The 57,671-nt window shown below is 70.7% G+C and carries 44 protein-coding genes and 3 pseudogenes (1 of these 47 running past the window's edge); 26 read left to right on the top strand and 21 right to left on the bottom strand.

All coding sequences use genetic code 11. The features are described 5' to 3' along the window. The 10 genes from ABZ924_RS11245 to ABZ924_RS11200 all read right to left on the bottom strand — a co-directional run. Window positions 1-3,703, bottom strand: partial view of an amino acid adenylation domain-containing protein gene (locus ABZ924_RS11245; RefSeq protein WP_361906940.1) — the 5' portion only. It extends 380 nt beyond the left edge of the window; the window shows 3,703 of its 4,083 coding nt (coding positions 1-3,703); its start codon is at window positions 3,701-3,703; its stop codon lies beyond the left edge, outside the window. Between the two features lie 28 nt (window positions 3,704-3,731). Then, a complete protein-coding gene (locus ABZ924_RS11240) occupies window positions 3,732-4,415 on the bottom strand; it encodes an NAD(P)H-dependent oxidoreductase (RefSeq protein WP_361906938.1) in 684 nt (227 codons plus the stop codon). Between the two features lie 128 nt (window positions 4,416-4,543). Continuing rightward, window positions 4,544-5,215: a uracil phosphoribosyltransferase gene (gene upp / locus ABZ924_RS11235; protein ID WP_361906936.1), complete on the bottom strand. Its 672-nt coding sequence runs from the start codon at window positions 5,213-5,215 to the stop codon at window positions 4,544-4,546. After that, window positions 5,215-5,916, bottom strand: a complete 702-nt coding sequence (locus ABZ924_RS11230; RefSeq protein ID WP_361906934.1) for a phosphoribosylanthranilate isomerase — start codon at window positions 5,914-5,916, stop codon at window positions 5,215-5,217. Before ABZ924_RS11230 ends, upp begins: the two co-directional genes overlap by 1 nt. A gap of 111 nt (window positions 5,917-6,027) precedes the next feature. Then, on the bottom strand, window positions 6,028-6,717 hold the full coding sequence (locus ABZ924_RS11225) for a type 1 glutamine amidotransferase domain-containing protein (RefSeq protein WP_361906932.1): 690 nt from the start codon (window positions 6,715-6,717) through the stop codon (window positions 6,028-6,030). A gap of 144 nt (window positions 6,718-6,861) precedes the next feature. Beyond that, entirely contained in the window at window positions 6,862-7,641 is a 780-nt protein-coding gene (locus tag ABZ924_RS11220; protein ID WP_361906930.1) for an alpha/beta hydrolase, read from the bottom strand. Window positions 7,642-7,962: 321 nt separating this feature from the next. Further along, the gene (locus tag ABZ924_RS11215; RefSeq protein WP_361906928.1) at window positions 7,963-9,579 is read right to left on the bottom strand and encodes an FAD-dependent oxidoreductase; all 1,617 of its coding nucleotides are present in this window, start codon (window positions 9,577-9,579) and stop codon (window positions 7,963-7,965) included. Window positions 9,580-9,658: 79 nt separating this feature from the next. Then, a complete protein-coding gene (locus ABZ924_RS11210; protein WP_361906926.1) occupies window positions 9,659-10,198 on the bottom strand; it encodes an EF-hand domain-containing protein in 540 nt (179 codons plus the stop codon). Window positions 10,199-10,345: 147 nt separating this feature from the next. Further along, window positions 10,346-10,612, bottom strand: a complete 267-nt coding sequence (locus ABZ924_RS11205) for a DUF4235 domain-containing protein (RefSeq protein ID WP_361906924.1) — start codon at window positions 10,610-10,612, stop codon at window positions 10,346-10,348. 115 nt (window positions 10,613-10,727) lie between these two features. Next, window positions 10,728-11,804 (bottom strand): YhjD/YihY/BrkB family envelope integrity protein, encoded by a 1,077-nt coding sequence (locus ABZ924_RS11200; RefSeq protein ID WP_361906923.1) that lies wholly within the window; start codon window positions 11,802-11,804, stop codon window positions 10,728-10,730. 124 nt (window positions 11,805-11,928) lie between these two features. Between ABZ924_RS11200 and ABZ924_RS11195 the strand changes: the two genes are divergently transcribed. Then, entirely contained in the window at window positions 11,929-12,495 is a 567-nt protein-coding gene (locus tag ABZ924_RS11195; RefSeq protein ID WP_361906921.1) for an isochorismatase family cysteine hydrolase, read from the top strand. Between the two features lie 27 nt (window positions 12,496-12,522). On the opposite strand, the gene ABZ924_RS11190 is transcribed toward ABZ924_RS11195, so the two are convergent. Together ABZ924_RS11190 and ABZ924_RS11185 are read right to left on the bottom strand one after the other, a co-directional pair. Continuing rightward, window positions 12,523-13,881 carry an MFS transporter gene (locus ABZ924_RS11190; RefSeq protein WP_361907060.1) on the bottom strand — a complete coding sequence of 453 codons (1,359 nt, stop codon included), beginning with the start codon at window positions 13,879-13,881 and terminating at the stop codon, window positions 12,523-12,525. A gap of 92 nt (window positions 13,882-13,973) precedes the next feature. Further along, complete coding sequence (locus tag ABZ924_RS11185; protein ID WP_361906919.1) at window positions 13,974-15,821, bottom strand: glycoside hydrolase family 15 protein; 1,848 nt, start codon at window positions 15,819-15,821, stop codon at window positions 13,974-13,976. 243 nt (window positions 15,822-16,064) lie between these two features. On the opposite strand from ABZ924_RS11185, the gene ABZ924_RS11180 reads away from it, so the two are divergent. Further along, complete coding sequence (locus tag ABZ924_RS11180) at window positions 16,065-18,302, top strand: sulfatase-like hydrolase/transferase (protein WP_361906917.1); 2,238 nt, start codon at window positions 16,065-16,067, stop codon at window positions 18,300-18,302. A gap of 72 nt (window positions 18,303-18,374) precedes the next feature. On the opposite strand, the gene ABZ924_RS11175 is transcribed toward ABZ924_RS11180, so the two are convergent. Both ABZ924_RS11175 and ABZ924_RS11170 read right to left on the bottom strand, forming a co-directional pair. Beyond that, the gene (locus ABZ924_RS11175; protein ID WP_361906915.1) at window positions 18,375-19,280 is read right to left on the bottom strand and encodes a formylglycine-generating enzyme family protein; all 906 of its coding nucleotides are present in this window, start codon (window positions 19,278-19,280) and stop codon (window positions 18,375-18,377) included. Between the two features lie 81 nt (window positions 19,281-19,361). Beyond that, on the bottom strand, window positions 19,362-20,765 hold the full coding sequence (locus tag ABZ924_RS11170; protein ID WP_361906913.1) for a sulfatase: 1,404 nt from the start codon (window positions 20,763-20,765) through the stop codon (window positions 19,362-19,364). 513 nt (window positions 20,766-21,278) lie between these two features. Here ABZ924_RS11170 and ABZ924_RS11165 point away from each other — a divergent pair. Both ABZ924_RS11165 and ABZ924_RS11160 read left to right on the top strand, forming a co-directional pair. Then, the gene (locus tag ABZ924_RS11165) at window positions 21,279-22,472 is read left to right on the top strand and encodes a cytochrome P450 (protein ID WP_361906912.1); all 1,194 of its coding nucleotides are present in this window, start codon (window positions 21,279-21,281) and stop codon (window positions 22,470-22,472) included. Beyond that, window positions 22,469-22,588: pseudogene (locus ABZ924_RS11160) on the top strand (ferredoxin); the annotation flags it as partial. The gene ABZ924_RS11165 and the pseudogene ABZ924_RS11160, both read left to right, overlap by 4 nt. A gap of 137 nt (window positions 22,589-22,725) precedes the next feature. Here the strand turns inward: ABZ924_RS11160 and ABZ924_RS11155 are convergent. Next, window positions 22,726-23,079, bottom strand: a complete 354-nt coding sequence (locus ABZ924_RS11155) for a hypothetical protein (protein WP_361907066.1) — start codon at window positions 23,077-23,079, stop codon at window positions 22,726-22,728. Between the two features lie 117 nt (window positions 23,080-23,196). Continuing rightward, entirely contained in the window at window positions 23,197-23,556 is a 360-nt protein-coding gene (locus ABZ924_RS11150) for a darcynin family protein (RefSeq protein WP_361906910.1), read from the bottom strand. A gap of 87 nt (window positions 23,557-23,643) precedes the next feature. Between ABZ924_RS11150 and ABZ924_RS11145 the strand changes: the two genes are divergently transcribed. Beyond that, on the top strand, window positions 23,644-24,363 hold the full coding sequence (locus ABZ924_RS11145; protein ID WP_361906908.1) for a TetR/AcrR family transcriptional regulator: 720 nt from the start codon (window positions 23,644-23,646) through the stop codon (window positions 24,361-24,363). Between the two features lie 243 nt (window positions 24,364-24,606). Beyond that, window positions 24,607-25,971 (top strand): alkaline phosphatase, encoded by a 1,365-nt coding sequence (locus ABZ924_RS11140; RefSeq protein ID WP_361906906.1) that lies wholly within the window; start codon window positions 24,607-24,609, stop codon window positions 25,969-25,971. A 52-nt stretch (window positions 25,972-26,023) separates the two neighbouring features. On the opposite strand, the gene ABZ924_RS11135 is transcribed toward ABZ924_RS11140, so the two are convergent. Continuing rightward, a complete protein-coding gene (locus ABZ924_RS11135; RefSeq protein ID WP_361906904.1) occupies window positions 26,024-26,686 on the bottom strand; it encodes a deoxynucleoside kinase in 663 nt (220 codons plus the stop codon). 321 nt (window positions 26,687-27,007) lie between these two features. Further along, complete coding sequence (locus ABZ924_RS11130) at window positions 27,008-27,517, bottom strand: universal stress protein (protein WP_361906902.1); 510 nt, start codon at window positions 27,515-27,517, stop codon at window positions 27,008-27,010. Window positions 27,518-27,989: 472 nt separating this feature from the next. On the opposite strand from ABZ924_RS11130, the gene ABZ924_RS11125 reads away from it, so the two are divergent. From ABZ924_RS11125 to ABZ924_RS11040, 18 genes and pseudogenes are all read left to right on the top strand, one after another. After that, on the top strand, window positions 27,990-28,145 hold the full coding sequence (locus ABZ924_RS11125) for a hypothetical protein (protein ID WP_361906900.1): 156 nt from the start codon (window positions 27,990-27,992) through the stop codon (window positions 28,143-28,145). Continuing rightward, the gene (kdpF, locus tag ABZ924_RS11120) at window positions 28,142-28,231 is read left to right on the top strand and encodes a K(+)-transporting ATPase subunit F (protein WP_037884112.1); all 90 of its coding nucleotides are present in this window, start codon (window positions 28,142-28,144) and stop codon (window positions 28,229-28,231) included. Before ABZ924_RS11125 ends, kdpF (ABZ924_RS11120) begins: the two co-directional genes overlap by 4 nt. 6 nt (window positions 28,232-28,237) lie before the next feature. Further along, complete coding sequence (kdpA, locus tag ABZ924_RS11115; protein ID WP_361906898.1) at window positions 28,238-29,902, top strand: potassium-transporting ATPase subunit KdpA; 1,665 nt, start codon at window positions 28,238-28,240, stop codon at window positions 29,900-29,902. Beyond that, window positions 29,899-32,004 (top strand): potassium-transporting ATPase subunit KdpB, encoded by a 2,106-nt coding sequence (gene kdpB / locus ABZ924_RS11110; protein ID WP_361906896.1) that lies wholly within the window; start codon window positions 29,899-29,901, stop codon window positions 32,002-32,004. Before kdpA ends, kdpB begins: the two co-directional genes overlap by 4 nt. Before the next feature lie 6 nt (window positions 32,005-32,010). Further along, window positions 32,011-32,727, top strand: a complete 717-nt coding sequence (locus tag ABZ924_RS11105; protein WP_361906894.1) for a potassium-transporting ATPase subunit C — start codon at window positions 32,011-32,013, stop codon at window positions 32,725-32,727. A gap of 123 nt (window positions 32,728-32,850) precedes the next feature. Further along, window positions 32,851-33,541, top strand: a pseudogene (locus tag ABZ924_RS11100) (response regulator). A gap of 40 nt (window positions 33,542-33,581) precedes the next feature. Next, window positions 33,582-36,125, top strand: coding sequence for a sensor histidine kinase KdpD (locus tag ABZ924_RS11095; protein WP_361906892.1), 2,544 nt, complete (start codon window positions 33,582-33,584; stop codon window positions 36,123-36,125). 608 nt (window positions 36,126-36,733) lie between these two features. Beyond that, on the top strand, window positions 36,734-36,823 hold the full coding sequence (gene kdpF / locus ABZ924_RS11090) for a K(+)-transporting ATPase subunit F (RefSeq protein ID WP_361906890.1): 90 nt from the start codon (window positions 36,734-36,736) through the stop codon (window positions 36,821-36,823). 64 nt (window positions 36,824-36,887) lie between these two features. Then, window positions 36,888-37,154 (top strand): annotated as a pseudogene (locus tag ABZ924_RS11085) (ATP-binding protein); the annotation flags it as partial. Between the two features lie 242 nt (window positions 37,155-37,396). Continuing rightward, window positions 37,397-37,639: a hypothetical protein gene (locus ABZ924_RS11080; RefSeq protein WP_361906888.1), complete on the top strand. Its 243-nt coding sequence runs from the start codon at window positions 37,397-37,399 to the stop codon at window positions 37,637-37,639. Window positions 37,640-37,965: 326 nt separating this feature from the next. Continuing rightward, window positions 37,966-39,228: an ATP-grasp domain-containing protein gene (locus tag ABZ924_RS11075; protein WP_361906886.1), complete on the top strand. Its 1,263-nt coding sequence runs from the start codon at window positions 37,966-37,968 to the stop codon at window positions 39,226-39,228. 16 nt (window positions 39,229-39,244) lie between these two features. Continuing rightward, entirely contained in the window at window positions 39,245-40,474 is a 1,230-nt protein-coding gene (locus tag ABZ924_RS11070) for a SidA/IucD/PvdA family monooxygenase (protein ID WP_361906884.1), read from the top strand. Next, window positions 40,471-40,848 (top strand): cupin domain-containing protein, encoded by a 378-nt coding sequence (locus ABZ924_RS11065; protein ID WP_361906882.1) that lies wholly within the window; start codon window positions 40,471-40,473, stop codon window positions 40,846-40,848. Before ABZ924_RS11070 ends, ABZ924_RS11065 begins: the two co-directional genes overlap by 4 nt. Then, window positions 40,841-41,944 (top strand): FAD-dependent oxidoreductase, encoded by a 1,104-nt coding sequence (locus ABZ924_RS11060; protein ID WP_361906880.1) that lies wholly within the window; start codon window positions 40,841-40,843, stop codon window positions 41,942-41,944. Before ABZ924_RS11065 ends, ABZ924_RS11060 begins: the two co-directional genes overlap by 8 nt. After that, window positions 41,941-43,572: a class I tRNA ligase family protein gene (locus ABZ924_RS11055; RefSeq protein ID WP_361906878.1), complete on the top strand. Its 1,632-nt coding sequence runs from the start codon at window positions 41,941-41,943 to the stop codon at window positions 43,570-43,572. Before ABZ924_RS11060 ends, ABZ924_RS11055 begins: the two co-directional genes overlap by 4 nt. Then, complete coding sequence (locus ABZ924_RS11050) at window positions 43,569-44,816, top strand: hypothetical protein (RefSeq protein ID WP_361906876.1); 1,248 nt, start codon at window positions 43,569-43,571, stop codon at window positions 44,814-44,816. The genes ABZ924_RS11055 and ABZ924_RS11050 overlap by 4 nt, the downstream gene beginning before the upstream one ends. Then, a complete protein-coding gene (locus ABZ924_RS11045) occupies window positions 44,809-46,095 on the top strand; it encodes an MFS transporter (RefSeq protein ID WP_361906874.1) in 1,287 nt (428 codons plus the stop codon). The genes ABZ924_RS11050 and ABZ924_RS11045 overlap by 8 nt, the downstream gene beginning before the upstream one ends. Before the next feature lie 76 nt (window positions 46,096-46,171). Further along, window positions 46,172-47,371 carry a low specificity L-threonine aldolase gene (locus ABZ924_RS11040; protein WP_361906872.1) on the top strand — a complete coding sequence of 400 codons (1,200 nt, stop codon included), beginning with the start codon at window positions 46,172-46,174 and terminating at the stop codon, window positions 47,369-47,371. A 110-nt stretch (window positions 47,372-47,481) separates the two neighbouring features. On the opposite strand, the gene ABZ924_RS11035 is transcribed toward ABZ924_RS11040, so the two are convergent. The 3 genes from ABZ924_RS11035 to ABZ924_RS11025 all read right to left on the bottom strand — a co-directional run bounded on the left by ABZ924_RS11035 (window position 47,482) and on the right by ABZ924_RS11025 (window position 54,683). Then, window positions 47,482-50,106, bottom strand: coding sequence for an RICIN domain-containing protein (locus ABZ924_RS11035; RefSeq protein WP_361906870.1), 2,625 nt, complete (start codon window positions 50,104-50,106; stop codon window positions 47,482-47,484). 41 nt (window positions 50,107-50,147) lie between these two features. Beyond that, on the bottom strand, window positions 50,148-52,526 hold the full coding sequence (locus tag ABZ924_RS11030; RefSeq protein ID WP_361906868.1) for a non-reducing end alpha-L-arabinofuranosidase family hydrolase: 2,379 nt from the start codon (window positions 52,524-52,526) through the stop codon (window positions 50,148-50,150). A 606-nt stretch (window positions 52,527-53,132) separates the two neighbouring features. Continuing rightward, window positions 53,133-54,683: a sigma-70 family RNA polymerase sigma factor gene (locus tag ABZ924_RS11025; RefSeq protein ID WP_361906866.1), complete on the bottom strand. Its 1,551-nt coding sequence runs from the start codon at window positions 54,681-54,683 to the stop codon at window positions 53,133-53,135. Between the two features lie 1,342 nt (window positions 54,684-56,025). Here ABZ924_RS11025 and ABZ924_RS11020 point away from each other — a divergent pair. Further along, window positions 56,026-56,673 (top strand): response regulator transcription factor, encoded by a 648-nt coding sequence (locus ABZ924_RS11020; RefSeq protein ID WP_361906864.1) that lies wholly within the window; start codon window positions 56,026-56,028, stop codon window positions 56,671-56,673. 628 nt (window positions 56,674-57,301) lie between these two features. Then, window positions 57,302-57,671, top strand: a 370-nt coding sequence (locus ABZ924_RS11015) for a condensation domain-containing protein (protein WP_361906862.1), incomplete at its 3' end; no start/stop codon positions are given.

The following is a 57,671-nucleotide window of genomic DNA, read 5'->3' as shown; positions in this document are numbered from 1 at the left end:
CGAGGAACGAGTACTCGTCCCCCCGCGCCTTGAAGACGGTGACGGGCGCCGAGATCCGTCGCTCCCGCAGTTCGCGGAAGGTGTAGCTGAACTCGAAGGTGGTCCCGACGACCCGGACGATCCGGCGCACCAGCTCGGTGTCGAGGTCCGGGAGGTTCTCGCTGATGAAGCGGGCGAAACCCTCGTCGTCCTCGGCCACGGCGAGGCACTTCTCCAGCAGGGGGCTGCTGATCGTGCCCGTGAAGACCGAGAGGAGGATCGTCACGTAGGCCCTGTCGGTGTAGCCGGCGGTGCGCTCCCCGCCGGCCGCGCCGCCCTCGCCCCGGACCTTGGGCGACCCGGGGGCGATCAGGAAGAGGTGGTCGACGGTGTGGCCGGCCTGCTCCAGCTGGTACGCGCTCTCGAAGGCGACCCGGGCGCCGAAGGAGTAGCCCCACAGCGTGTACGGGCCCTCGGGCTGGGCCTTCCTGATGGCCTTGACGTCCTCGGCCGCCATCTCCCTGATCGTGCTGTACGGGGCCTCGCCCGGGTTGATCCCGTGGGCCTGCACCCCGAGGAAGGGCCGGTCCGTGCCCAGCCGTTCGCCCAGGAGGCGCAGGTTCATGGGGTAGCCGCCCAGACCGGGCCAGCAGTGGACGGGCCGCCCGGAACCCTCCCGCTGCAAGGGCACCAGGCGCGAGGTGTCCCCCGCCGGCCCGCCGGTGATCCGGCGGGCCAGCCCCTCCACGGTCGGCGAGGTGAAGATGACCTCCAGCGGCAGGCCCGCCCCGAAGGCGCGGTTGATCCGGTTGATCAGGCCGACGGCGAGGAGCGAGTTGCCGCCGCACGCGAAGAAGTCGTCCTGAACGGAGACGCTCTCCTGCTTCATCGCCTGCTTCCACAGCGCGGCCACGCGGCGCTCGGTCTCGTCCCGGGGGGCCACGAAGGGGCGGTCGGCCACCCCCACGTCCACCGTGTCGGAGGCGGCGAGGGCCTTGACGTCGATCTTGCCGTTGGCGGTGGTCGGCAGCGCGTCGAGAACGACGACCTTGTTCGGGATCATGTAGTCCGGCAGGTAGTTGACGAGGTCGTCGCGGATCAGCTCCGCGGGCCCCCGCATGTGGACCGCGTCCTCCCGCATGCCTTCGTGGCGCCGCTGCTCCTGGCTCACGCGGCCGCCGACGAAGAAGTACGAGGCGCCGCCGGGCCGGCCGAGCTCGCGCAGGATGCCGTCGATCCGCCGGGCGGAGGGCAGGTCGTCGCCCCCTCGGGAGCTGTACCCGGAGGACATGAAGCCGATGTCGAGCTCGTTCATGGACAGGCGCTGGAGCGTGCGGCCGAGGTCGATGTAGCGCCGCCACTCCTGCGGGCCTCGGCTGATCACCGAGATCCCGAAGCCCGCCCGGTCGTACACGGCCTGGTTGATCGCGATGACGTGCTTGCGCAGGACCAGGTCCGGGGAGACGAAGCGCAGCCGGTCGCCCTCGTACAGGTACTGCCCGGCCGGCCGGTCCAGCCCCCTGCCGGGGTGGATCTGCACGTACAGCTCGAGGCCCTCGTCCGTGCGGGGGCCCCGGTAGGGCACCCAGTCGAAGGCGCCGATGTAGTGGTCCTCGTCGGCGACCCGCAGCGCGGCCTTGACCTCCGGGGCGAACGGGGCGGCTTCGACGTCGAGGCCGTACTGCGGCAGGACCTCCTCGAGGAGTCCGACGATGTGGCCGGCCTCGATCTCCAGGACCTCCCTGATGTTCTTCTTGTAGACGGGCTCGATGGCGGAGCGCCGGCCGAGGAAGTGCACCCGGACCCGGGGACCCGCGGCTGCGTCCCGCTGCTCGGGGAGCTCGCGGACCAGCACCAGCCGGTGGTCGACCGGATGGTGGTAGTGGATGCCCGAGCGGACGCCCGGGAAGCCGGTGATCTCCGGGTACACCTGGGCGGCGTAGAGGGAACCGGGCGAGGCGTAGGCGTACTTGGGGAGCAGCCGCTCCGGGCTCAGGTGCGGCCCGAGGTGGCGCAGGATCGCGCCGAGCCCGTCGGTGTCCAGCTCCGTGAGCTCCCGCCCGCGCACGGCGGCGGGGCGGCGGGCCAGGAGCTTCAGCAGGTCGGCCTCGGCCACCGGGGCGGCGCCCTCGTAGAAGCGGTAGGTCTTGCGGGCGAAGGCGAGGCTGCGCTGGTCCGGCGTGGCCGTGCGGCCGGGCAGCTCGAGGACGGGGAGGCCGGCGAGCTCGGCCGCGGACCGTATGCCCGGGTTGGACAGCTGGGCCTTGACCTGGAGCTTGCTCTCCTTGGACCGGTGGTGCGCGCCGTGGCTCCCCTGGTCCATCAGGGCGGCTTCCTTCGGGTCGAGCTCGACGCAGGCGATCAGGTTCTGGAAGCCCGTCCTCGGGTCGTCCTTGACCAGTACGGCCGCGTGCCGGACCCAGTCGTGGGTCTCGATGGCGAGTCTGATCTCGTCGAGCTCCACCCGGAACCCGCGCAGTTTGACCTGGTTGTCGGCGCGGCCGGTGAACTGGACGGTGCCGTCGGCGTTCCAGTAGGCGAGGTCGCCGGTGCGGAAGAGCCGCCCGGGGCCGAAGGGGTTGTCCGTGAACCGCTGCCCGGTCAGGTCGGGCCGGTGCAGGTAGCCGCGCGCGACCTGGACGCCGCCGATGTACAGCTCGCCGATCTCGCCCACGGCCCGTTCGGTCAGGTCGGGGCCGAGGATGTGGTATTCGGTGGCGTCGACCGGGGCGCCGATGGAGATGGAGTGTGGGCCGTCTCCGACCGTGGACCGGGACACGGTGAAGGACGACGAGTTGATCGTGCACTCGGTCGGTCCGTAGAGGTTGATCAGATCGCAGTCCGGGAGTGTCTCCAGGAACGTGCGCGCCAAGGGCCTGGAGAGGGCCTCGCCGCCGGTGAAGACCTGTTCCAGCGAGACGCAGGAGTCGAACTCCTCGGTGTCCAGGAGCGCTTGGAGCAGGGTCGGGACGCACTGGAGCGTGGTCACCGCATGGGCCCTGACCGCCTGCACCAGCCGTTCGGCGTCCCGGTGGATGCCGGCTGCGCCCACCACGACGGCGGCGCCGACGGCCGGGGCGAGGATCTCCCACTGGGCGGCGTCGAAGCTGATCGGCGTCTTCTGCAGGACGGTCCGGGTGCGGTCGATTCCGTGGGCGGCCCGCAGCCAGGACATCTGGTGGGCGATGCTCCGGTGCTCGATCATGACGCCCTTGGGGCGGCCGGTGCTGCCCGAGGTGTAGATGACGTACGCGAGGGAGCCGGGGTCGATGTCGGCGTCCGCGCCGGGGTCCCCCGGGCGGGCCTCCTCGACCCGCACGATCACGGTGTCCGCGGGGGCCAGCGCCGCCAGGCGCTCGACGAGGTGTCCCTGGGTGACGATGACCTTCGCACCGGAGTGCTCGATCATGTAGCGCAGTCGCTCTTCGGGGTACTCCGGGGCGAGCGGCAGATAGGCGCCGCCCGCGAACAGGATGCCCCAGACGCCGGTCACCACGTCGGACGAGGGCTCGGTGAACAGCCCCACGCAGTGGTCGGCGCCCACGCCGAGCTCCCGCAGTCGCCCGGCCAGTCCTCGGCTCCTTGCGACCAGCTCGGCGAAGGTCGTGTGCTCCTCGCCGCCGATCACCGCCGTGTCGTCCGGGCGTTCGGCGGCGGTGCGCAGGAGCAGTTCGGTCAGCAACGGGCGGATGGCCGGGCTCCGGCCGGCCGCGTCGGTCGTCATGTGAGTCCCCCTGGGTATGCGTGGGTGGTCACCGGTCGGCCCCGGCGCTCCGGCCCCTTCGCAGCGCGTCGGCGACCTCGAGCATGCGGCGGGTCTGGTGGGCCATGGCGGCGAGGTTGTCCTCGGTGACGTTCTCCGCCAGCCGGCCCGGGACCGCCTGCCGGCCGGAGACCGAACTGACGCCGTACGGGTTGCCGTTGCTGGGCGCCGTCATGATGTCGTCGGTGATGCCGGGCGGCACGATGATCCCGCCCCAGTGGTAGAAGACGGTGTTGAGCGACAGGATGGTCGCCTCCTGTCCGCCGTGCGGGGCGCCCGTCGAGGTGAACGAGGACATGACCTTGCCCGCCAGGCCGCCGCGCGCGTTGAGGGGCCAGGCGAGGTCGATGAAGTGCTTGAGCGGCGCGGCGATCATTCCGAACCGGCCCGGGCCGCCGAGCAGGATCGCGTCGGCCCAGTCGAGGTCGTCGGCAGTGGCCGTGGGAACGGCCGCGGTGGCCCCGGCGTTCTCCCGCCACGCTTCGGTCCATTCGGTGAACTCGGGGGCCAGGGACGCCTCGACGTACTCGGCGACCCGGCGCAGCCGGACCTCGGCGCCGGCCTTGGCGGCGGCCTCCTCCGCGGCCACGGCGAGCTTGTGGATGTTTCCGGTGCCCGAGTAGTAGACGATCGAGATCCTGGTCGTCGACGAGGATGTGTCGGCGGTGGACATGGGGAGTCCTCCTGGGTGGCAATGCAATGCGATGCAGGCGATGAGATGCGGTGGCGTAGGGCCGCGAGGTCGCAGCGGCGGGGTCGCGGGGGTCCGCAGCCCCGCACGCTCCGACGGGGAAGGGCGCTTTAGGCCGGGACGTCGGTCCCGAAGTAGCGGTCGCCGAAATCACCGATGCCGGGGAGCATGAACGCGTTCTCGTTGAGGCGTTCCTCGATGGAGGAGGTCACGATCCGCACCGCGGGATGGCGGTCGTGGACGGCCTTGATCCCTTCGGGGGCGGAGAGCAGGTTCACGAAGACGACGTGCTCCTCGGGCACTCCGTGGTCGAGCAGTACGCCGATCGCGGCCAGCGCGGTGCCGCCGGTGGCGAGCATGGGGTCGAGGAGCAGCACGTGGCCGCGGTCGATGCCGGCGGGCAGCGCCGCGTAGTGCAGGTGCGGGAGTTTGGTGACCTTGTCCCGCTGGATCAGGATCTTGCCCAGGCGCGTCTCGGGCGCCATGGCGCGCAGCTCGGACTCCATGCTGTCACCGGCCCGGGCGATGGACACGCCGTAGACCGGGGTGGCCGGGGCCAGGCCGTGGTAGATCCGCCCGACCGGGGTGCGCACGTCGCGGGGCTCGTAGGGGATCTGGTCCAGCGCGGCGTCGAGGAGTCCGCGGATGATGCGGTGCGCGGCGGGGACGAACTCCTCCCTGCGGGCCCGGTGGTCGCGGATGATCGAGTGCTGGGCGCGCAGCCGGTTGGTCTGGGGCAGGAGGTGGGTGACGCCGCGCGGCGGCTCGGTGTACGTGGCCATCAGGACCCGCTCCGTCCGTCCTGCGCGGCGACCCGGGCGAAGGCGGCGCGGGCCTCCCGTACGAAGGTGCGCACCTTCTGGCGGTCCTTGCGCCGGGTGGCGGGGTCCTCCAGGCCGGTGTGCGCGTCCACGGCGGCGGGGCGGACGGCCTCGATGGCCGCGGCGACGTTCTCCGGGGTGAGCCCGCCGGCCAGCATCAGGGGTTTGGGCGAGATCCTGGCGAGTTCGGCGCTGACGCTCCAGTCGTGGGTCAGCCCGGTCGCCCCCTTGGCTCCGGTGGCCGGGTTGAAGCTGTCGGTAATGAACATGTCAACCCAATCGGCGGAGGTCGCGACGACCTCGCGCAGCTCTTCCATGTTGTCCGTCTTCACCACGAGGCTCTTGAGGACGTAGAGGTCCGGGGCGAGGCTCCGCAGCCGGCGCAGCTCGGCGGGGGTCACGTCGCCGTGGAGCTGGATCGCACCGACGCCCATCTCGGCGCAGAAGCCGGCTATGTCGTCGGCATCGGTCAGATAGGTGATGATGACGCCCTTGGTGTCGGGCTGGATCGCCTTGACGATGGCCGCGGCCTCGGCCTCCGACAGGTCCTCGTTCTTGGCCGGAAGGCGCAGCGCGAAGCCGAGCCAGTCCGCGCCCTCCTCGATGATGAGGTCGGCCTCGGACTGGTCGATGACGCCCGCGACCTGGATCAAGCCGTACATGTCTGCCTCCTCGGGCCGCGGCGGTCCGGGCCGGGGCCGATCTGCGATGGGGTGCGTCCGCCGGAGGTCGGCGGTGGAACCGGGACGGGGGACCGGATGGCCGTCTCCGGGTCAGCGGCCCGCGGCGGTCGCGAGCTCGGCGACGACGAGCCGCGCCACGGGGGCGGCGGAGGCGGGGTTCTGCCCGGTGATGACCCGGCCGTCGCTCTCGGTGTGGGCCTCGTACAGGGGCGCCTTGGCGTGCAGCGCCCCGGCCTCCTTCAGCCGGTCCTCGAGGAGGAAGGGCATGACCTCGACGAGGCCGAGCGAGTTCTCCTCCTCGTTGCTGAAGGAGGCGACGCGCTTGCCGCGCACGAGGGGGGCGCCGTCGGGCAGGCTCAGGTTGACCAGGGCGGCCGGGCCGTGGCAGACGGCGGAGACGACGCCGCCGCGGCCGTGGATGTCCAGGGCGATGCGGGCCAGGTCCGGGGAGTCGGGGAAGTCCCACATGGCACCGTGGCCGCCGACGTAGAAGATCGCGGAGTACTCGGCGGGGTCCACGTCGGCCGCCCGGCGGGTCGCCACGAGCTTGGCCTTGACGGTGTCGTCGGCCAGGAAGCCGACGATCTCCGAGTCGTCCTCCTCGCCGTCGAAGACGACGGCCGGCGGCTCGCCGCCACGCACGGAGACGAAGTCGACCTCGTGGCCGGCGTCGATGAAGACGTTGTAGGGGTGGGCCGCCTCGGAGACGCTGTAGCCCGTCCGGTTGCCGGTGTCCCCCAAGGTCTCGTGGCTGCTGACGGCAAGCAGGATCTTGGCCATGCTTCCTCCTGGAATCGGCGCGGAGTGCGCCCGGGATGGTGGTGAAGGGCGGGGTGGGCCGCCTCGGGCCCTGCCAGGTCGTGCCGGGCCCTGCCGGGCCCTGCCGGGCCCTGCCGGGTCGTGCCGGGTCGTGCCGGGCGGCGGTCAGGCCTGGTGGATGAAGTCCTGGACCAGCTTCACGAATTCGACCGGCTTCTCGAAGATCACCATGTGGCCGCTGTCGATCTCGGTGTACGACGCGTTCGGGATGGCGGCGGCCAGCTCACGGGAGTGCTCGGCGGGCACCGCGGCGTCCGGGTAGGGAGCCAGGACGAGGGTCTCGGCGCGGACCTTCCCGACCAGGTCGCGGATGTCCACCCGGACGAGCAGCTCGAGCTGGCGGATGCGGCCGTCGGAGGGGCTCAGCTCGGCGCCGAGGTCCTCCACGTCGCTCAGGCTGGCCTGGCTGCGGATGTAGCGCGGACTGAAGGCGGTGGTGCTGAGCACGCGGCCGAAGGCCTTCGGGTCGTGCTTCTGACTCAGGGTCAGACCGATCAGGTTCTCGATGTAGAGGTCCGACTTGACCAGGCCGCCGACGGGGATCAGGCGGCGAACGCGCTCGGGGTGGAGGGCGGCCGTGGCGGCCACGACGGCCCCGCCGAGGGAGAAGCCCACCAGGTCCACGGGGCCGAGGCCGGCATGTTCGATCACGGCGGCGACCTCGTCGGCGAGCTGCTCCACCGTCAGCGGCGTGCCGTCGTCCGTGGCCGTCTCGCTGCCGGACAGCTCGGGAAGGATGACGGTGTTGCGGCGGGCGAACTCCTCGACGAGGTGGCCGAAGGTGACCTGGCCGCCCTTGCCCACGCCGTGCACCAGCACCAGGGCCGGACCCTCGCCGGTCACGGTGTAGTGGATGCGCGAATTACCGACGGATATCGCGGGCATGGCGAATCGCCTCCTGTGACGACGTGAAAGAATACTCGGACGAGCAAATCCGAAAGGAATTGGGACGGAGATGCGCGCGGCGGTACGGAGAAATTCCTGCGGCCCCGTGGATTCTGCTGAAAGCGGGGAGTCGGGGCCCGTCCGACGGGACGAGCCCCCGGTCACCCGAAGCAGAATCAGCTACGCCAGGCGCCCCAGTCAACCTGCACCGCTCAAGAACGGTTCGACGCCCGGCTATCCCGATCGGAAATGCACAACGACCGCAAAGGAAGATCGATAAACACGCGGGAATCAGCCGGATCGATTATCGGAGATCAACGGTCACCGCATGGCGCCGGCGTCCTGAAATAGCCCGGGATGTTGACGGCGGTATTCGACCAGGCATTGAGCCACAGCAGCCCCTTCGCCCACCGCGGCTCCGACCCGCTTGACCGAGCCCGACCGTACGTCGCCCACGGCGAAGACCCCCGGCAGGCTGGTCTCCATCGGCATGGCGTCGGGGCCGGCGCCGCCGCTGCCGGTCAGCACGTACCCGCGGTCGTCCAGCTTGAGGACGCCGCCGAGCCAGTCCGTCGACGGGCGGCCGCCGATCAGGACGTACAGGCACTGCGCCGGGACGGTGCGCTCGCCCCCGGCGCGGTCGCGCAGCCGGAGCCCGGTGAGCGTGGTCTCGCCCAGGCATTCGGCCACCTCGGTACCGAGCAGGACGCGCAGGCCCGGGGTCCGCTCGATGCGCCGGACCAGGTAGTTCGACATGGAGGCGCCGAGATCGGCGCCTCGGACGAGCAGGGTGACGGAGCGGGCGTAGCGGGCGAAGTAGAGGGCCGCCTGCCCGGCGGAGTTGCCCGCGCCCACCATGTAGACGTCCTCGCCGGCGGCCGAGGGCGCGTCGGACAGGCACGCGCCGTAATACACGCCCGAGTTGAGGAGCCGCTCGACTCCCGGGCCGGCCAGCCGGTTCCATTCCACACCCGTGGCCACCACCACGGCGGCCGCCGAGACCGAAGCGGACTCGTCCGTGCCCGCTTTGACGAACGAGACGGTGTGGTCTCCCCGGTCCGTGGGAGCCAGCCGGGTGGCGACACGGGTGGGCTGCCATTCGACGCGGGCCCGGAGGGCCTGCTGCAGCGCGCGCTGCGCGAGGTCGCCGCCGGTGAGGCCGACGGGGAAGCCCAGGTAGTTCTCGATCCTGGAGGTCGATCCCGCCTGGCCGCCGGGGGCGTCGTCCTCGATGACGACCACGCTCATGCCCTCGGCGGCGGCGTACACGGCCGTGGACAGGCCGCCGGGGCCGCCCCCGATCACCGCGACGTCGTAGTGCTCGTGCTCGGCCGGCCGGATGAGGCCGAGTCGGTCGGCCAGCTCACTGATCGACGGATCGACCAGCTCGGTGCCGTCGCCCAGCCGGACGGTCACCGGCGCGTCCCCCCTGCCCTCCTCCGGCACCCAGCGGAAGATGACACCGCTGCGGCCGAGGAAGTCGCGGATCGCGTAGGCGGCCGGCGAGAAGCGGTACCCGCGCACCTCGGCGGTGGGCAGGTCGCCGCGGTGCTCGGCGTTCCAGGTGCACAGGGAGTCGTCGAGGGCGGCCCGGAGGCGCTCGGCCAGGCCCGTACCGCTCCCGTCCGCGTCGCGTTCCCGGTCGACGGCCACGACGGACGGGTCGAGCGGCGCCGAGCCGTCCTCGGCGAGCGACAACCAGCGCGTGTGCGGGTGCTGTGCGGCGTACCGCCCCGGGTCCTCGTCGGCGACGACCGCGGAGACGGGCACGTTCCGCTCGGCCAGCGACTGCAGCACGCGCCCCGCCTCGGCCAACCCGCCGACCTGCAGGACCCGGAAGGACGCCCGGTACCAGCGCTGTACCAGCTCGGCCGTCTCGTGCCGACGGAGCGGATCGGGATCCGCGAGAAGGATCACCGGCAGTGCGGCTTCGACCATGAGAGGTCCTCCTGGGTGTGTTGATCGGTGAGCTGCCTCTCCGGTCAACGAGCCGAGGACCGTTACGTCTCTGGCGAGATCAGAGTCGTCCGAAGAATTGGTTGCCGCGTGCCGCGTGGTCCTGGCTGGTGTAGTACTCCTTCATCGCGACGCTGATCTCGTCACGGCTCAGCTGCCCGTCGCCGTCGCGGTCGAGCGCGCTGAACGCCTCGTCGAACGTCTGGCGGGGCAGCCTGAACATGCCGTGGAGCAGGGACGTGTACTCGTCGCGGCTCAGCATGCCGTCGCCGTCGCGGTCGCCGAGCGCGGTCCAGGCGTTGCTCAGGTTCCTGATCCGGTCCCAGATCCTGTTCTGGTCGCTGACGATCCGCGCCCGGAACGCGGCCCGGTGCTCCTGCCGGTCGACGGCGCCGTCGCCGTTGCGGTCCATCGTGTGGAACACGGTGTCCCAGAGACCGCCGAGGGAATCCCTGAGCCCGGCCACGGAATCGGGTGCCACACCCAGTGATTCCGCGAGCCTGTCCGAAACCGCCAGGACGTCCGATCGCTGCAGCTGCCCCTTGCGGTCCGAATCGAAGACGTCGAACGACCGGTCCAGCTTGATGTCCAGCAGGTTCACGCCAAGCCCCTCTCACTCTGCGGATTCACTTGATCACGTTGCGTGCCTGAGGAAGCATAGATCGCTGCCACCCCTTCCGAGATCCCCCGGGCGGGGGATTCGATCGGGTGGCGGCGAGGCGGGGCCGGCACTCGGGGCGGCGCGGATTCAGCCGGGCCAGGTGCCGGTCAGCCGCCGGGTGGCGGCGGCTCCCGCCCGGTCCACGGCGGCCTTCACCACGGCGAAGATCGCCCCTTGTAGGGCCGCGGCGAACAGGACCTCCTGCCAGGTGCGCTGCTCGTCGGTGGCGTCGGGTGCGTCGTCTTCGTGGCCGATCATCTTCCACGCCTGTTTGAAGGCCGCTCCGGCGATCAGGCCGCTGGCCGCGCCGAGTGCCAGCCCGACGGGTTTGTAGGCGATCGCGGAGGCCTTCATCGGTGACTCCGGGACTTCTCGCCCGGGGAGTGCTGGGTCATCGCTGCACCTTCTCCGTGGTCTCGTCGGCCTTGACGCCGTCGATCATCTGCGGGGGCCCGGGAGGGAGCCGGGCTCAGTCCAGGCGTCTGCGCTCCTCCTCGCTCCACTTCTGCGTGTCGCGCGGCTCGACGTACGGCTCCTCGTCCGCGGGGTGGCCGCCCGCGACGGCCCTCTGGCGGGCCATCTCGGCGTCGAACTCCAGACCCAGGAGGATGGCGAGGTTGGTGATCCACAGCCACACCAGGAAGATGATCACGCCGGCCAGGGTGCCGTACGTCTTGTTGTACGAGCCGAAGTTCGCGACGTAGAACGCGAACCCGGCCGAGGCGGCCATCCAGATCACCAGCGCCAGGAGGCTGCCCGGGGTGATCCATCTGAAGCCGCGGCCCTTGGCGTTCGGCGCGGCCCAGTACAGGAGCGCGATCATGAGCGTGACGAGCAGGACCAGGACCGGCCACTTCGCGATCGACCACACCGTCATCCCGGTGTCCCCCATTCCCAGCGCCGACCCCGCCTGCCGGGCCAGGGCTCCGGTGAACACCACGATCAGGGATCCGGCGACGGCGAGGACCATGAGCGTGACCGTGAGGGCCAGCCGCAGCGGGAGGATCTTCCACGCCGGGCGTCCTTCCGGCATGTCGTAGACGGCGTTCGACGTGCGGATGAACGCGGCGACGTACCCGGAGGCGGACCAGATCGCGACGGCGAGGCCGACGACGGCCAGCAGGGATCCGACTCCGCTGTGGCCCTGCAGTTGTTGGATCGCATTGCTGATCACGTCGCGTGCCGCGCCGGGGGTGAGCCTTCGCAGGTTGTCCAGCACCTGCTTCGTCGCCGACTCTCCCGCGACCCCGAGCAGGGACACGAGCACCAGCAGCGCCGGGAACAGGGCCAGTATCCCGTAGTAGGTCAGCGCCGCCGCCCGGTCCGCCAGCTCGTCGTCCTTGAACTCCTTCAGCGTCCCGCGCAGCACCGCCTTCCACGACCGCTCGGGCAACTGCGACAGCCGATCGGGCGTCCGTTCCTCCACCTGCCGGTCCTCCACCTGCCGGTCCGTACCCACGACGTCATCGTGGCCCGGTCCGCCCTCTCGGGCCGCGTCCGGCGGCCGGCGGTCGTCATCCTGGTCGGGTCTTCCTGTGCGCCTCATAGCCAGCGCTTTTCCACTCCGGCCGCACCCATGCGCGGGAGATGGAACCGAACCCCCGGCGTCGTATCGACCGCCGCGGCGTGGCGTGGGCCGCGCAGAGGACTGCGCAGGTCAGATTCGGGGCATGGACAACGCCCTGCAGCACACGGCCGTCGTGGTCACCGACATGCTCAACCCCTACCGACACCAGGACGCCGATCTCCTCGTTCCCTCCGTCCGCGCGGCACTGCCCGCTGTCGTGGAGGTGGTGTCCGCGGCCCGCGCCGCCGACGTGCCGGTCATCTACGCGAACGACAACTTCGGGCAGTGGCGCTCCCACCACGGGCAGATCGTCGACGCCGCCATGGCGGGTGAGCATCCGGAACTGGTGGAGCCGGTCCTGCCTGACGGGGACTCCCTCTTCGTGCTCAAGGCCCGCCACTCCGTCTTCTACGAGACGCCGCTCGCGTACCTGCTGGGCACCATGGACATCGCCCGCCTGATCCTGGTGGGCCAGGTCACCGAGCAGTGCGTGCTGTACTCCGCCCTCGACGCGCACATCCGCCACCTCGACGTCGTCGTTCCCACGGCCGCGGTCGCCCACATCCATGCGGACCTCGCCGAGGCCGCGCTGCGGATGATGGAGCAGAACATGGGCGCGCACCTCCTCGGCGCCCAGCAGCCACCGTGGCCACCGCCGTCCGGTTCCTGACCGGGCCGGTTCCTGACCGGGCGCGAGTCACGCTCCGGGTTGCGCCGTGTTCGCGGGCGGGGTGGTGCGCGGGAGTCGTGTGGCGGTGGCGAGGCCGATCAGGGCGGCGAGGGCGAGGCTGGCCATGGCGGCGGCATAGGCGTTCTCGGTGAGGTCCGCGACGAGGATGGTGCCGGCGATGGCCGTGCCGAAGGAGGAGCCGAGGTTGGAGATGCTCCGGGACAGCCCGGAGATCTCGCCCTGCCGGTCCTCGGGGAAGGCGGACTGGACCACGTTCACGGACGGCGTGAGCATGACGCCCAGGCCGAGGCCGATCAGCAGCAGACCGGGAGCGAACGCCCAGGCGCTCGGCGCTCCGGCGACCAGGCTGATCAGGGCGGCGATGCCGACGACGGCGAGGGCGAACCCGGCGATGATCAGGGTCCGCTGGGGAAGGCGCCGGGCGAGGCGTTCCGCGGCGAGCGAGGAGACGAGCAGCCCGAGGGTGGCGGCGGTGAAGATGATGCCGGTCTGGATGGCGTCGTAGCCGCGTACGACCTGCAGGTAGGTGGCGACGGTGAACGACGTGCCCATGAGCAGCAGCCACTGGGCGTTCTGGGTGACCAGGCCGAGGTTGGAGGTGCGGTTGCGGAAGAGGCTGGTGGACAGCAGCGGTTCCGTTCCGGCGCGCTCCTCCCGGCGGATCCAGTGCACGAACCAGGCCAGGAAGAGGATGCCGGCGGCGAGCAGGCCGAGCATGAGCCACAGGTTGTTGTCGGCGGCGAGGATGCCCATGACGATCAGGACCAGCCCGGCGGCGGACAGGACGGCGCCGCGGACGTCGAAGTGCCGGTCGGGGTCGGGTGGCAGCGGGTCGGCGATCGACCGGCTCAGGGCGATGATCAGCACGATGATCAGGGCCTGGAAGACGAACGCGGCGCGCCAGCTGATCGCGGAGGTGATCAGCCCGCCGATCAGCGGTCCCGCGGCCGCACCGACACCGCCGGCGGCCATGATGACTCCGAAGGCGCGGGCGCGCGAGGTCAGGTCGGTGAACAGCAGCGTGGTGAGGATGTAGACCGGAGGGATGAGCAGGGCCGTGCCCACGCCTTCGAGGATGGAGTTGCCGAGGATCAGCACGCCGAGTCCGGGCGCGGCGGCGCTGAGGAGCGCGCCGACGCCGTAGACGGCCAGGCCGGTGAGGAAGCAGCGTTTGCGTCCGAACCGGTCGGTCGCCTTGCCTCCGGGGATCATGAGGGCGGCCATGACCAGCAGGAACAGGGTGATCGCGACCTGCACGCCCTGCACCGTGGTGTCGAGGTCGCGGCTGATGTCGTTGATCATCACGTTCATGTTCGAGCCGGCGAAGCTGCAGATGAACTGCGCCAGCGCGAGCGGTGCGAGCATCCGCGTGCCGGCACCCGACCGGGCGGGGTCGGCGTGCGGGTTGACGGCGGGGTCTTCGGTCACGGACCTGGCCTCTCTTCCCGGCGGGCGGATCAGACGCCCGGGCGTTCGGCGCGGTCGAGTTCCTCGTCGAGTGCGAGGGCTGCGGCGACGAGCGCGAGATGGGTGAAGGCCTGCGGGAAGTTCCCGAGCTGCTCTCCGGACGGGCCGATCTCCTCGGCGAACAGGCCGACGTGGTTGGCGTAGGTGAGCATCTTGTCGAACGCGTAGCGGGCCTGGTGCACGCGGCCGGAGCGGGCCAGGGCCTCGACGTACAGGAAGCTGCACAGGCTGAAGGTGCCCTCGGAACCGCGCAGGCCGTCGGGTGAGGCCTGCGGGTCGTAGCGGTAGACGAGGCTGTCGCTGACGAGCTCGTCGGTCATGGCGTCCAGGGTGCTGAGCCAGTCCGGATCGGTGGGCGACAGGAATCCGACCCGGGGCATCAGCAGCAGTGAGGCGTCCAGGACATCGGTGTCGTAGTGCTGGACGAAGGCGCCGCGCTCCTCGCTCCAGCCGCGCTCGACGACCTGCCGGAAGACGGCGTCACGGGTCTCGAGCCAACGGGAGAGGTCGGTGGGGCGGGCGTGAGCGGTGGCCAGGCGGATCGCCCGGTCGAGGGCGACCCAGGTCATCAGCCGGCTGTAGGTGAAGTCCTGACGGCCGCCGCGGGTCTCCCAGATGCCCTCGTCCGGCCGGTCCCAGTGGTCGCACAACCAGTCGATGAGGCCGGCGAACACCCGCCAGCCGCGGATGCCGCCGATGTCGTCGGTCTGGGCGATGGCGTACGCGGCTTCGCCGTAGATGTCGAGCTGGATCTGGTCGGCCGCCGCGTTGCCGGCCCGGACGGGGGCGGAACGCCGGTAGCCCTCCAGATGCTCGAGGACCTCCTCGGTCAGGTGCGGCTCGCCGTCCACCCGGTACATGATCTGCAGCGGTTCCCCGGAGGCGGTGCCGCCGGCCTCCAGGCGCTCGCGCATCCACCGGCGGAAGGCCTCCGCCTCGGCGGTGAAGCCCAGGTCGATCAGCGCGCGCACCGACAGTGACGCGTCGCGCACCCAGGTGTAGCGGTAGTCCCAGTTGCGCTCGCCGCCGATCTGCTCGGGCAGGCCCATCGTGGCCGCCGCGATGGGGGCGCCCGTGGGGGCGTAGGTGAGCAGTTTGAGGGTGATCGCGGAGCGGACGACCATCTCGTGCCAGCGGCCCTTGTAGCGGCAGGACCGCAGCCAGCCGAGCCAGAAGTCACGGCAGGCGTCGAACGCCTCCGTCACCTCCTCGATGGTCGGCGGTGGCCCGCCGGGGCGCTCGCTGCGCACGCCCGGCTCGGCCGCTTCGCTGGTGAGGACCACGGCGGCGCTCTCCCCGGCGCGCAGGGTGAAACGGGCGGAGACGTCCGAGCCGTCGGCGTGGAGCAGGACGGGGGCGGTCGCCTGGACGTGCAGGCCGGTGTCGGGGCCGTGGAAGACGAAGCTGCCGTCGTCGAGGCCGCCGAGGGTGTGCGCGGCCCGGCCGTAGTCGAAGCGGGGCCGGCACAGCAGCTCGAAGGGCAGGGCGCCGCGGACGACCCGGGCGACCCGGACCAGCCGGTGCCGGGCGGCGGCAGCAGGCGCGGAGATGGGCTCCATGAAGTCGATGACCTCTCCGACGCCCTCCTCGGCCATGCACCGGGTGACGAGGATCGGCGTGTCCGGCAGGTACAGCTGGCGCACCGTGGCCCGGTCCCCGACATCGGCGGCGAGGCGGCAGTGGCCCCCGCGGTCGCTGTCGAGCAGCGACGCGAACAGACTCGGCGAGTCGAACCGCGGCGTGCACCACCAGTCCACCGTCCCGTCGGAGGTGACCAGGGCCGCCGTCTGCAGGTCACCCACCAAGCCGTGATCCGCGATCAGGGGGTAGTCGTTCATGGTCCCTCCTGTCAGGAGACCGCGCCGCCGGGGGCGCCGAGCACCGCCGGTCCCGGCGAGCCCCGCGACATGTCGTGGGTGGACAGCCGCCCCTCCATGCTCACCTCCCCCTCCGGGTCACCGCATCCCGGAACGGGAGCCGAGCGCCGTCACACGTTCTTCATGCCCCGTGCATGGTCGTGGCGCGGTGGCCGCCCCATGATCGGCAGGACGCCCGCAGACAACCCCGAGGAGCACTCACCCATGTCCACCCGCCGTACGTTCCTGGCCGGTTCGACCGCCGCGCTCGGTCTGGCCGTCACTGCAAACGCCGCCGTGGCGGAGCAGGCGACGGCCGCGGTGGCGGCCCCGGAGACAACGGCCCAAGCCGGCACCAGGCCGCCGAACTTCGTCGTCGTCCTCGCCGACGACCTCGGGTACGGCGAACTCGGCGCCTACGGCCAGAAGCTGATCACCACGCCCCGCCTGGACCGGCTCGCCGCGGAGGGGCTGCGTTTCACCGACGCGTACTCCACCGCCGCCGTGTGCGCGCCCTCCCGCTGCTCCCTGCTGACCGGCCTCCACACCGGCCACTCCACGGTCCGCGCCAACCCCTCGTCCGGCGGGCAGGGGTCGCTCACCTCGACCGACACCACGTTCGCCCAGGTGCTGCAGGCCCGCGGCTACCGCACGGCCGTGATCGGCAAGTGGGGCTTCGGCCCTGAGGCCGCCGGACAGGACAGCCATCCGGCCGCCCGCGGGTTCGAGGAGTTCTACGGTTACATCGACCACAGCCACGCCCACCAGTACTACCCCGAGTACCTCTGGCACAACGACGCCAAGGAACCCATCCCCGCCAACGCCGGCGGCGTGAAGGCGGTGTACGCTCCCGACCTCCTCGAACAGCACGCCCTGGAGTTCATCGACGCCCACGCCGGCGAACCCTTCCTCCTCCTGCTCACGCCGAACGTCCCGCACGCCCCCAGCGATGTTCCCGACACCAGCGCGTACGCCGACCGGTCCTGGACGGCCGCGAACAAGGGGCACGCGGCTCAGGTCAGCTACTTCGACTCGCTGGTCGGCAAGGTGGTCGACCGGCTCCGCTCCCTCGGCCTGGAGCAGGACACCGTCGTCCTCGTCACCAGCGACAACGGCCCCCACGAGGAGGGCGGGGTCAACCCCGACCTGTTCGACGCCAACGGCCCGCTGCGCGGCTACAAGCGCAACCTCTACGAGGGCGGCGTACGCATCCCCCTCATCGCCTGGGGGCCGGGCCGGGTCCAGCAGGGCACGAGCAACCGCCCCACCCCGCTGACCGACGTCCTTCCCACCCTCGCCGAGCTCGGCGGCGCCCCCGCCCCCACCGACGTGGACGGACTCTCCGCCGCTCCCCTGCTCGCCGGCAGCGCCGACTCGGCCCGCCACGGACACCTGTACTGGTTCCGCGACGAACTCGGCGTCACCAGCCGGGCCAACGCCGAGGACGCCAAGCGCGCCACCTGGCTCGCCGAGGCGCTCCGCCGGGACGACTGGAAGGCCGTACGCTTCGCCCCCGAACGCGACCACGCCCTCCCCGACGACAAGTGGCAGGTAGAGCTGTACGACCTGGCCACCGATCCCGGCGAGACCCGCAACGTCGTCGACAAGAACCCCTCCAAGGCCGCGGAACTGGTGGCGCTGATGCGCGCCTCCTGGAAGGACGCCTACCCGCGCACCCCGTTCGGGACCCGGCTGACGCTGCCCGCCCTGGCCGTCCCGGGCCAGGCGTTCACCGTGACCGCCACCCTGGACAACGGTTCCGCCCGGCCCTGGACCAGCGCCGCGCTCACCCTGCGCGCCCCGGCCGGATGGACCGTGGCCACCGTCTCCCCGACCACCGCGGACCAGCTCTCCGCCGGCGGCAGGCTGGCCGCCTCCTGGCAGGTCACCCCGCCCGCGGCCGCAGCCCCCGCGACCACGTGGGAGGTCACCGCGGAGGGCACCGCCCTCACCCCGGCCGGCCCGGTCCGCTATCCGGCGACGAGCACCGTCCCGACCCCGCCCCCGGCGCCCACCCGCGACTCCTACCTCTCCGACCTCACCTGGATCAGCGCCACCAACGGCTGGGGGCCGGTGGAGCGGGACACCTCCAACGGCAAGAACGCCGCCGGCGACGGCCCGCTGATCTCCTTCGGCGGTACGACGTACCCCAAGGGCCTGGGCGTCCACGCACCCAGCGACATCGCCTACCACCTCGGCGGCGCCGCCGTACGGTTCACCTCCCTGGTCGGCATCGACGACTTCTCCGCCAAACAGAGCACCGTCGGCGCCACCCGGGCCAAGGTCTACGGCGACGACCGCCTGCTGCTGACCACCCCCACCCTCACGGCGGCCGGCGGCCCGGTCCCGGTCGACCTGGACGTCCGCGGCGTACGCGTCCTGCGGCTGGTGGTCGAGGACGCCAACAACCGCACCTCCTTCGACCACACCTCCTGGGCCCTGGCCCGGGTCACCGTGGCCTGACCCCCGCCCGCTCGCGGCAGAGGCCGTTCCGGCGTGTTCCGGAACGGCCTCTGCCACAGCTGCGGGTGGTGGCTAGGCGGGGCCGGCCGCCACCCGGAAGCCGATGTTGCCGGTCGAGCTGTCGGGCGTGTTGGAGCTGCGCGCGGCGACCCGGTAGCGGTTGCAGTAGGAGTCGTGGCACAGGTACGAGCCGCCGCGCATCGCCCGCGAGGTCTCCTCGCCCGGCGTGAACCAGTCCGCGCACCATTCCCAGACGTTGCCGACGGTGTTGTAGAGCCCGAAGCCGTTGGGCCGGAAGGACTTCACCGGGGCGGTCCCGGCGTAGCCGTCGGCGGCGGTGTCGAGCACCGGGAAATCGCCCTGCCAGATGTTGCACATGTGGCGGCCGTCGGGCAGGAGCTCGTCCCCCCACGGGTAGCGCCGCTGCTCCAGGCCGCCACGGGCCGCGTACTCCCATTCGGCCTCGGTGGGCAGGCGGGTTCCGGACCAGGCGCAGTACGCCTGGGCATCGTTCCAGGACACGTGGACGACGGGGTGGTTCTGCCGCTCGGTGACGTGCGAGCCGGGTCCCTCGGGGCGGCGCCAGGACGCCCCCTCCACCGCCCGCCACCACGGGACGGCCGCCACGGGCGGGGAGACGGCCGCGACCTCCTCGGAGAGGAAGGCCCCGAAGGTGAACGAGAAGCCGAAGCGCTCGGCGTCGGTGGTGTGGCCGGTGGCCTTGACGAAGGTGGCGAACTGGGCGTTGGTCACCGTCGTGGCCGCGATCCGGAAGGGCTCCACGCACACCTCGCGGACCGGACCCTCCGCATCCGCGGGGAAGCCCTCCGGGTCGTCGGTCCCCATGAGGAAGCTGCCGCCGGGCAGGCTGAGCAGCTGCCGTGCCACGCGGGAGGGCGGGGGCGGGGGCGCAGGGGGCGGCGGCGCGAGGGTGAGCGTCAGGGCGTGGGTGTGGCCGGGGGTGCAGCATGCGGGCATGGCGGCTCCGTCGGGACGGTGGGCGGCCGAGCGCCCGTACCTCGCGATACGGGCGCCCGGCCGGCGTTTCGGTGGTACGGGTCAGGCCGCGCGGTCGGCGGCGAGCCGGGCGGCCAGGGCGGGGATGCCGAGGGCCTGCTCTTCGGCCGGGGTGGCCTCGTGGAGCTTGTTGGTCAGCTGGTAGGGGTCGTTCACCAGGTCGTAGTACTCGCGGAACTTCACTTGCCCGGTACCGGACACCGTGCCGTTCCCGTCGGTCGTCAGGTCGTAGTACTCCGTGTACTGCTCGTCCTTGGCGACGTACGAGGACCAGGTCGGCACTCCCCCGGTGGCCGTGCCCTGCTTCCACCACTCCACGAGCAGGTGGTCGCGGCTGTAGGTGGAGAGCAGGGACCGGCCGTCCTGGGGCGCGGCCGGGGTGATGCCGGCTGCGTCGAGGATGGTCGGTGCGATGTCGATGTTCGCGACGATGCGGTTGTCCACGGTCCCCGCCCCGCGCCCGCCGGCGGGCCAGGAGAGGTAGAAGGGCACCTCGTGCGCCGGGCGGTAGGGAACGGACTTGGCGGTCCAGCCGTGGTCGCCCCAGCTGAAGCCGTTGTCGCCGATGTAGATGACGAGGGTGTTGTCCAGCTGGCCCAGGGCCTGGAGCTTGTCCTTGAAGGCCTGCACCGCGTCGTCGACGGAGAGCAGGGTGCGCAGCTGCTCGGCGCGGATGGCCTGGCCGTCGGCGAGGGTGCCGGTGGCGTTCTTGATGTAGGCCGGTTTGTCGCTGCGGTCGCTCTCGGGGACCGAGGGCCGGCCGTTCCAGTCCGGGACGGGGGTGTCGGCGTACTTCGCCTCCGGGGTGCGCGGGCCGTGGGAGGCGTACGGGGTGACATAGGCGAACCAGGGCCGGGAGTCGGTGGCGGCCTTGTCGAGGAAGTTCAGCGTGCGGTTCTTGATGATGTTCGTGGTGTAGCCGTTGATCGTCTGAACGGTGCCGTTGACGTTCCACTGGGCGTCGACGTATGCGGGCTGAAGGAGCGCGAACTCCTCGAAGTGCGGCGGGTTGTCCGCGAGGGCCCAGGAGTTGAGGTACTTCCCGAACAGGCCGGTGCGGTAGCCCGCCTGCTTGAGGTACTTCTGCACGGTGGTGCTCTGGTCGAGGGCGTACGAGGCCTTGTTGTTGCGGACGCCGTGGTGGTGGGCGTGGCGGCCGGAGAAGACGCTGGAGCGGGACGGCGCGCACAGCGGGGTGGTGACGTGGCCGTTGGTGAACTTCACGCCCTGGTCGGCGAGCCAGGCGACGGTCTTGGGCAGGGCCCATTCGGTGTGCTTGGGCTGGTCGTCGGTGACGATCAGCAGGATGTTGGGGCGGCCGGCGGCAGCGGCGGGGCCGGCTGCCGCAACCTGCGCGAGGGCAGGAACGGCTGTGGCGGCCGCCGCGGCGGCTGCGCTGCCGAGAAAGCCGCGGCGGCTCACCGGGAATCGTCTGTTCTCGCTCATGGTGTCCGTTCCTCCTGGGTGCGTCGGCGCATGCGGGCACGGCAGACGGGCGGCTCCGAGCCACCGGCTGCGGTGCGGGGAAGGGCGAAGCGACGGGAGTCAGGCGGGGGCCGCCGGGTGGGGATCCCGTAGGGGGAAGGGCGCGCTCAGCGCGCCGGGGCGACCGTACAGAGGGCGCTGGCCACGCGCCCGTGGTCGACGTGGCGGCGCGCAGTGAGGATTCCTGCTGCCATGGCGACGAGAGTAAGCGAAGCGGAACCGCGGCTCCATGTACGGCAGATGAAATGGCCGGCAGTTCGACCGTCAGCGACGGGTGCCACCCGCGTCCCGCCCGTCACCTTTGCCTTCGCCGACATTCATTGCAACGCATGTGTTGCGTTCGACTGCATACCATTGCATCAATTTACCGCCGCTCACCTGGATATATACGCTGAGGCAATTGACGGGGAACTGAACGCAACGCAGCGTTCACGATGTCGTCAAACACGTCATATCGCGAGACGAGGCCTCATCATGAGCGAGTACGTCCACACCGTCACGTCGCTGCCGACGGAGCGTCAGCGCGGCTGTCCCTTCGACCCGCCGGCCGAGCTGACCGAGGCCCAACGGCACGGCCCCATCAGCCGCTACACCCACCCCGGCGGGAAGCCCGGGTGGGTGATCACCGGATACGACCTCGTCAGGTCGGTCCTGGCCGACCCCCGGTTCAGCTCGCGCAAGGAGCTGATGAACGTCGTCGACTTCGAGCTTCCTGCAGCACCGCCCGGCGAGTTCCTTCTCATGGACGAGCCGCAGCACAGCCGCTACCGCAAGCCGCTGGTGGGCAAGTTCACCGTGCGGCGGATGCGGCTCCTCACCGAGCGCATCGAGCAGATCACCACCGAGTGCCTGGACGCCATGGAGACGGCCGGGCCGCCGACCGACCTGGTGACCGCTTTCGCCAAGCCCATCCCGACCATCGTGATCTGCGAGATCCTGGGCGTGCCGTACGAGGACCGCGCCTCCTTCCAGGAGCAGATCGACGCGTTCATGGGCGGCGAGGTGAGCGACGAGGAGCTGATCGCGGCCTACACCGCGACCCAGGAGTACCTCGCGGAGCTGGTGGCCGCCAAGCGCGCGAACCCCACCGACGACGTGCTCAGCGAGCTCACCGAAAGCGACCTGACCGACGAGGAGTTGAAGGGGATCAGCCTCATCCTGCTGGCGGCGGGCTTCGACACCACCGCCAACATGCTGTCCCTCGGCACGTTCGCGCTGCTGCAGAACCCGGCGCAACTGGCCGCACTGCGCGCCGACCCCGCGCTCACCGACGGGGCGGTGGAGGAGCTGCTGCGGTACCTGAGCGTCGCCACGACGTTCCACAGGACGGCGCTCGAGGACGTCGAGGTGGGCGGCCGGACCATCAAGGCCGGCACGACGGTCGTCCTGTCGTACAACACCGCCAACCGCGACCCCGACCGCTTCGCCGACCCCGACGTGCTCGACCTCCGGCGGCCGTACGACGGGCACCTGGCCTTCAGCCACGGCATCCACCAGTGCCTGGGCCAGCAGCTGGCCCGTATCGAGATGCGGGTGGCGTTCCGCGCCCTGGTCGACCGCTTCCCCACCCTGCGCCTGGCCGTACCTGCCGACGAGGTCCGTCTGCGCCCGGAGACCGCGGACATCTTCGGGGTGAAGAGCCTTCCGGTCACCTGGGACGAGAAATGAGCACGCCCCGCCTGAGCGTCGACCGTGAGCGCTGCATCGGCGCCGGGATGTGCGCCATGACCGCCCCCGAGGTGTTCGACCAGGACTCCGATGACGGCCTGGTATTCCTGCTGCAGGCCGAGCCGGCCGCCGCCCACCTCACGGCCGCTCGGATGGCTGCCGGCGTCTGCCCTCGGGGGCGATCACCCTCAACGAGCCGGAATCCCCCTGAGCGAGATCAGCCGAGCCCCGCACGGCATCCCGGCGGTGGGGATCAACTCCTCGAAGGTGGTCGAAAGCCGGTCCGGCACATGTGTGGCGTCCCGGGCGGCCCGTACGACCTCTTTAAGCGCATGACGTCGCGCATCGCGCCGCTGGCGGCGGTGTTGCGCAGGGTGATCCGGCTGCCGACGGGGTGGTCGGCGAAGTCGACGATCACGTCGAAACGTTCGCCGGGGGCCATGTCGATGGTGTTGCCGAAGATCGCCATGCCCAGTGGCAGGTGCGCGGCGAGGACACGCGCCTCACCCAGAGCCTGCTGCAAGCCCACCAGTGCGACGAGCGCGACGCTCGCCGCGAGCGGCCGGCGCGGCCCGGCCGTCCGCCGCCACACCAGCAGCGCGGCCACCGCCTGGAGAAGGGTGAGGGTGGCGAGAACGTCGGCGTTGGCCGAGTGCCAGGCCAGCAGGTCGAGGTCGCCGGTGACGAACAGGCCGGCCAGCGCCGCCTGCGCGAGCGTATCCGCTCATACGGCGGTCCCGGCATCCGGAGCGGTGTGGAGCAGCGTGCGCTCGTAGGCCTGGAAGCCGTCCTGCACTCCGACGAAGACCTCGCCGAGGACGAGGAAGCCGCCGCTGATGAGCGGGGTGTCGCGCAGGGCCTCGATGAGGAAGTAGTAGGCCCCCAGATCCTCGGTCTCGAGGACCGCGAAGTCGGAGAACCGGCCGTTGAAGGCCTCGGCATCGAAGAACCGGGCCGTGATCCGGTCCGCGTACCGGGCGAAGACGGGTTCGATGTGTGCGGCGCGCATGTCATTGCGCTCGGCCCGCGTCAGCGCCAGCCAGCGGGGTGTGAGCGTGTAGGTCAGGACGATGCCGTGCTTCATGAGCCCCCCAGAGCAATTGTTTACAGCGTTAACTCTATGGAGAGCTAAAGTGATACCCGTTAACTTTGTCAAGAGGAGGGCAGGCCCATGACGGACACCCGGGGCACCGCGGCGGGCAGGCGTCGCCACCGCGTCCGTGAGGAGGCGCTGGCCGATTCGATGCGCATCGCGCGGCGCCTGCTGGTCGAGAAGGGGCCGGGCGCGGTGACCGTCCGCGCCGTCGCCCGCGAGATGGGCCTGACCGCGCCCGGCCTCTACCGCTACTACGCCGGCCACCGGGAACTGGTCCAGGCGCTGGTCTCGCACCTCTACGACGAACTGGCCGCCGCCCTCGCCGCGGCGCGCGAGGAGCAGCCGGCCGGCCGGCCGGGCCGGCGGCTGCGCGAGGTGTGCCGCGAGCTGCGCCGCTGGGCGCTGGCCCATCCCCGGGAGTTCGCCCTGCTGTTCGCCAAGCCGGTGGCGGACGCCGACACGGCACCGGGGGCGCCGGCCCACGACCCGAGTTGGCGGTTCGGCGCGGTCATCCTCGACCTGATGGTCCAGCTCTGGCGCCGCGGCACCATCGAGGCCCCCACCGACCTCGACCCGGCCTGGACCGCGCAGTTGGAGGAGGTCCGCGAGCATCTGGCCGGCGAGCCCGTGCCGCTGGAGGTGATCTACGTCTTCGTCAGCTGCTGGGCGCGGCTGTACGGGGCGGTCGCCGTGGAGGCCTTCGGACACCTCGACTTCGCCCTCAGCGACCCCGAGCCGCTCTTCGAGCACACCATCGGCGAAGTCCTCACCTCGCTGGGCGCCCCGGCCGACTGAAGGCCCACGGACGCGCCGGCCTCACCCACCGCCACCCACCGCCACGCGCCGCTCGAAGGCGAGTGGCGGCAGAGCCGGAGGGATGTGGCGATTCCGGACGGAACGGCGGGTGCCGCTGCCACGCGTGCACGCTCAGGAAACTCCAGCACGACCAGCCGTTCACCTTGCATTTGCCGAGGGCTGTTGGTCTGTCGCCTGTTGATTGCTGCATCCCCACGCCAGTTGTTCCAAGGAGCCGTACCCATGCGCAGGCCCACGCGCCGACACCTCACGATCGCCACTGCCCTGGTCGCCACGACCGCAGCCGCCGCGGCCATCACCTCCACCGCCGGCGCGTCCGACACCGCGCAGCAGGCGAACGGAGCGATCCAGGGCGGGAAGGCGAAGAACGTCATCCTGCTGATCGGCGACGGCATGGGCGACTCGGAGATCACCCTTGCCCGCGACTACACGGTGGGCGCCAACGGCCGCCTGAACATGGACAGGTTCCCGCTGACCGGGGCCTACACCACCTACGCGGTCCACGAGGACGGCACGCCCGAGTACGTCACCGACTCCGCGGCCAGCGGCTCCGGCTGGGCCACCGGCGTGAAGACGGTCAACGGCCGCATCTCCAAGACGCCCGGCACGGACAAGGCCGTCCCCACCCTCCTGGAGCTGGCCCAGAAGAAGGGCTACGCCACCGGCAGCGTCACCACCGCGGAGCTGACCGACGCCACGCCCGCCGTGCTCGCCTCCCACACCACCGACCGCTCCTGCCAGGGTCCGGCCGACATGGCCAAGTGCCCCGCCGACACCATCGCGGCCGGCGGCCCCGGCTCCATCGCCGAGCAGTCGGTCAACCACAAGGTCGACGTCCTCCTCGGCGGCGGCAAGAAGCGGTTCGACCAGAAGGTCACCGACGGCACCTACAAGGGCCTCACCGTCACCGAGCAGGCGCAGAAGCTCGGCTACCAGGTGGTCACCGACAACGCCGGCCTGCAGGGCGTGAAGCCCGGCCAGCCGGTGCTCGGCCTGTTCGCCACGGGCAACGTGCCGGTGGAGTGGACCGGCAAGCCGGCCGCCGTCGGCGGCACGGACCCGCAGCGGTGCACCACCTCCAACCCGGGCCGTCCGGCGACGACCCCGAGCCTCGCCGACTCCGCCGCGAAGGCGATCGAGCTGCTGGAGGCCAAGCAGAAGCAGAAGCACTCCAAGCAGGGCTTCTTCCTCCAGATCGAGGGCGCCTCGATCGACAAGCAGGACCACGCCGCCGACCCCTGTGGCCAGATCGGCGAGACGGCCGCCTTCGACCGTGCGGTGAAGGTCGCCCGCGACTACGCCGCCAAGCACCCCGACACCCTCGTCGTCACCACCGCCGACCACGGCCACACCAGCCAGATCGTCCCGCTCGAGGCGGCCCCGCCCGGCCTCTCCTCCACCCTCGTCACCAACGAGGGCCAGCAGCTGAAGGTCAACTACTCGACCAACACCCCGGGCCAGTCCCAGGAGCACACCGGCGTGCAGGTCCGCATCGCCGCCCAGGGCCCCCAGGCCTACCGGGTCCTCGGCGTCACGAACCAGACCGACCTGTTCACCACGATCAGCGAGGCGCTCCGCCTGCGCTGAACCCGTTGAAGCACGGTCAGGGGGAGTCCGGTGACGGGCTCCCCCTGACGCTTCAGACCCGGAGCCCGCCGGCCGCCAGGGCGTCCTTGACCTCCCGCACCACGCGGGCCGCGTCCTCGGCGTTGTTCACCACGTCCGTGCGGTTCATGTCGATGACGAGGACGTCGCTGGCGTTGTAGTGCTTGTGCACCCAGTCGTCGTAGCCGGACCACAGGACGCGGTAGTACTCGACGAGGCTCTCGTCCTGTTCGAACTCGCGTCCCCGCAGGCCGATCCGGTACAGCACCGTCTCGAAGTCCGCCTTGAGGTAGACCATGAGGTCGGGGGCCTTGCGGTACGGCAGGCCGTCGATCTCGCGCATCATCTCGTCGAGCAGTCCCTCGTACACCTGCATCTCGAGGGAGCTGATCCGGCCCAGGTCGTGGTTGACCTTGGCGAAGTACCAGTCCTCGTATATGGACCGGTCGAGGACGTTGTCCCCCTGCTTGTACGCCTGCTTGATCGATGCGAACCGCGTCTGCAGGAAGTAGAGCTGGAGCAGGAAGGGGTAGCGCTTCGCCTGGATCTCCTCGGGGCTCGCCGTGTAGAAGAGCGGAAGGATCGGATTGTCTTCCACGCTCTCGTAGAAGACTTCGCTGCCCAGTTCCTTGGCCAGCAGTTCGGCAACGCTCGTCTTGCCGAGTCCGATCATGCCTCCGACGCAGATCACTGGCATACCTCACTTCTCCCTGGGGATCTTCTGTTCGCAGGCGTCCGGGCCGGGCGCCCCGCGCCACGGAGAGGCAGTCGGCGGTCAGTCGATTCCCCAGGATCTTCAGATCAGCTCATGCGGTCCCCGTCCAGACCGAGACCGACGCGGCCGCCTCCTCGGCAGACCGGAGTGGCCGCAGTTGCCGCATACAGCGGGCCACCGTCCCGCGGCCGTCTTGAAGCATAAATGACGTTGCTCCCCGCGCCAGCCAGAGCACCGCCACCGTCACGGCCTGCGGGGCCGCGGGGCGTGGCCGACATGCCGACGGAGCCGACGGAGCCGGCGTCAGGCGAGTTCCCGGACGTCGAGCGGCAGCCTCCAGGAGTTACGGCGGTGGGCCGCTTCGTACTCGGCCCGGAGCGGGGAGGGCGGTACGGTCAGGACGGGACAGGCCGCGTGTCGCAGGACGTGGCGGGCGACCGAAGGGCGCAGCAGGCGGCGGAGCGGTCCGCGCGGGCCCGAGCCCACCACGAGCAGGTCTTCGGGGTCTCGCGCGACGTCGACGAGCACGGCGCCCGCCGTGCCCCGCACCGTGAGGCCCGTGACGGTGACGGCCGGGGTTCCGGCACCGAACGTGGTGTCGAGTACCTCGCGCAGCCGATCCGCCGCGGCCGACCGGCACAGCGCCAGGACCGGCACCCCGCAGGAGGTGCGGCCGCCCGGTCCGCCCTCCGGGGCCTGCCATGCCAGTACCGCGCACAGCTCCACCTGCCGCAGCCGGGCCTCGACAGCAGCCCGGTGAAGTGCTCCGAGGCCGCCCAGGCCCTCACTGACACCGACGACCACCTTCGGCACGCTTCCTCCCTCGTCGACCCGTCCGGGAGGCCCATCCAACTGCAGGGATGCGTTCCGGGACCGATTCGCTGACGGCCCTCTGACGCGGTCGGCGACGATTCTGACGCGTTGCTGACACCCTGCGTCCCCGGACACGGTGGCGCGGTCGCGTCGGCAGCGGAGAGGGTGATGGTGATGAGGAAGTCGGTGGCTGCGCAGACAACCGTGATCACCGACGCCGCCCGCCTGTCGCGCCTCCAGGGCACCGCCCGGCTGGCCGAGGACGGCCGCTCGCCGGAGGCGGTCGTCGAGTACGCGCGCCAGGAGCAGCCGCCTGGTGGCCGTCGCGCCGGCCGCACAGGCCGGCTCCGCCCCGGACACGGCCGGCCTGGCCGACCTGGGCTGACCGGGCCTTTCCGGCCGTTTCCGTCAGGGCGGCGTTAAGAGTTCCCGTGCGCCCGTATCGACTCCGTCAAGGCGTCTTAGCGCCGGCATGAAGACACGGTTATCTCGTCATCGGCCATCTGGCCGATTCATTGCTTCCCACTTCACTCAGGAGCTCGCGATGGCCGATCTGGCCTTCGTCGTCACCACGGTCGCGGTGTTCGCGCTGGTGGCTCTCATCGCCAAGGGGGTGACCAAGCTGTGAACGCCGAGAACATCGTCGGCCTCGTCGTGGCCGTCGCCCTGCTGGGCTACCTCGTCCTCGCCCTCGTCAAGCCGGAGAGGTTCTAGCCACCGATGAGTCCCGTGCTCGCTGGTGTGCTCCAGCTCCTCGCACTGATCGCCGCGCTCGCGCTGGCCTACCGCCCCCTGGGCGACCACATGGCCCGCGTCTACTCCTCCGAGAAGCACTACCAGCCGGAGAAGTGGATCTACAAGGCCATCGGCGCCAACCCGTCCGCCGAGATGCGCTGGCCCGCCTACCTGCGCGGTGTCCTCGCCTTCTCCGTGGTCAGCGTGCTCTTCCTCTACGCCCTGCAGCGCGCCCAGGGCGTCCTGCCCGGCTCGCTCGGCTTCCAGGCCATCGACCCGGACCAGGCCTTCAACACCGCCGCCTCGTTCGTGGCCAACACCAACTGGCAGTCGTACTACGGCGAGCAGGCCATGGGCCACGTCGTACAGACCGGCGGCCTGGCGGTGCAGAACTTCGTCTCCGCCGCGGTCGGCATGGCCGTCGCCGTCGCCCTCGTACGGGGCTTCGCGCGCTCCCGTACCGGTGAACTCGGCAACTTCTGGGCCGACCTGGTGCGCGGCACCGTCCGGATCCTCCTTCCGATCGCCGTGATCGGCGCGATCGTCCTGGTCGCCTGCGGCGCCTTCCAGAACCTCGCCGGCATCCACGAGGTCGGCCAGTTCACGGGCGGTTCGCAGCAGTGGAACGGCGGGGCCGTCGCCTCGCAGGAGGTCATCAAGGAGCTCGGCACCAACGGCGGCGGCTACTTCAACGCCAACTCCGCCCACCCCTTCGAGAACCCGAACCCCTTCTCCAACCTCTTCGAGGTCTTCCTCGTCCTCGTCATCCCCTTCGCGCTGACCCGCACCTTCGGCCGCATGGCCGGAAGCCTGCGCCAGGGTTACGCCGTCCTCGCCACGATGGCGACGATCTGGCTCGGCTTCACCGCCCTGATGATGTGGACCGAGTTCGCGCACCACGGCCCGGCCTTCGACGTCGCGGGCGGCGCAATGGAGGGCAAGGAGACCCGCTTCGGGATCGCCGGCTCGGCGATCTTCTCGGTCGCCACCACGCTGACCTCGACCGGCGCGGTCAACTCCTTCCACTCCTCCTACACCGGTCTCGGCGGCGGGATCCAGCTGCTGGGCATGCAGCTCGGCGAGATCGCGCCCGGCGGTGTCGGCTCGGGCCTCTACGGCATGCTGATCATGGCGATCATCGCGGTGTTCATCGCCGGCCTGATGGTCGGCCGCACCCCCGAGTACCTGGGCAAGAAGATCGGCACCCGCGAGATCAAGCTCGCCGCCTGCTACATCCTCATCACCCCGGCCCTCGTGCTGTGCTTCACCGCCGCGGCCATGGCGCTGCCGACCCCGCCCCACTCGATGCTGAACTCGGGCGCGCACGGGTTCTCCGAGGTCCTGTACGCCTACACCTCGGGCGCCAACAACAACGGCTCGGCCTTCGCCGGCCTGAACGCCGACACGCAGTGGTTCAACTCGACCATCGGCATCGCGATGCTGCTCGGCCGTTTCCTGCCCATGGTGTTCGTCCTCGCGCTGGCCGGCTCGCTCGCCGAGCAGAAGCCCGTCCCCGAGACGGCAGGCACGCTCCGTACCGACAAGCCGCTCTACACCGGTCTGCTCGTCGGCACGATCCTCATCGTCACCGGTCTGACCTACTTCCCGGCCCTGGCTCTGGGTCCGCTCGCCGAAGGGCTCGCATCATGAGCACCGCCACTGAGACCCGTGCTCCGCACGAGGACCTGCCCACGGGCCACAAGCCGCCTGCCGCCCGCGTCGGCGGGGGCCTGTTCGACCCCAAGCAGCTGATCAAGTCCTTCCCCGACGCGATCCGCAAGCTCGACCCCCGCGTCATGATCAAGTCCCCGGTCATGTTCGTCGTCCTCATCGGCTCGGTGGTCACCACCGTCCTCGCCCTTCTGGACCCGACGGACTGGTTCGGCTGGGCCATCACGGCCTGGCTGTGGCTGACCACGATCTTCGCCAACCTCGCCGAGGCCGTCGCCGAAGGCCGCGGCAAGGCCCAGGCCGACACGCTGCGCAAGGCCAAGACCGACTCGGTCGCCCGCCGCCTGACCAAGGACGGCCTCGGCGAGGAGCAGGTCCCGGGCATCGAGCTGAAGATCGGCGACCTGGTGGTCTGCGAGGCCGGCGACGTCATCCCCGGCGACGGTGACGTCGTCGAGGGCGTGGCCTCGGTCGACGAGTCCGCCATCACCGGAGAGTCCGCTCCCGTCATCCGGGAGTCCGGCGGCGACCGCTCGGCCGTCACCGGCGGTACGAAGGTGCTCTCCGACCGGATCGTCATCAAGATCACGACGAAGCCGGGCGAGACCTTCATCGACCGGATGATCGCCCTCGTGGAGGGTGCGGCCCGGCAGAAGACGCCCAACGAGATCGCGCTGAACATCCTCCTCGCGTCCCTCACGATCGTCTTCCTGCTGGCCGTCGTCACCCTGCAGCCCTTCGCGATCCACGCGGGCGCCGAGCAGTCGATGATCGTGCTCACCGCTCTCCTGGTGTGCCTGATCCCGACCACCATCGGCGCCCTGCTGTCCGCGATCGGCATCGCGGGCATGGACCGCCTGGTCCAGCGCAACGTACTGGCCATGTCGGGCCGGGCCGTCGAAGCCGCCGGTGACGTCTCGACGCTGCTCCTCGACAAGACCGGCACCATCACGCTCGGCAACCGCCAGGCCTCCGAGTTCGTCCCCGTGAAGGGCACCACCGAGGCCGAGCTGGCCGACGCCGCCCAGCTGTCCTCGCTCGCCGACGAGACCCCCGAGGGCCGTTCCATCGTCGTCCTGGCGAAGGAGGAGTACGGCCTCCGCGAACGTCACCAGGGCGAGCTGGCGCACGCCGAGTGGATCGCCTTCACCGCCCAGACCCGTATGTCGGGTGTGGACGTGGACGGCAAGCAGACCCGCAAGGGCGCGGCCGGTTCGGTCACCACCTGGGTCAAGGAGCAGGGCGGCCAGGTCGCCGACGACGCCGACCTCTTCGCGAACGAGATCTCGGAAGCAGGCGGTACGCCGCTCCTCGTCGCCGTCAAGGACGACAAGGGCGCCCGGGTCCTCGGTGTCATCCACCTCAAGGACGTCGTCAAGGAGGGCATGCGCGAGCGGTTCGACGAGCTGCGCCGCATGGGCATCAAGACCGTCATGATCACCGGTGACAACCCGCTCACCGCGAAGGCCATCGCCGAAGAGGCGGGTGTCGACGACTTCCTCGCCGAGGCCACCCCCGAGGACAAGATGGCCCTCATCAAGCGGGAGCAGGCCGGCGGCAAGCTCGTCGCGATGACCGGCGACGGCACCAACGACGCCCCGGCCCTCGCCCAGGCCGACGTCGGCGTGGCCATGAACACCGGCACCTCGGCCGCCAAGGAGGCCGGGAACATGGTGGACCTGGACTCCAACCCCACCAAGCTCATCGAGATCGTCGAGATCGGCAAGCAGCTCCTCATCACCCGAGGAGCCCTGACCACCTTCTCCATCGCCAACGACGTCGCGAAGTACTTCGCGATCATCCCGGCCATGTTCGCCGTGGTCTACCCCGGCCTCGACAAGCTCAACATCATGGGCCTGCACTCGCCCGAGTCGGCGATCCTCTCCGCGGTCATCTTCAACGCGCTGATCATCATCGCCCTCGTCCCGCTCGCCCTCAAGGGCGTGCGGTACAAGCCGACCAGCGCCGACAGGATGCTCCGCCGCAATCTGGGGCTGTACGGCGTGGGCGGTCTCATCGCCCCGTTCATCGGCATCAAGATCATCGACCTCCTCATCACCCTCATCCCCGGAATCGGCTGAGACGACATGAACAACTCTGTAGGCAACACAGCACGGTTGATCGGGGCAGGCCTGCGCGCCCTTCTCGTCCTGACCGTGATCTGCGGGGTCATCTACCCGCTGGCCGTCACCGGGATCGCCCAGGCCCTGTTCAATGACAAGGCCAACGGCTCCGAGATCAAGGACAAGAGCGGGCAGGTCGTCGGCTCCTCCCTCATCGGGCAGAGGTACGACCTGCCCAAGAAGGACCCGAGCGACCCCGAGGAGGCCGCGAAGCCGGATCTGAAGTGGTTCCAGCCGCGCCCCTCCAACGGACTCGGCGCCAACAGCGTCAACACCCGGTACTCGCTGATCCTGTCCGGCGCCACCAACCGCTCCGCCGACAACGGCGCCGTGAACGGCAAGTGCACCAAGGGTGCCGGCGAAGGCACCCTCTGCGCGCAGGTCGTCGCCGCCAAGGAGGCGGTCGTCGCCGACAACTCCACCGCCGGCTACAAGGTCAAGCCCGAGGACGTCCCGGCCGACGCCGTCACCTCCTCCGGCTCGGGCCTGGACCCGGACATCTCCCCGGAGTACGCCAAGCTCCAGGTCCACCGGGTCGCCGAGCAGAACAAGCTCGACGTCAAGCAGGTCGAGAAGCTCGTCGCGGACCACACCACCGGCCGGACCCTCGGCTTCATGGGCGAGCCCCGGGTCAACGTCCTCGAGCTCAACACCGCCCTCAAGGCACTGACCAAGAGCTGATGCTCCCCCTCGCACGGACCGGGAGCCGGCGGGGCGCGGCACTCCCCCAGCCACGCCGGGAGGGTGCCCGAGCGCCCCGCCGGCTCCGCACCGTGCCCGTAACGAAGGAGAGGCCGCACACCGATGACCCGGGTGCTGGTGGTGGAGGACGATCCCCAGCTCGTCCGCGCGCTGAAGATCAACCTCCAGGCGCGCACGTTCGAGGTCGAGGAGGCCGCCGACGGCGGCTCGGCCCTGCGGCTCGCGGCCGCACGCAAGCCGGACGTCATCGTGCTGGACCTCGGGCTGCCCGACATGGACGGCGTCGACGTGATCAAGAACGTCCGCGCCTGGAGCCGCGTGCCCATCCTGGTCCTCTCCGCCCGGCACACGTCGGAGGACAAGATCCGGGCGTTGGACGCCGGCGCGGACGACTACGTGACGAAGCCGTTCAGCATGGACGAGCTCCTGGCCCGCCTGCGGGCAGCCGCCCGGAGGCACGAGGTCCCGGCGGCATCCCGGCCCGACGAGGTCGCCGTCGTCACGACCGACGAGTTCACCGTCGACCTCGTCGCACGGAAGGTACGGCGGGGAGACCGCACCGTACGCCTGACCCCGACGGAGTGGCATCTGCTGGAAATCCTCATCACCCACCCGGGCCGACTGATCACACAGGCACGGCTGTTGCTGGAGGTCTGGGGCCCGACGTACCCGGGAGAACACCAACTACCTGCGCGTATACATGGCCCAGCTACGGCGCAAGCTGGAAGCGGACCCCTCTCACCCCCGGTACCTGATCACGGAACCGGGCATGGGATACCGCTTCGAACCCTGATCACCCGCCCGATCGTCAACAGAGAAGAAGAGTCTGATACATGGGACGCGGCAAGCTCCGCATCTACCTCGGTGCGGCACCCGGCGTCGGCAAGACGTACGCGATGCTCTCCGAGGCGCACCGCCGGGTCGAGCGGGGCACCGACTGCGTCGTCGGCTTCGTCGAGCACCACAGCCGGCCGCGGACCGAGGTGATGCTGCACGGGCTCGAGCTCATCGAGCGGCGCGCGCTGGAGTACCGCGGCTCCACGTTCACCGAGATGGACGTCGACGCGATCCTCGCCCGCCGCCCCGCCGTCGCGCTGGTGGACGAGCTCGCCCACACCAACGTGCCCGGCTCGCGCCACGCCAAGCGCTGGCAGGACGTGGAGGAACTGCTGCAGGCGGGCATCGACGTCATCTCGACGGTGAACATCCAGCACCTCGAATCGCTGGGTGACGTGGTGGAGACGATCACCGGTGTCCGCCAGCGCGAGACCGTCCCCGACGAGGTGGCCCGGCGGGCGGACCAGATCGAGCTGGTCGACATGTCCCCACAGGCACTGCGACGCCGTATGGCCCACGGCAACGTCTACAAGCCGGACAAGGTCGACGCGGCCTTGTCGAACTACTTCCGTCCCGGCAATCTGACCGCGCTGCGCGAGCTGGCGCTGCTGTGGGTGGCCGACCGGGTCGACGAGTACCTCCAGGAGTACCGGGGCGAGCACAACATCCGCTCCACCTGGCAGGCGCGCGAGCGGATCGTCGTCGGTCTCACCGGCGGCCCCGAGGGCCGTACGCTCATCCGGCGCGCCGCCCGCCTCGCCGAGAAGGGCGCGGGCGGCGAGGTACTCGCCGTCTACATCGCCGCGAGCGACGGGCTCACCTCCGCCTCGCCCAAGGAGCTGGCCGTCCAGCGCACCCTGGTCGAGGACCTGGGCGGCACCTTCCACCACGTCATAGGCGACGACGTCTCCGACGCCCTGCTGGAGTTCGCGCGCGGGGTCAACGCCACGCAGATCGTGCTCGGGGTCAGCCGCCGCCGCTCCTGGCAGTACGTCTTCAGCCCCGGGGTCAGCGCCACCGTCGCCCGCGAATCGGGCCCGGACCTCGACGTCCACATCGTCACCCACGACGAGGCCGCCAAGGGCCGCGGCCTGCCCGTCGCCCGCGGCGCGCGCCTCGGCCGCTCGCGCATCATCTGGGGCTGGCTCACCGGCATCGCCGGCCCCGCCCTGCTCGCCGTACTGCTGAGCCGGTTCGTCCCCGACCTCGGGCTCGCGAACGACATGCTGCTCTTCCTCACCTTCACGGTGGCGGCGGCCCTGCTCGGCGGGCTGTTCCCCGCGCTCGCCTCGGCGGCGTTCGGATCCCTGCTGCTGAACTACTACTTCACGCCGCCCCTGCACGAGTTCACCGTCTCCGACCCGAAGAACATCGTCGCCATCGCGATCTTCGTCGGCGTGGCGGTGTCAGTGGCCTCGGTGGTCGACCTGGCTGCCCGGCGCACCCACCAGGCCGCCCGCCTGCGCGCCGAATCGGAGATCCTCTCCTTCCTCGCGGGCAGCGTGCTGCGGGGCGAGGACTCCCTCGGCGCCCTCCTCGAACGGCTCCGCGAGACCTTCTCCATGCAGTCGGTCGTCCTCCTGGAACGCACCAGTGAGGTAGACCCCTGGACCACGGCGGCATCCGTCGGCACCGGCCCCGTCAGCCGGCCCGAGGACGCGGACGTCGACCTGCCCATGGGCGACACCATGGCTCTCGCCCTGACCGGCCGGGTCCTGCCCGCCGAGGACCGCCGCGTCCTCGGCGCCTTCGCGGCTCAGGCGGCCGTCGTACTCGACCGCCAGCGCCTCGTCGACGAGGCCGAGAAGTCCCGCGAACTCGTCGAGGCCAACCGCATCCGTACCGCGCTGCTCGCCGCCGTCAGCCACGACCTGCGCACCCCGCTCGCCGGCATCAAGGCCTCGGTCACCTCACTGCGCTCCGCCGACGTCGAATGGTCCGAGGGCGACAAGGCCGAACTCCTCGAAGGGATCGAGGACGGCGCCGACCGTCTCGCGGCCCTGATCGGCAACCTCCTCGACATGTCCCGCCTCAACACCGGCACGGTCGTCCCGCTGATCCGGGAGACCGACCTCGACGAGGTGGTCCCGATGGCCCTGGGCGGCGTACCGGAGGACGGCGTGTACCTCGACATCCCCGAGACGCTGCCGATGGTCGCCGTCGACCGGGGCCTGCTGGAGCGGGCCGTCGCCAACATCGTCGAGAACGCCGTCAAGTACAGCCGCGCCGGCCACCCCGTCAACGTCTCCGCCAGCGCCCTGGCCAACCGCGTCGAGGTCCGCGTCGTCGACCGCGGGCCCGGAGTCCCCGACGAGGCCAAGGAGCGCATCTTCGAACCCTTCCAGCGCCACGGAGACGCTCCACGGGGCGCCGGAGTCGGCCTCGGCCTCGCGGTCGCCCGCGGCTTCACCGAGGCCATCGGCGGCACCCTGACGGCCGAGGACACCCCGGGCGGCGGCCTCACCATGGTCCTCACCCTCCCCATAGCGGGGGACGGTCCTCCGGTATCACCCGAGCTCCCGACGTCCGCGGTCACGTGACATCGAGGCGGCCTTGACGAAGCGCCACCAGAAGGCCGTCAAGAAGCCCTCGGGCACTTGCCTCCGCGTCCCCGGTGCGCTGGGATTGGGCCGTGAACAGCGGTCCGCGCTACGACGGTCCGCCACCGTCATGGCGAAGCCGTGCCGGTGTCACGCCGGTGCAGCCGACGGCGCCCGCTGTCCGCCCGCCCGCCCTCTGACATCGGCCGCGCGTCCTCCGCGTACCTGCCTCCAGCCCCTGCAGGGCGCTGACCGGGGTTCCGTACGCATCCTCACCTTCACCGCATGGCCTGATCCCACGCCCCCGCCTCGCGCCGCCGCGGTCTCCGTCAACCGCGGGGTGTGCGAGACCGGCCTCCTTCCTCTGTACGGCCACGAGGGCGTCGCCCCGGTCCCCGCCGCCACCGAGGACCGCACCGGCAAGCGCCTGGGCAAGCTCGCCGACCTCCTCGTCGGTCACACCGCCTTCACCCTGTCGATGGAGCGGCCGTCAATGCACCGTCAAAGTCCCGGCCGGCCCCGTCAGGAAGCCGTCAGGGCCGTTTCGTTCAGCGCTTCGTTGATGTTCGCTGGTGTGGTTGAGGACGCACGGAGGAGTCGGTGTACGGGTGAGCACGGAGAATGTCGTAGGCGCCGTCGTCGCGGGCAGCCTGGTCGGGTATCTGGTCCTGGCGTTGTTCTTCCCCGAGAGGTTCTGAGCGTGACGACCGTGCACGAGGTCGGCCCGGCGGCCGGGGCGCGGCCGGGCCGTCGGCCCGGGATGCCCTGGCCGGCCGGGTCGAGGTCAGGATCGCCGACCGCGGCCCCGGGATCGCCGCCGAGGACCGTGAGCGGGCCTTCGAGCCCTTCCAACGCCTCGGCGACCGCGACAACACCGCCGGACTCGGCCTCGGCCTCGGCCTCGCCCTGGCCCGGGGGCTCACCGAGGCCATGGACGGCACGCTCACGGCGGAGGACACCCCGGGCGGCGGTCTGACCACGGTGCTGTCCCTGCCCGTGGCCGTCGATGCGGCCGCAGGACGGCTCTGACCGGCATGTCCTCCTCAACCCACCACCGCGCCGGCATCGGGCCGATCGTCCGTACCCTGGGGGGAACGCATGTCATTCGACGAGGGTGGAGGTCTGGGTACGGAAGGCTCCGACCGACGTCAACGGACGCCGTGAAGACCTCGCCCGCTTCGTCGCCGCCTACCTGCCGGCCGCGCAGAAGGCGGCCGGCTGCACCCTTTGATCAGAAGCACCGTCCCCCCATCGGCTTGAGGAGGCTCTCTGTGCGGTACGACGACGAACCGGTCTTCAGACGGAGCAAGTGGGGGAACCAGTACTACGCCAACCCCCGCAACCCCGTCGGGCTCGTCCTCATCGTCATCACCGTGCTCTACGTCGGGACGATCCTGATCCTCATGGCCAACCGGGCAGGACCCTTCAAGCCCTCGCCCGCCCCCGCACCGTGGAGCCCGCCGCCGTACGACTACTCCCGGCCGTCGCCTTCGATCAGCCCACCTGGCCCTTGACATGGAACGACGTGGGTGGCCCAGCGGATGCTCCTCCGCGACACGAGGGTCAGCGCATCGACCCCGAGGGGGCCCAAATGGTCTTCAGCGTCTCCGACTTGGAGTGACCCTCACGCCCTCTCACCTGAGTAGTTGGTCCACCCGCAGGCCATGGTCACCCTGACGGGGCTCTCACTCCGGAAGATATGCGGCTCGGGTTCGCTCCCGCAGATATTTCTGTGGTGATCCATTGACCGGGGCCGACGCGCCTGGATAGAAAGATCACGATCAGGACCGCGATCACGAGTCGCTCCGGTCCATACAGCTCTGCCCCGGGGGATTTCGCTTTGCCGCACACAGATGCACTTCGTCCTGCCCGCGTCCTCGTGGTCGAACCCGCCTCCTCCGGGGGCGCCACCCTGATCGGCGTCGCGGCCGAGATGGGACTGCGGGTCGTCGTCGCCACCGCCGACTCCGGCGACCGCCGGCTCTCCGACGCCGTGCGCGCGGCGGCCGACTCGGTGCTGACGGTGGAGACCAACGACCAAGCCGCCCTTGAAGCGGCCGTGCTCGAACTGCACCGGGCCGAGCCGTTCGAGGCGGTGCTGCCGGGCTCCGACATCTATGTGACGGCGACCGCGCGCGTCGCCGCGGCACTGGACCTGCCCGGCCTGCCCGTGGCGACCGTCGACCGGGTCCGGGACAAGAGCGTCATGCGGGCCGCCGTGGCGGAGGCCGGGCTGCGCACTCCGCGCTTCGCCCAGGCGACCACCGACGCCGAACTGCGCGCCGCGGCCGAACGGGTGGGCTTCCCCTGCGTGCTGAAGCCGGTCGCCTGCTCCGGCAGCATCCACGTCAGCCGCGCCGATGACCTCGACCAGCTCACCGCCGCGTTCCAGCGGCTCGTGACCGACCCGGAGCCCGACATGGGCAAGCTGCACGAGCACCGGGTGCTCGTCGAAGAGTACGTCCAAGGCCCGGAGTTCAGCGCCGACGGCTATGTCCTGGAGAGCGGCGAGGTCACCGTCGTCGCCCTCAGCCGCACGCTGCTCGGCCCCGAGCCCGACTTCGTGGAGATGGGCCACCTCACCCCGGCCCTCGTCGACGACGCCACCCTGAAGAGCGTCGAGGCGTACGTCGGCGACGTCGTCCGCGCCGTCGGCATCACCAGCGGCCCCTTCCACTGCGAGCTGCGCCTGGCCGCCGACGGTCCGGTGCTCATCGAGATCGGCGCCCGGCTGCCGGGCGACCGGATCGTGGAGCTGCTGCGGCTCGTGACCGGCGTCAGCCTGCCCAAGGTGGCCGTCGCCCTCGCGCTCGGCATCGACCTGGAGGCGGTCGGCGCCTTCTCGCGGCCGCAGGCCGAGAGCGCCGGCATCCGCTTCTTCTCCGCCGCGGGCCGCTCCTCGTACCGGGAGCTCTCCGGATGGACGGAGCTGGAGGCGCTCCCGGAAGTCACGGAGACCGCCGTGTACTTCGCGCCGGGCGAGACCATCCCGGGTGTCGAGGACTGCCGCTCGCGCCTCGGCCACGCCCTGTTCACCGCCGACTCGCCGCAGGGCGCCCTCGACCGCTGGCAGGCACTCGGCGACCTCGTCGTCCCGTCCTGACCCGGCGGACCCCACCATGAACGCACACATACTCGACTACGCGGCCGTCGGCATCGGCCCCGCGAACATGAGCCTCGCGGCGCTCGCACATCCGGTCGAAGGGCTGCGCGGCGCCCATCTGGAACGCCGTGAGAGCTTCTCCTGGCACCCCGGACTGCTGCTGCCCGAGGCCACCCTCCAGGTGTCGTTGCTCAAGGACCTGGTGACGCTGGTCGACCCGACCAGTCCCTTCTCGTTCCTGTCGTTCCTCGCGAGTGAGGGCCGGCTCTACCGGTTCCTGGCGGCGGACTTCCCGGCCGTCCTGCGCGCCGAGTTCAACCAGTACCTCCAGTGGGTCGCCGGGCGGCTGCCGAGCCTCACGTTCGGGGCGGACGTACACAGCGTGGACTTCCACGACGGTGCCTTCCACCTCCGGACCGGCGAAAACGAAGTGATTGCGCGTCATCTCGTGCTCGGCACCGGCCTCACCCCGTCCGTCCCCGAGCCGTTCCGCCCCTTCCTCGGCCCCACCGTCTTCCACTCCGGGGAGTTCCTGCTGCGGGCCCCCGAGGTGACCGGACGACGGGTCGTCGTGGTCGGCGGCGGCCAGAGCGGCGCGGAGATCGTGCGGCACCTGGCGACCGGCGCGGCCCCCGAGAGCATCACCTGGGTCAGCCGGCGCTCGTCGTTCCTGCCGATGGACGACTCGCCGTTCGCCAACGACCTCTACACGCCCGACTACGTACGCCGCTTCCACGCGCTGCCCGCCGACCACAAGGCCCGGCTCCTGGAGCGGCAGAAGTACACCAGCGACGGCATCGACCTCCAAGTCCTGCAGGACATCTACCGGTTGAGCTACCGCGACGAGTTCATCGAGAACAACCCCGGCAGGCTGCGCTTCATGGCGGACTGCGCGGTCACCGCGATCGACGGCGGCCCCGACGAATGGAAGCTCGTCGTCGAGTCCTCGGGCCCGGAGGCACCCGCCGTGCTCGCCGCCGACATCGTGATCCTGAGCACCGGATACGCCTACGCGCTGCCGGACTTCATGGCTCCGCTGGACGCGCGGCTGCGGCGGGACGGCGGGATGCTCGTCGTCGGCGACGACTTCTCGGTCGCATGGGACGGACCTGCGGAAAACCGGATCTACCTCCAGAACGGCGCCCGGCACTCCTGGGGCGTCGCCGATCCCAATCTCAGCCTGCTCGCCTGGCGCAGCGCGGTCATCCTCAACAGCATGCTCGGTGAGACGAGGTATCCGGTATGACCGCTGTCGAGGTCTCGCAGTTCCAGGCCGAGGCGGTCGGCGTCCTGGTCCCCTTCGGTCCGACCGAGGTGGAATCCGACGGAGTGACCGTCGCCGAGGCGGACTTCGCCCGCTCGGTCTTCCCGCACGTGCCGTTCAAGGCGGCCCGCTTCACCGTGCCGTCGGGCGGGACCAGCTCGCCCGACCAGCACGCGGTCCAGGAGATCTGGGTGGTCCACGCCGGATCCGGCACCCTGGAGGTGGACGGCGAACGGTCGCTCGTCGGGCCCGGCTCCGTGGTGGGCTTCGCCTCGCAGGCCGTCCACGAGATCTTCGCCGACCAGGGCGAGGAACTGGTCATCTACTCCTTCTGGTGGTCGGCGCCCGATGAGTGAGCGCACCACCGGGACCGGTGAGGCGCCCCACTACGACCTCGCCGTCGTCGGCGCGGGCGCGGTCGGCGCCCTCGCCGCGTACTACGCCGTGCGCCGGGACCCGGGCCGCCGCGTCGCCGTGATCACGCACGCCGGACGGGGGACGGGCGCGACCCGCCTCTCGGCCGGGTTCGACACGCCTACGGGGCACAACCCGGCCCAGCGCGCCCTGGCCGCCCGCAGCACCGCGCTCTTCGACGAGCTCGCCGCCTCACTCGGCGACGCCGGACGCGTGCCGGTCGACGTCCGCTGGCTGGTGGCGCGCGAGAACACGGCCGCGCTCGACGCGACCATGGCCGACGGCGGACGCACCCGCCCGGTCACCGGGGAGCAGCGAGCCCTGCTCGACCGGACGTTCCCCGGGCTCGCCCACGGCAGCGACGAAGTCCTCCTGGCCACCGCCCCCATGACCGCAGGTCAGCCCCAACGGCTCACCGACCGGCTCCTCGACGAGGTCCTCGGCCGCCCGGACAACACCCTCCTGGAGGGCTTCCGGGTCACCGAAGTACGCCGTACGGGCGGGCGCATCGAACTGGTCGCCGCCGACGGCAGCCGGATCACCGCCGCCCAGGCGGTCCTCGCGCCCGGCCCCTGGGTCCTCGACGGCCCGGTGGCGGCGGCTGCCCGCGAGCACGGGGCCCGGGTCAAGAAGGTGGTGGCGTTCCACATCATGACGCCGCCTCCGCCGGGCGCCCCGGCACTCGTCCTGGAGGACGCCGACGCCTTCCTGCTCCCCCACCGCCCCGGCGGCCACTGGATCTTCAGCATCACCTCGCCCGACTGGGACCGCGGCCCCGACGAACCGCTCGCCATCGATGCCCGCGACCGGGAACTCGCCCGAGCCCTGCTCGCCCGGCACGTACCGGGATTCCTGCCGCACCTGCTCGGCGGCCGGGTCTTCAGCGACTGCTTCACCCCCGGCCATCTGCCGATCGTGGACACGGTCGGCGACGACGACGTGGTCATGGCCATCGGCGGTTCCGGCTCCGGCTACCGACTCGCCCCGGCCATGGCCGAGGACGCACTGAACCTGCTCGACAGGAGAACGCGAACATGAGCCTGCTGACCGGGGGCACGCACACCCCCCGCCACTACCTCCTGGTGCCGCCCGAGGCCACGCCCAACGGCCCCCTGCACCTCGGCCACATCGGCGGCCCCTTCCTGTGGTCGGACATGATCGCGCGGCATCTGCGGGTCCGGGGCGACCTGCCGTTGGTGATCACCGGCAGCGATGTGTACGAGTCGTACGTGACGCTCAGGGCGCACGCCGAGGACTCCACGCCCGGCGAGGTCGCCGCCCGCTACGGGCGGCGCATCCAGGACGACCTGGCCGCGCTGCGCATCGGCGTCGACGCGTTCATCGTCCCGGATCAGCAGCCCTGGCGGGAGCAGTTCGAGCAGGAGGTCGCCGCCTCGATCGAGCGGCTGACGGCCCGGGGCGCGGTGCTGACGCGCACCGAGCGGGTGCCCCACTGCGCGGCGTCGGACCGCTGGGTGGTGGGCGGCTGGCTCCAGGGCCGCTGCCCCGAGTGCGGTGCGGGCATCGCCAGCTACTTCTGCGAGGAGTGCAGTGCGCACTTCCTGCCCGAGTCGGTCGTCGAGCCGCGCCCCCTGCTCGACGAGGGGCCGCTGACCTGGCGGGAGATCTCCAGCCTCTTCCTGCGGCTGCCGGACCGCGACCTCCTGGACGCCACGCTCGTGGACCTCGGCGTCGCCGACCGCTACCGGGCGACCGTGGCGCGCTTCCTGGAGCGCGACGGCCTGACCGTACGGCTGAGCGCCCCGCAGACGTGGGGGCTTGCGCTGCCCGCGGCCGAGCCGGACGTGCCGCGCGCCCTCTTCCCGTACGCCGGGATCTTCATGTTCGCCCGCCTCGCCGGCGCCGTCCACGGCCGGCTCTCCGGCATCGGCGTGAACGCCTTCGATCCGGACTCCGGGGTCACCACCATCACCACCCTGGGGATCGACAACGTCATCCCCACCCTGGTCTCGATCGTCGGCACCAGCCTGCTGCACGGCGACATGAAGCCGTACGACCGGTGCCTGATCAACCACTTCTACGAGCTGGCCGGGCGGAAGTTCTCCACCAGCGCCCGGCACGCCATCTGGGCGGCGGACATCGCCGCGTCGCCCGCCATCGGTGTGGACACCGTCCGGTACTACCTCGCCGGGGCCGATCTGGAGTCCGGGGCGGCGAGCTTCGAGACTGCGGACTTCCTCCACACCGCGAACGCCACGCTCGCCGACGGCCTCGGCAAGCGGATCGACGCCGCCTGGAGCCGACTGCCCGAGGGGCCGCCGCAGGCGCCCGCCCCGGCCGTCGCCGACCTCCTGGAATCCCTGCTCGCCGAGCAGTCCGCGGCGCTCGACGGCGCCCGTGTCTCGACCCGGCGCGCGGTCGCGGCGCTCGACCGCTGGTGCGCCGACGACACGGTCGCCCACGCGGCCGAGGACGGCGCCTACTGGTGGCTCAAGGGCCTGTCCCTGCTGGCGTTCCCGGTGATGCCGGACCTCGCCGAGCTGCTCTGGCAGCGCCTCGGCGGCGCCGGAGAGCCTCGCGCGGCGGCCTTCCTCGCCAGGACCCCGGCCCACCGGGACCGGCCCGCGCCCGGCTTCGGCCGGGTGAGCGCCGCCGATCTGGACGCCTGCCTGCCCGACACCCTGCGACCGGGAGCGGACGCGTGACCGACCGGACCACACCGCTGTACGTCGTCCTCAACCGCTCCGGCGACGAGTTCGGCGAATACCACCGTTTCCTCGACGGCCACCCCTGCCGGACGGTGTACCTCACCACCCCCGGCGGGCTGCCCGCGCTCGACCAGGACGGGGCGACCGAGGTCCATGTGCGCGACAGCCTCGCCCACGACGACCTGCTGCCCCTCGTACGGGAGATCGCGGACCGGCACGGCACGCCCGAGGCCGTCTTCGGCCAGTCCGAGTACGACATCCTGACGGCCGCCCGGCTCTCGGCCGCACTCGGCGTCCCCGGCGGCTACGGTCTCGACCTCGTCGAGCGGTTCAAGGACAAGCCCGCCATGAAGAGCGCGGTCGGCGCGGCCGGACTGCGGGTTCCCCGGTTCCTGCGCCTCGAGGACGCGCCCTCGGCGGAGGCTGTCGTCGACGCCCTCGGCGGTCTGCCCCTGGTCCTCAAGCCGCGCGCCGCGGCGGGCTCCCAGGGAGTCACGGTCGTCCACGGCCTCGAGGAACTGCGCGACGCGCTCCAGGACGTCGACCCCGAGGCGTACGAGTGCGAGGAGTATGTCGAGGGGGACATCTTCCACGTCGACGGCGTCCGCCGCGCCGGCCGCCTCCACTTCGTCACCGCTTCCCAGTACGTCCACACCTGCCTGGACTACGCACACGGCCGCCCGCTCGGCTCGGTCCTGCTCGACCCGGGCCCCGAGCGCGACGAGCTCACCACGTTCGCCGACCGCTGTCTGCGGGCGCTCGGGCTGCGCGACGGCGCGTTCCACCTGGAGGCGATCCGGCGCCCGGGGGGCGAGCTGGTGTTCCTGGAGGTCGGGCTGCGGCCGGGCGGCGCGCAGGTGCCGTTCCTGCACGTCGACCTCTACGGCATCGACCTGTTCGCCGAGGCGTTCCGGGCGGCCCTGGGCCTGCCCCCGCTGTGGCAGCCGTCCGAACCGGTCGAGCCCCGGGCCGGCGGCTGGCTCATCTACCCCGCTCCGCGCGAGCTGCCCGGACGGGTCGTCGCGCGCACCTCGCCCCGGTCGGCCGTCCCCGAGGTCTACCACGAGGAACTGCCCGCGATCGGCCAGGTCATGACCGGGCCCGGCAGTTATGACGAGGGCTGCGGGATCTTCCGGTTGCGGGGGCGGAGCGCCGCCGAGGTGCGCGCCGCCGTGCACACCGCGATGGAGGTGTACGGGCTGCGGACCGAGCGGGCCGGGGAAGCCGAGCCGCGTGGCTGAGGCACGCCGGTACGGCACCGTGCTGCGCGCGTGGTTCCGGGAGACCCTTCCGGCCGCCGGGAACGCGCGCAGACTCGGCGTCCTCACGCTCATCCAGTCCCTGGGGCTCGGGGTGTTCCTCACCTCCAGCGCCGTGTTCTTCACCCGGACCATCGGCATCCCCGCCCAGCGCGTGGGCCTCGCCCTGTCGGTCGCCGGGCTCTGCGGTCTGCTCTGCACCGTGCCCATCGGCCGGCTCGCGGACCGGCTCGGCGCGGGCCGGGTGCTCACCGTCAACTTCCTGCTCGCGGCCGCCGGCTTCACCGCGTACTGCCTGGTGGACGGCTTCGCCGCGTTCCTTGCGGTCGCCTGCGCCCTCGCGGTCCTGGAGACCTCGGCGGGCGCGCTGCAGGCGTCGCTCACCGACGCGCTGGTGGGCGAGGCGGAGCGGGTCAGGGTCAGCGCGCAGATGCGCAGCCTGTTCAACCTGGGCTTCCTCGGCGGCGCCGCGCTGGCCGGAGCCGCCATCGCGGCCGGCACCTCGACCGCCCTGTACGCCACGGTCCTGGCCAACGCCGCCCTCCAGTTGGTCTCCGTCGCCGTGCTGCTCGGGATGCGGCTGCCCGCGGGCGCCGGGCCCCGGGCCACCGCCGCCGAGGCGCCGGGCGGGGTACTGCGCAGCGCCGCGCTGCGGGACGTGCGCTACGTGGCGGTCGCGCTGGTGTGCGGCGCTCTCGAGCTGTACCACCCGCTGCTGACGGTCGGTCTGCCGCTGTGGATCGTCACCGGCACCGACGCGCCCGCGCTGCTGGTGTCGGGGCTGCTGATCGTGGACACCGTCCTGGTGCTGTTGTTCCAGGTCGTGGTCAGCAGGGGCGCGCGTACCCCGGCGGGAGCGGCACGTATGCTGCGCTGGGCGGGGTGGGCGCTGGGGGCGTCCTGCCTGGTCTTCGCGGTGAGCGGGGGGCACGGCGCGCTCCTGGACAGCGCGGCCCTGCTGGGCGGCGCGCTGGTGCTCGTCCTCGGCGAGCTGTACCAGGCGTCGGCGAGCTGGGGCCTGTCCTTCGGGCTCGCCCCCGCGGGCCGGCAGGGGGAGTACCAGGCGGTGTTCTCCCTGGGGCGCGGGCTCCAGCAGTTCGCCGGGCCGTGGCTGATGACCTCCCTGGTCGTCGGCGCGGCGGCGACCGGCTGGCTGGTCCTCGCGGCGCTCTTCGCCCTGCTCGGGCTCGCCGCGCCGCCGTTGGTCCGCGGCCTGGAGAAGGCCCGCGCGCGGACGGAGCCGGCGCCGGCGCCGGCCTGAGCGGACCGGTCGGCGCCCCTCCGACCCCCATGTGTCACACCCTACGACCGAGACAAGTAAGCGAGCAGCGAGCACCATGACCGTACAGCGACGACACGACCCGGACGAGCGCGGCTTCGCCAGCGACAACTACGCGGGTGCGCACCCCGAGATCCTTGAGGCGATCGCCCTGGCCAACGGCGGCCACCAGGTCAGCTACGGCGCCGACGTCTACACCGAGCGCCTCCAGGAAGTGGTGCGCGGGCACTTCGGCCCCACCGCGCACGCGTACCCGGTCTTCAACGGCACCGGCGCGAACGTGTTCGCGCTCCAGACCATGCTCGACCGCTGGGAGGCCGTGGTCTGCGCCGAGTCGGCCCACATCAACGTCGACGAGGGCGGCGCGCCCGAGAAGATGGCCGGGATCAAGCTCCTGACGGTGCCCACATGGGACGGCAAGCTCACCCCTGAGCTGATCGACCGTCAGGCGTGGGGCTTCGAGGACGAGCACCGGGCCCGGCCCAAGGTCGTCTCGATCGCCCAGTCCACCGAGCTCGGCACCTGCTACACGCCGGACGAGATCCGTGCGATCTGCGACCACGCGCACGACCTCGGCATGCTCGTCTACCTGGACGGCGCCCGGCTCGCCAACGCCGCCGCCACCCTGGGCGTGTCCCTGCGCGAGATGACCACCGACGCCGGTGTGGACGTCCTCTCGCTCGGCGGCACCAAGAACGGGCTGCTCTTCGGCGAGGCGGTGATCGTGCTCAACGAGGATGCGGTGCGCGGCGCGGCCCACCTGCGCAAGACGAGCATGCAGCTCGGCTCCAAGATGCGTTTCATGTCGGTGCAGTTCGAGGCGCTGCTCGGCGGCGACCTCTGGCTGCGCTCGGCGGCCCGCTCCAACGCGATGACCCAGCGGCTGTACCAGGCGGTGCGCGACCTGCCGGGCCTGGAGATCGCCCGCCCGGTGCAGGCCAACCAGATCTTCGCCGTCCTGCCGCCGGCCGTCACCGAGCGCCTGCAGAAGCGTTTCCGCTTCTACACCTGGAACGAGCAGGCCGGCGAGGTCCGCTGGATGACCTCCTTCGACACCACCGAGGACGACGTGGACGCGTTCGCGGCGGCGATCGCGGAGGAGCTGGCGGCGGAGCGGGGCCAGGCGCCGGCGGGCGCGCTGACCACGGCCGAGCGTGAGGAGCTGGTGCAGCTGCGCCGCAGGGTCAGCGAGATGGAAGAGGCGATCGAAGCGCTGGGGAAGGCGCCCGCCTTCTCGGCGAACCGCAAGACGAAGTAGCCGGCGGCGAAGGCCCGGGAGGTCAGGCGAGCGTCCTGGCCCCCGGGCTGGACCCTCGGCCGTGACGGGGCCGCAGGCGTTGTGCCTGCGGCCCCGTCACGGCGTCGGGGTCAGGACGGGTCGCCGTACTGGAGGCCGCGGCCGTTGGTGCCGATGTAGACGCGGCCGAAGACGTCGGGGTCGCCGGTGATGACGCCGATGCCGCCGATGCTGCCCCACTGGTGGGCGTCGTCGTTGACGCGGAGCCAGGTGGCGCCCTTGTCGGTGGAGCGGAAGACTCCGGTGACGTCCTTGACGGTGCCGATCAGGTACAGGGCCTGGTAGGAGGCACCGGGTGCGGCCTTGCCGAAGCCGAGGGCAGAGGCCGACTTCACCGTGGTGAGCGGGGTGAAGGTGCGGCCCCCGTCGGTGGAGTGCAGCAGCCCCTGGCCGCCGTCGGCGATCCACAGGTCTCCGGCGACGCCGGGGACGGCCATGAGCCGGCCGGAGGGCAGGCCGGTCGCCCGGGCGGTGAAGGTCGCCCCACCGTCGGTGCTGGCGTGCAGCGTGCCGTGGAACAGGGAGTAGAAGGTTCCGGCCGAGGAGCGGTCGGCGACGACCACGGCGTCGGTGCCCAGGCCACTGACCTTCGACCAGCTCGCCCCCTGGTCGGTCGAGCGGTACGGGACCTGGCCGGCCTGGGTCCAGACGATGGTCGAGCCGTCGGCCGCGAGCGCGACGCGGCCGTCCTGGGCACCGGCCACCGGCTCGGCCTTGAAGCCGTTCCAGCTGATGCCGCCGTCGGTGGAGTAGGCGCCGTCCTGCGCGCCGCCGTGGCCGACGCGGACCATCATCGAGGGCATGGACTGGGCGAAGTCGATGTCCGTGCTGTTGGTCATCACCGGATTGCTCAGCCGCCCGGCCGGGACCTTGTTCAGGTCGTCGTGGCGGAAACCGCCTTGGTCGCCCATGGCGGTGACGACAGCGGCACCGCCGGGCGGGGCGATCGCGTCCATCAGTGCGGTCTCCTCGAGGCCCCGCGCCCCCGCGGTCCAGTGGCTGGTGCCGCCGCTGTCGGTGGCGTTGGCGTCCTTGCTGCGCCAGATGCCGTTGCCGGTGCCGTACAGCACGTGCCCGGAGTCGAAGGGGTCGATGACCAGGGCGGTCATCCAGTGCCCGGTGTGGGTGCCGACGTAGGGAGCGCCGGAGGCGTTCCGCACCGACTTGTCCGCCAGCGCCTTCCAGGTCGTGCCGCCGTCGGTGGTGCGGTAGATCTCGTCCTCGGGCCACCAGCGGTCGAGGGTGGTGACCATCACCGTGGACGGCTGGCGCGGGTCGACGGCCAGGCCGGAGAACCCGTAGCCGCCCTGGGACGGGGAGACGTTCTTCCACGTTCCGCCGGCCGGTGCGTACTTCCAGACCGATCCCGCCGTCACGCCGTTGGGTCCGAGGGCGTTGGTGTACGTCAGGTACAGCGAGCCGTCGCCCGAGACCACGCCGTGCTGCGGCAACTGGCCCGTGGGCTGCCCGGGGACCGCCTGCCAGGTGCTGCCGCCGTCGGTGGAGCGGTACAGGGAAGCGGACTTGTCGGCGACTCCGACGTAGACCGTGTTGCTGCCTGCCGGGCCGTACGTCACGAAGGAGATGCCGCCACCGCTGCTCGCCCCGTCCTTGACGGGGAACGAGGAGACCTGGCTCCATGTCGCGCCGTGGTCGGTGCTGCGCCACAGGCCGTTCTTGCGGGTGCCCAGCAGCAGGGTGCCGTTGTCCGCGGGGTTGATCGCCAGCCGCTCGCCCGCCCCGCGGCCGTCCTCGTTGCCGCCCAGCTTGAACGGCAGAGCGGTGCGCTGGAAGGTGCGGCCACGGTCGGTGGAGCGCAGGATCGCGCCGTTGCCCGCCCACTCGTTGGTGTAGGTGCCGGTCGCGAGGTAGAGCCGGTCGGGGTCGACGGGGTCGGTGGCCAGCGCGTCGACGCCCAGCAGGTTCCAGTCCTTCTCGCCGAGCCAGTCGGTCAGCGGGATCCACTGCTCGGCCCCGGTGTCCCAGCGGTAGGCGCCGCCCATGTCGGTACGCGCGTACAGCAGGCCCTTCTCCCGCGGGTTGAACACCAGCCCGGTGACGTAACCGCCGCCCACCACCTGGGCGTTTCGCCACGTGTACGGTCCGGATCCGGGCGTCTGGGTCTCGGCCGTCCTCACCAGCTTCCACTGCTGGTTGGTGCCGCCATGGCCGCGATACTGGATGACTGCCGCGCCGTCGGCCGTGGAGCCTCCGGAGACGTCCAGGACCTGGCCGCTCCTGCGGGAGGTGAAGACGACGGCGCCGGAACCGCTCACCTCGTCGATCCGCCATTCCTGGGAAGTGGAGGAGCTGTCGGTCTGCTGTTCGGCGGCGGCCGCCTGGGCGGTCGAATCGCCCGCTATGCCCAGTACCTTGCCGCTGTTGCGGTTCACCAGCTCGTAGTAGCCGTCCCCGGTGGGTCGCAGCCTCCACTGCTGGTTGGCGGTGTTCTGGTCGGTCCACTGCTGGATGCGGGTGCCGTCGGCGGTGGAGAAGGCGTTGACGTCCAGCGCCTTGCCGCTGCGTACGGAGACCAGCCGGTAGTAGGCATTGCCGTCGACCGTCGCGGCCTGCGAGTCATCCTGCACGAACAGGAGGTACGGCACGACGACGGCGGGTGCACCGAGCAGCAGCCCGGTTCCGGTCCAGCGACGGCGGTGACGCCCGCGGCGCCCGCTGTTCGTGGGGTTCTTCATGGGGAGTTGTTCTCCTTGCATATCACTGTGGATCGGGCAGGTCAGCGCTGCAGGGTGAGGAGGCCCGGCCGGTACGGCAGTCGGTCGTAGGGGCCGCCCGCTGCGGGGGACTTGCCCTGGTAGAGGAACCGCAGGTTGCAGGGGTCGACGGTCATGGTCTGGTCGGGGTTGTCGCGGACCAGGTCACCGTGGCTGATGTCGTTGGTCCAGGTGGCACCGCTGTTCGCCTTGCCCGCGAAGGGGCTGCTTTCGCTGCCGGCCTGCGGGGTCCACGAACCGCTCAGGCTGGAGGCCGTGAACGAGCGGAAGTAGCGCGCCTGGTTCGCGCCCCTCGCCTCGACGATCATGAGGTACTGGTTCCGGCCCTGAACCTTGTAGACCTGCGGCGCCTCGAACAGGTTGTCCGGCGTGTCGCTCATGACCGTCGTGTACGAGGAGCCGAAGTTGCCCGGGAAGTTCCCGATCGGCATGCTCGCGCGGTAGATCTTGCCGTTGTCACCGGCGAAGAACAGATACATGTTCTGGTCGTCGGCGATCAGGGTCTGGTCGATCGGGCCGGTGGGGGAATCGGTGCGGGGGATGCTTCCGGTGAACAGCGGCTGCGGCGCGGACCAGCCGTTGGGGTTGGTCGGGTCGCTCGACGTGCGGTAGATGAACGGCCACGGACCCCACTGGTACGCCAGCACCCAGATCTTCTTGGGCGCGAAGTAGAACAGTGTGGGCGCCACCGCGGCCTGGCCCATCCCGGTCTGGCCGGCCGACGCCATGTCCGACCAGTTCGTGAAGGGGCCGAACATCATGGAGCCGTACGAGGATCCCGAGAAGTTCGACCCGTAGACCAGGTGCTTGCCGTTGTACGTCACGTGGGTGAAGTCCTTCAGCGAGGCCCACCCGTTCGCCGGCTGCGCCAGCGCACCCGTCGAAGTCCACCGGTACGTCGACGGAAGGGCACACGGGCCGCCCGTCGGCGCGGGCGTTGTCGGGGTCGGCGCCCCGGACAGGCCGGTCCACTTCTGGTTGCCGCCGGACCAGCAGGAGTACAACTGGATCTTGGTGCGGTTGGCGGTGGCCGCGCCGACGGCGTCGAGGCACAGCCCGGACCGGACCCCGGCGATCGTGCCGTTGGTGTTGATGTTCCACTGCTGGCTGACGCCGCCGTTGCAGTCCTCGATGACCACCGCGGTGCCGTTGCTTGTGCCCTTGCCCCTGGCGTCCAGGCACTTGTTGCCGTAGATCATCAGCTGCTTGCCGGAGGTGTAGGTCCAGCGCTGGTTGGTTCGTCCGTGGCAGTCCCACAGCTGCGCCTGGGTGCCGTTGACAGTAGTGGAATTGTCGATGTCGATACAGCGGCCGGAGGCGACGCCCTTGATCGCCCCCGTACTGGTCCCGCCGGTGGTGTCGGAGGCGGTCTTGAGGGCGTTCACGACGGCGGTGTAGGCGGCCTTGGGGTTGCCGTTGCTGTCGAACAGCAGGGGGTTTTCGCCTCTGCGCCAGGAGTCGCTGTCACGGATGCCCCATACCGTGATGCCGGTGCACCGGGCCACGGACAGGCAGGCCTTGACCGTGTTGCCGTAGTGGGTGGGCGACGCCTGGGCAATGTCCAGCTCGGTGATCTGGACGTCGACACCCAGGGCGGCGAAGTTCGACAAGGTGGTCTGGAAGCTGGACGGGGGGCCGCCGGTGCCGAAGTGGCTCTGGAACCCGACGCAGTCGATCGGCACGCCCCGTGACGTGAAGTCCTTGACCATGCTGTAGACGCCCTGGGTCTTGGCGTCCGACCAGTTCTCGATGTTGTAGTCGTTGTAGCAGAGCTTGGCGGAGGGGTCGGCCGCCCGGGCGGTGCGGAACGCTTCCTCGATGAAGCCGTTGCCCAGCACGTTCTGGAACACCGAGCTGCGGTGCTGGGTGGAGCCGTCGGCGAACGCCTCGTTGACCACGTCCCAGGCGTGGATCTTGCCTTTGTAGTGCGTCATCAAGGTGGTGATGTGGTTGTTCATCACGCCGCGCAGCGTGTTCGCGTCGCCGATCGAGCCGACCCAGGACGGGAGCTGCGAGTGCCAGACCGCGGTGTGGCCGCGCAGGCGCTGGCCGTGCGCCGCGGCATGGTCGACGATCTGGTCGGCCGGGCCGAAGGTGAACTTGCCGCGGGACGGTTCGACGGCGTCCCACTTCATCTCGTTCTCCGGGGTGATCATGTTGAACTCCCGGTCCAGGATGGCGGCGTACCTCGAATCGCCGAGCCTGCCGGCGGCCACAGCGGTGCCGAAGTACCTGCCCGAGGGCGCCGCCTGCGTGCCCAGGGGTGTTGCGGCTCCGGCAGAGCCGGGGAGGAGCGTCATGACACCGGCCACCAGCGCCGCGGCCGACAGTCCGATCGTCAGTGTCCGGCGACGCCGACCGCGCCGGTGCAGGCCCTTCATGATGCTCCTCGGGGGTCTCGGGTCGCCTTGGGTTCCGTGATCGTGCGTGCATCGGCCGGTACGGCCTGATCCGCCGCGGGGTGGGTGCGGTGCAGGAGGTGGCGCCGATCCTGCGTACCGGTCGCCCGGGGTTCACGGGTATGTCGCGTCATGGGGGGCGCTTTCTTCAGTGAATGTGCCGACGGGGAAAGTGGGGGACCCCTCACGTCGGCTCGCACGGTGAGCGGCGGGAAGGGAACCCCACGAAGTGGAGGCTTCCGAAGCCGAGGCCGCGTAACAAAAAAGTGGCGCCACCCCGGCGATCGTCCCGTGATGCATCTCGCAGGCAGAAAGTGTTACGCCGCGCCCCGCGGTCTGGTCGTCCCTGTGAAGGGGGAGGCCGCCCTGCTCAGCAGTGGTGTCCGTAACGGCACACGTGCGCGGTTGCCGTGCTCCGTTTCCGCGCAGGCCGGTTCAACGGGGCGCACGTCGATGCATGCGCATGGGCGCCGGATTCGGCGCAGCACTCGGCTCAGTGCCGGGTTGTGAACCGTGCAGTGCCGGAACCGGGTGAGGCTCGCCGGCCGTCACTGCGCGGCTGCGTCCGGAATGCTCAAGGAGCGGTTCTCAAGACCAGGCCTTGCGGACGACGAAGGAGGCCTGGCCGGCGAAAGCCCGAGTGCCGTCGGAACCATCGAGCCAGATGCCGCCGTCGCGGTGGCGGATGACCGCTCCGGGGTAGTTGTGGGAGTGCAGGGTCACCGACCCTGCAACCGCCCCGGGGCGCGGACAGAAGGTGGCGTCTTCGCGGAACAGTTCGCTGCCGTCGTCGGTGCTCAGCCGCAGCCGCAGATAGTGGTGCCGCAGATAACGGCCGTCAGCGGCACGGAAGGTGACGCACCGTGTGTCCGCCAGACCCTGGACCACCGTGAACGTGACGCGCTGCCGCGTCTGCGCGCTACTGGACGCGGAGACCCGGCCCAGCGTCGCGAAGTCGTCCGAATACGTCAGGTACAGGGCGGGTTCGTCCACGGACTCCAGTGATTGTGCGCCCAGCGGAACAGTGCCTGCAACGGCGGACGGACTCGTCGACGGCGGTCCCGCCGACGTGGGGGTGCTCGACGGGATCGGCGTGGGATTGCCGACCGCGGGAGCGGCGGTGACGCCGGGCGCCCGGGGCGCCGGTTCCGGCCAGGCTGCGTAGGTGGCGGCGCCGGTGATGAGCACCGCGCCGGCGGCGAGGCTCGCCAGCGGATGAGCGGTCACCGCGTGGAGTTTGCCGGTCACCGCCCCGTGCAGACTGCCTCCCCCCGTCGCCGTGCCGGCGGCGACGGGTGCCGTGGCCAGCCCGGCGGCGCTCGCCGCCGAACCGGACACCAGGCCCTTGGCGGCCAGCGCGGCGATGAGTCCGGCAGGGACGGACAGGGGCGCAAGGCTGAGGAGCAGTAGCTCAGCAGGGACCCGGTTCGTCGTCGTCGCCGTGCAGGCCGGGCAGTCGCGGGTGTGCCGCGCGATCCGCTTCCGCCATACCGACGTAGGCAGACCGTCCCAGCCGGCGACGGTCTCCCCCAGTTGCGGACAGCGGGGGTGGGCCCCCAGCGCGGCGACGATCGTCCGGCTCAGGTCCAGCTGCTCGCGCATGCGTTGAAGGCGCACTCCAACGTGGGCGACCGTAAGGCCCGTCGCGGCGGCCATGTCCTCACGGCTCAGCAGTCCGGCGCGTTCCTGCCACCACAGTGACAGCAGCACCCGGTGATCCGGGTCGAGCCACCGGCCGGCTTCGGCGATCTGACGGCGTTCATCCGACACGTGGAGACGCAGGATCGTCGCGTCCTCGGGTTCGGGGCGGACGTCCGGTATATGGAGTGCCTCGTCGATGACCGCGGTCCGGCCGGCGAAGACGCGTTGCCGTTGCCAATGGGTTTGTATCTGGCGGAGCGTGATCGACACCAGCCAGGAGCGGAAGCTGTCGGGGGCGCGCAGGGCAGGCAGATCGCGCACCACGCGCATCAGCGTTTCCTGGACGACGTCGTCGACGTCGGCATGTGCGCTCAGCGCTCGTCGGACGATGTTGTAGATCAACGGCAGGTAGGCGGCGATCAGCTCTTCGCGCGCCCGGTCATCCCCGGCCTGCGCCGCGACGACCAGCCCCGCGTGGTCCGCATCCATGAGCCCCATTCACCCTCCTCATCACGGCGTCAGACCCTAGCGTCCGCAAAGGTGTGCGACCAAAGCCTGTGCCTTGCCAAGGATCGGGCCCCTGCCGGTGGGGGGGCGCGGTACGGCGGCCTCGCCGCCGAGGAACGGGCGCGAGGAGTCGGACAGACATGTCGGTTGCATGCGACGCGCCGCTCGCACCCCGTCGGGCCGACGCACAATGGGCGGTCTTGCCAGGGACGACAGGCCACTGCGGCGGATCGAACGCCTCGAGCTCGGCGGAGCGCTCAGCCAGGATGCCCGCGCGTCCCGCCTCGCGTACTCCTCGGCCGTCCGGAGCGGCAGGCGCACAGGTCTGGGCCACCATGTCGTGGGGCCTGAAGCCCTTCCAAACGGCAAAGCGATGCACGGTCGCCATGGCCTGCAAATGATCGGGGCCGCGCCGCGGGTGGTTCCCGGCGAGGGTTTTGGTCATTGCCGTCGTAAGGTGTCCGACCTGTACCTCGGGGCCGATTGCAAACATCAGACCAGTAGGAAGTTTCTGAAGACTCTTCACCGTCAGAACCGCCTCGGCGCCTCCCGCGTGGCACATGGCCGGCCGGATCTCCAGGGATTGTGGATAGGCTCTGACCCCGGCTCCTCGTCGGTCACTGGACCGCAGAGGCACGAGGATGGAATCCCCTTCTCATCTTGGGCGCAGAAGCGGCCACCGACGTGAAAGTCGAAGTTCCGGCCACCGGGCGAACAATACGGCGCCATTGGTGGTGTCCATTTGCCGCGTGGGCGGCGCCTCGGGCGGCAAGGTCGCGCAAAGCCTCCGGGGGATTCGCTCGCCGCCGTCGCCTCCGGCCTCCACCCGCAGCGCCGCGAGGACCGCGGCGGGCTCTGGCAGACCCGATCTAATGGAGGGCGTGGTAGACCGACCTATGGTTTCTCTCCCCCGCCGCTCGAGGGTTGAGTGCGAAATGCCCGCAGTACCTTGTGGGGGCCGACTACGAATTTACGGAGAGCCTTAGTCATCATGCGAGGCAAGAGCGCCAAACAGCAGCACCAAGCGCCTCGCCCCGCCAATCACCCCGGCTGCATCAGGGACTCACCACCGCAGGGCAGGCAAACGCAGTGGCCCCACCTCACCCTAAGCACTGCTTCACACTTCGCACTCGCACCCGCACTGCACCATTCTGGACAAGATCAACCTTCCGGAGCTGAGGGAATGGCGCGAAACATGCTTGAATCGATGCATCACACAAGCTAAGGTCTATTGGTCCATCGGCCCTTTCCAGAAAAGCGGGGGAAACAGGTGCCCGAACGAGGAAATATAGACGTACTTCTCGTATTCGAAGACCAATTAGAGTGCGCGGGAATGACCGCCCTCCTCAACAACGACCGGGGGATTTCCATTGTCGGAGATACCCCCTCCGTGGCGACGGCGCAAAAAATAGCCTCGTCACTGAGACCCCATGTGGTTCTCCGCAGCGAGCGCTCATTGTCGCATCAGACGATTGAGCTTGCCGAAAAGCTTGCAGAGCAGTCCGAGGAATCCAACCCCATCCATCTCATTGTCCTGCTCCCCTCACTGGACGACCAGGACGTCGAACTCCTGCGAATCGACCGATGCATCGTGCTCGATCGGCACATGAGTTCGACCGAGCTTGTCGCCGCCATCCGAGTCACCGCTGCTGGTTACCTCCCGGTACGCAGTGATCTGGCCGGCAGTTTGGCTCGTGCGTCGGTGAACCTCAAAGGAGCCAGCGGGGCGGCGGGGAAGCAGGTGCTGAATCTGACCAAGCGCGAGCGCCGCGTGTTCGAGCTCATGATCCAGGGGCTCTCAAACCCGGAAATCGCCGGTGCGCTCAATGTGGCCGAGTCGACCGTCAAGTCACATGTGCAGGGCATCTTGAGCAAGCTTGACCTGCGCGATCGCATCCAAGCGGTGATCTACGCGTACGAAGCGGGACTCGTGCAGCGATCGTTCCAGCTGGAGGCACAGCGCACGCCCGCCTGCTGCTGACCAGGGGCGCATCCCGTGGGGCACATGCCTCCGGCAGCAGCCGGGCGAAAGGTCCTTTCGCCCGGCTGCTGCCGTCTCCGCGGCCACGCCAGCGGGCCGGGCAGTGGCGCCCGGGGTGCCGACCGGCCCCCGAGCCCGTAGGCCCGCTTCCCCCCCACAGGAGGAGGACGGGCCGAAAGCAGCATCCTTCGATGGACCCATATCACCGGACGCTAAGTCTCGGGAGGGATTTACCACGCGCCACAGGGAACGTAGCGTCTCCCATCGAGCTCAGAACTTTGCTGCAGGGATTCAGAGGCGCCTCGGGGCCTCGGTGCGCCTTTCAAGAACCTCCCCGCAACAGGGCTGTTAAAGGGGGAATCCGCGTTCGTCCGCCTTGATCAGGTGTCGCCTAGCGACGGTGATGCAGGCTACTCATTTCTCATGTCCGGAGAACCGTTGACGTTCTCAACCCGTGTGGTCACGCGACACCGCACGGTCCCAGACCGTCCCGCCGTGCCTGCAGTCGCCATTTACGAAATCCGTGTCATCGCCGACCGGTGAGCACCAAAAAGAATGCCGCATCGACGGCAGGGCCTCTTCCTCGTCACGAGGCATCCCCTGCACTATTCGGAAGGGTTGAGCCGCCATGACCTCCCACAATTTCAACGCTGCGTCTCGGCGGCCAGCCCACACCGGCGAGGGCGGGTTTCCGCTGTCGTTCGCGCAGCAAAGACTCTGGTTCCTCAGCCAACTTGGGCTCAACCAGCGTGAGTATCTGGTTCCCCGGGTGCTGCGGGTGCGGGGCGGGTTGGATGTGGAGGCGTTGGAGACGGCGTTCTCGGCTCTGGTGGCCCGGCACGAGGTGCTGCGCACCCGGTTCGTCATCGGCGCCCAGGGCGAGCCGGTTCAGGTCATCGACGCGCCCGGCCCGGTCCGCATACCCCTCATCGACCTCTCCGGCGTGCACGACCGCGCATCACGCGAGACCCAGGCACGCCAGAAGGCCGACACCGAAG

Source organism: Streptomyces sp. NPDC046876 (genome assembly GCF_040645035.1).
GTDB lineage: Bacteria > Actinomycetota > Actinomycetes > Streptomycetales > Streptomycetaceae > Streptomyces.
This window is presented reverse-complemented; position numbering and strand designations above follow the sequence as displayed.

Excerpts from the sequence above, each read along its gene's own strand:
- kdpB (WP_361906896.1), top strand. The coding sequence starts at position 29,899 with ATGAGCACCGCCACTGAGACCCGTGCTCCGCACGAGGACCTGCCCACG.
- ABZ924_RS11140 (WP_361906906.1), top strand. The coding sequence starts at position 24,607 with ATGCGCAGGCCCACGCGCCGACACCTCACGATCGCCACTGCCCTGGTC.
- kdpA (WP_361906898.1), top strand. The coding sequence starts at position 28,238 with ATGAGTCCCGTGCTCGCTGGTGTGCTCCAGCTCCTCGCACTGATCGCC.
- ABZ924_RS11035 (WP_361906870.1), bottom strand. The coding sequence starts at position 50,106 with ATGAAGAACCCCACGAACAGCGGGCGCCGCGGGCGTCACCGCCGTCGC.
- ABZ924_RS11105 (WP_361906894.1), top strand. The coding sequence starts at position 32,011 with ATGAACAACTCTGTAGGCAACACAGCACGGTTGATCGGGGCAGGCCTG.
- ABZ924_RS11215 (WP_361906928.1), bottom strand. The coding sequence starts at position 9,579 with ATGGTCGAAGCCGCACTGCCGGTGATCCTTCTCGCGGATCCCGATCCG.
- ABZ924_RS11180 (WP_361906917.1), top strand. The coding sequence starts at position 16,065 with ATGTCCACCCGCCGTACGTTCCTGGCCGGTTCGACCGCCGCGCTCGGT.
- ABZ924_RS11200 (WP_361906923.1), bottom strand. The coding sequence starts at position 11,804 with ATGAGGCGCACAGGAAGACCCGACCAGGATGACGACCGCCGGCCGCCG.
- ABZ924_RS11020 (WP_361906864.1), top strand. The coding sequence starts at position 56,026 with ATGACCGCCCTCCTCAACAACGACCGGGGGATTTCCATTGTCGGAGAT.
- ABZ924_RS11095 (WP_361906892.1), top strand. The coding sequence starts at position 33,582 with ATGGGACGCGGCAAGCTCCGCATCTACCTCGGTGCGGCACCCGGCGTC.
- ABZ924_RS11135 (WP_361906904.1), bottom strand. The coding sequence starts at position 26,686 with ATGCCAGTGATCTGCGTCGGAGGCATGATCGGACTCGGCAAGACGAGC.
- ABZ924_RS11230 (WP_361906934.1), bottom strand. The coding sequence starts at position 5,916 with ATGTACGGCTTGATCCAGGTCGCGGGCGTCATCGACCAGTCCGAGGCC.
- ABZ924_RS11145 (WP_361906908.1), top strand. The coding sequence starts at position 23,644 with ATGACGGACACCCGGGGCACCGCGGCGGGCAGGCGTCGCCACCGCGTC.
- ABZ924_RS11205 (WP_361906924.1), bottom strand. The coding sequence starts at position 10,612 with ATGAAGGCCTCCGCGATCGCCTACAAACCCGTCGGGCTGGCACTCGGC.
- ABZ924_RS11060 (WP_361906880.1), top strand. The coding sequence starts at position 40,841 with ATGAGTGAGCGCACCACCGGGACCGGTGAGGCGCCCCACTACGACCTC.
- ABZ924_RS11165 (WP_361906912.1), top strand. The coding sequence starts at position 21,279 with ATGAGCGAGTACGTCCACACCGTCACGTCGCTGCCGACGGAGCGTCAG.
- ABZ924_RS11055 (WP_361906878.1), top strand. The coding sequence starts at position 41,941 with ATGAGCCTGCTGACCGGGGGCACGCACACCCCCCGCCACTACCTCCTG.
- ABZ924_RS11175 (WP_361906915.1), bottom strand. The coding sequence starts at position 19,280 with ATGCCCGCATGCTGCACCCCCGGCCACACCCACGCCCTGACGCTCACC.
- ABZ924_RS11150 (WP_361906910.1), bottom strand. The coding sequence starts at position 23,556 with ATGAAGCACGGCATCGTCCTGACCTACACGCTCACACCCCGCTGGCTG.
- ABZ924_RS11185 (WP_361906919.1), bottom strand. The coding sequence starts at position 15,821 with ATGAACGACTACCCCCTGATCGCGGATCACGGCTTGGTGGGTGACCTG.
- ABZ924_RS11030 (WP_361906868.1), bottom strand. The coding sequence starts at position 52,526 with ATGAAGGGCCTGCACCGGCGCGGTCGGCGTCGCCGGACACTGACGATC.
- ABZ924_RS11225 (WP_361906932.1), bottom strand. The coding sequence starts at position 6,717 with ATGGCCAAGATCCTGCTTGCCGTCAGCAGCCACGAGACCTTGGGGGAC.
- ABZ924_RS11025 (WP_361906866.1), bottom strand. The coding sequence starts at position 54,683 with ATGGGGCTCATGGATGCGGACCACGCGGGGCTGGTCGTCGCGGCGCAG.
- ABZ924_RS11220 (WP_361906930.1), bottom strand. The coding sequence starts at position 7,641 with ATGCCCGCGATATCCGTCGGTAATTCGCGCATCCACTACACCGTGACC.
- ABZ924_RS11070 (WP_361906884.1), top strand. The coding sequence starts at position 39,245 with ATGAACGCACACATACTCGACTACGCGGCCGTCGGCATCGGCCCCGCG.
- ABZ924_RS11170 (WP_361906913.1), bottom strand. The coding sequence starts at position 20,765 with ATGAGCGAGAACAGACGATTCCCGGTGAGCCGCCGCGGCTTTCTCGGC.
- ABZ924_RS11040 (WP_361906872.1), top strand. The coding sequence starts at position 46,172 with ATGACCGTACAGCGACGACACGACCCGGACGAGCGCGGCTTCGCCAGC.
- ABZ924_RS11195 (WP_361906921.1), top strand. The coding sequence starts at position 11,929 with ATGGACAACGCCCTGCAGCACACGGCCGTCGTGGTCACCGACATGCTC.
- ABZ924_RS11190 (WP_361907060.1), bottom strand. The coding sequence starts at position 13,881 with ATGCTCGCACCGCTCGCGCTGGCGCAGTTCATCTGCAGCTTCGCCGGC.
- ABZ924_RS11125 (WP_361906900.1), top strand. The coding sequence starts at position 27,990 with ATGAAGACACGGTTATCTCGTCATCGGCCATCTGGCCGATTCATTGCT.
- ABZ924_RS11240 (WP_361906938.1), bottom strand. The coding sequence starts at position 4,415 with ATGTCCACCGCCGACACATCCTCGTCGACGACCAGGATCTCGATCGTC.
- upp (WP_361906936.1), bottom strand. The coding sequence starts at position 5,215 with ATGGCCACGTACACCGAGCCGCCGCGCGGCGTCACCCACCTCCTGCCC.
- ABZ924_RS11065 (WP_361906882.1), top strand. The coding sequence starts at position 40,471 with ATGACCGCTGTCGAGGTCTCGCAGTTCCAGGCCGAGGCGGTCGGCGTC.